This is a genomic window from Rhodobacter maris (genome assembly GCF_900217815.1).
GTDB lineage: Bacteria > Pseudomonadota > Alphaproteobacteria > Rhodobacterales > Rhodobacteraceae > Rhodobacter > Rhodobacter maris.
In genome coordinates, this window is the sequence record NZ_OBMT01000012.1 from 57,151 (window position 1) to 102,623 (window position 45,473).

A 45,473-nucleotide genomic window follows, 5' to 3' on the forward strand; every position below is an offset into this window, starting at 1 on the left:
CGCGCCCGCTCCACTCCCGAGGCGACGGCGGCGATCCTGAAAGGGCTCGACTGGCTCGGGCTCGATTACGACGGCGAGGTGGTGAGCCAGTTCGAGCGCGCGCCGCGCCATGCCGAGGTGGCCCGCGAGATGCTGGCCCGGGGCATGGCCTACAAGTGCTTCTCCACGCAGGAGGAGATCGAGGCCTTCCGCGAGGCCGCCCGAGCCGAAGGCAAATCGACGCTGTTCCAGAGCCCGTGGCGGGACGCCGACCCTGGCACGCATCCCGATGGCGCTTACGTGATCCGCCTGAAGGCCCCGCGCGAAGGGGTGACGGTGATCGAGGACAAGGTGCAGGGCAAGGTGACCTTCCGCAACGACACGCTCGATGACATGGTCTGTTTACGTTCGGATGGCACACCGACCTATATGCTGGCGGTGGTGGTTGACGATCATGATATGGGTGTGACGCATGTGATCCGCGGTGATGACCACCTGACCAATGCCGCGCGGCAGGTGCAGGTCTACACTGCGATGGGCTGGGATGTGCCCGCTTTCGCGCATATTCCGCTCATTCACGGCCCCGATGGCAAGAAGCTCTCGAAGCGCCACGGCGCGGTCGGGCTCGAGCAATATCAGGCCATGGGCTACCCGGCGGCGGGGATGCGCAATTACCTTGCCCGGCTGGGCTGGAGCCATGGTGACGATGAATTCTTCACCGATGCGCAAGCGAAGGACTGGTTCGAGCTGGAAGGAATCGGCCGCGCGCCCTCGCGGCTCGACTTCAAGAAGCTCGAGAACATCTGCGGCCAGCATATCGCGCAGATCCCCGATGCCGATCTGATGCCGCAAATCCACGCTTATCTGGAGGCGGCCGGGGAAGCTTCACTTTCCCCTCACCAATCCGACGCTTTGCTTGCGGCCCTGCCGCTTGCCAAGACCGGCGCGAAGACCTTTGGGCAACTCCTTGAAAAGGCGCGCTTTGCACTGATCTCGCGGCCCGTGGCGATGGATGAGAAGGCAGAGAAAGCGCTCGACTCTGTATCCCGTGGTATACTGGGAGAATTGACGCAGAGGCTGCAAAATGCTAGCTGGACGCGGGAAGACCTCGAAGCCGTTGCCGCGGAGCTGGCGCAGGCGCAGGGAATCGGCCTTGGCAAGATTGCCGCGCCGATCCGCGCCGCGCTCGCAGGCCGCACGGCCACTCCCTCGGTCTTCGACATGATGGAATTGCTCGGCCGTGACGAAGTCCTGGCCCGGCTGGAAGATCAGGCGGCCTGACCGGGCCGCCTTTCCCGGGAAACCGGAAAGACCGCGAGCCGGATTTGTCGGCTTCCGGCCCAGACGCGCCGACGCGACCCGTCGGCTGACAGGAGAGGTTCTTATGGCTGAAACCCAACGCGTTGCCACACTCACGCTAGACGGCAAAACTTACGAATTGCCGGTGATTTCGCCCACCGTCGGGCCGGACGTGCTCGATATCCGCAAGCTCTACGGGCAGGCGGATGTGTTCACCTATGACCCCGGCTTCACCTCCACCGCGGCCTGCGAATCGGAGATCACCTATATCGACGGGGACAAGGGTGAGCTTCTCTACCGCGGCTATCCGATCGAGCAATTGGCCGAAAAGTCGCACTACCTCGAAGTCTGCTATCTGCTCTTGAACGGCGAGTTGCCGAACGCCAAGCAGATGGAAGATTTCGAATATCGGATCACGCGGCACACCATGCTGCACGAACAGATCCACATGTTCTTCCGCGGCTTCCGTCGTGACAGCCACCCGATGGCGACGATGGTGGGCGTGGTCGGCGCGATGTCGGCCTTCTATCACGACAGCTTGGACATCAACGACCCGTGGCAGCGTGAGGTCGCCGCGATGCGGATGATCGCGAAACTGCCGACGATCGCCGCGATGGCCTATAAATATTCCATCGGTCAGCCGATGGTCTATCCGCGCAACGATCTGAACTACGCGGAAAACTTCCTGCACATGTGCTTCTCGGTTCCGGCCGAGCCCTATACCGTGAAGCCGGAACTGGCCAAGGCCATGGACCGGATCATGATGCTGCATGCCGATCACGAGCAAAACGCCTCGACCTCGACGGTGCGCCTGGCCGGTTCTTCGGGCGCGAACCCCTTTGCCTGTATCGCCGCCGGCATCGCCTGCCTCTGGGGCCCGGCCCATGGCGGCGCCAACCAGGCCTGCCTTGAGATGCTGCGCGAGATCGGCTCGGTCGAGCGGATCCCGGACTACATTGCCAAGGCGAAGGACAAGAACGACCCGTTCCGCCTGATGGGCTTTGGCCACCGCGTCTACAAGAACTTCGACCCGCGCGCCAAGGTGATGAAGGAATCGGCCGACGAGGTGCTTGAGCTTCTGGGCATCCACAACAACCCGACGCTGCAGGTGGCCAAGGAACTCGAACGGATCGCGCTTGAGGACGATTACTTCGTCTCGAAAAAGCTCTATCCGAACGTCGACTTCTATTCCGGTATCATCCTCGAGGCGATGGGCTTCCCCACCGCGATGTTCACCCCGATTTTCGCGCTCTCGCGTACAGTGGGCTGGATTTCGCAATGGAAGGAAATGCTCGGCGATCCGACCGGCAAGATCGGCCGTCCGCGCCAGCTCTATACCGGCAAGACGATGCGCGATTATCTCGACGTCGCCGCGCGCTGAGCGCTCGCAGTGGCGTGCAAGACAAGGCCGGGGGAAACCCCGGTCTTTTGATGTTGCGGGCCTTGACGGATGCGCCCCGGCGCGCTTCTCTGGGCCGGTATCGAGCATCTCGGAGGGTCTGATGGGCAAGCCGCAGTCGATCGCGATTTCCGCCACGCCGCAGGAGGTTTTCGCCCGCTATGAGGCGGTGGAAAGCTGGGCACAATGGGATCCGGAAGTGCGCTCTGTCTCATTGCCCGAGGGGCTGCTCGTGGGCGCGCGCGGCTGGCTCAAGCCGCGCAAGGGGCCGCGCTCGGCGATCGTGGTGACGGAGGTGACGCATGGGCGCTCCTTCACCGTCGAAAGCCCGCTGCCACTCGCAAAACTGCGCTTTCATCATCGGCTTGAGGCAACCGAGACGGGCTGCACCACACAGCATTGGCTGAGCTACGGCGGGCCGCTCGGCTTTTTGCTCGCGCTCACCGCGGGCCGGTCGATCGAAGCGGGGATGGTGCAGACACTGGCCGGGCTGAAGGCCGAATGCGAGGGCACCGCCCCCATGCGCTGAGCCCATTCCCCCCTCGGCGTTGCACAGGGCTGCCCCCGGTGCTATTTTGCCCCGGGGATCCCGGTGATCCCCGAAAGGAGAGACCATGGTCTGGCTGCTCACGCTTTACACGCTCTTTTCGCTCGCGCTCCTGTTCGGCGCGGCCGAGCTGGAACGTCGCGCCATCACCGAACGCCGCCGCGGCCCCAATGGCCGGGCGATGCTGCTCTCTCTGGTGATCTCGGTCGTCGCCTCCGTTTTCGTGATCATCGGCGGCGCGATCTCCTCGGGCTGGATCTATATCCTGCATCTGCTGGGCGCCTCGATCCTCTATCATGGCTTCATGGGGATCTCGCTCGTGCACGGGCTGCAGGAGACCTCGGCCCGCACGGCGCGCCAGCGTTTGCCGGCGCGCGTCTGAGCCCCGCATCTTCGCCTCCCGCCGCACATCCGCGCCGCATTCCGCTCGCGTGCGCGCAAATGTCGCTTTCGCGCTGTCTCCTGCCCTGAACCCGGCGCTAGGGTGGCGCAAAGGGAGACGGCGATGTTTCTGAGCGTTTTCGATATTTTCAAGGTGGGCGTCGGCCCTTCCTCCTCACATACGATGGGGCCGATGGTGGCGGGGGGGCGGTTTCTTGAGACGCTGCGCGCCTCGCCCTTCCATGCAAAAGGGCTGCGGGTGCATCTGCACGGCTCGCTCGCCTTTACCGGCAAGGGGCATGCCACCGACCGCGCCACGATCCTCGGCCTCGCCGGATTCCTGCCCGAGAGTTACGAGCATGAGGCCGCCGAGGCCGCGCTGACCGCAAACCGCGAGAGCCACCGGCTCTGCCCGGAGGGGCTCACTCCGCTCGCCTTCGACCCCGATCATGATCTCATTTTCGACTATGGCGCGGCGCTGCCGGGCCATGCGAATGGCATGGTGATCGAGGCGCTCGATGCCGAGGGCGACGTGATCCTGCGCGAGACCTATTATTCGATCGGCGGCGGCTTCGTGCTGACGGAAGCCGAGCATGCCGCCGTGGATGACCGCGCGCTCTCCACCCCTTCGGCGGTGCCCTTCCCCTTCCGTTCCGCCGCAGAAATGCTGACGATGGCACATGGCTCAGGGCTGACGATCGCGCAGATGAAATGGCGCAACGAACGCCGCTACCGCTCCGAGGAAGAGATCACCGCCGGGCTCGCGCGGGTCTGGCAGGTGATGAACGAGTGCCTCACGCGCGGGCTTGAGGGGGCGGGTGAACTGCCGGGGGGCTTGCGCGTCAAGCGGCGCGCCAAGGCAATTCACGAGGCGCTGCTGGCCGAGCGCGGCATGAACCTCGCCGCGCCGCATACGATCAACGACTGGATCTCCTGCTATGCGATGGCCGTGAACGAGGAGAATGCCGCGGGCGGGCAAGTGGTGACTGCCCCCACCAATGGCGCGGCAGGTGTGGTGCCCGCGGTGATCCGCTACTGGCTCGACCATGTGCCGGGCGCGACCTCCTCTCGGGTCGGGGAATTCCTTCTCACCGCCGCCGCCGTGGGCGGGATCATCAAGACCAATGCCTCGATTTCTGGCGCGGAATGCGGCTGTCAGGCGGAGGTCGGCTCGGCCGCGGCGATGGCGGCGGCGGGGCTGGCGGCCGTACTTGGCGGCACCCCCGAGCAGATCGAGAACGCCGCCGAGATCGCGCTCGAGCATCATCTCGGCATGACCTGCGACCCGGTGAAAGGGCTCGTGCAGGTGCCCTGTATCGAGCGAAACGGGCTTGGCGCGATCAAGGCGATCTCGGCGGCCTCGCTCGCGCTGCGGGGCGATGGCACCCATCTCGTGCCGCTCGACGCGGCCATCGAGACGATGCGCCAGACCGGGCGTGACATGCATGAGCATTACAAGGAAACCAGCCTCGGCGGGCTTGCGGTGAACGTTCCGAACTGCTGATTTCGGGAGAAGCGCGCCCTCCTTGGGCGGGCTCAGCATGCAGCGGGGGGCAGCCTCCCCCCCCCCGCCCGCTCAGATATGCAGCGCCCGCCCGTAGGCGTCGAGCACCGATTCGTGCATCATCTCGCTCAGCGTCGGATGCGGGAAGACGGTCTGCATCAGATCTTCTTCCGTCGTCTCGAGCGTGCGCCCGATCACATAGCCCTGGATCATCTCGGTCACTTCGGCGCCGACCATATGCGCGCCCAAAAGCTCGCCCGTCTTGGCGTCGAACACGGTTTTCACCATCCCCTCGGCCTCGCCAAGCGCGATCGCCTTGCCGTTGCCGATGAAGGGGAAGCGGCCGACCTTGACCGCGTAGCCCGCCTCTTTCGCCTTGGCCTCCGTCAGCCCCACGCTCGCCACTTGCGGGTGGCAATAGGTGCAACCCGCAATCGAGCCGGGCTTGATCGGATGGGCGTGTTTGCCCGCGATGAGTTCGGCCACCATCACGCCCTCATGGCTCGCCTTGTGCGCAAGCCAGGGCGCACCGGCGATGTCACCAATCGCATAGAGCCCCGCCACACCGGTGCGGCAGAAGTCATCGACCACCACATGGCTGCGATCGATCTTCACCCCAAGCGCCTCAAGCCCGAGCCCCTCGACATTGCCGACGATGCCGACCGCCGAAATCACCGTGTCGAATTCCGCGGTCGTCACACCCTTGGCATCTTCAAGATGGGCCACGACCTTGCCGGGAGAGCGATCAAGCTGCTTCACCGTGGTCTTTTCGAGGATTTTCATCCCCTGTTTCACGAACTGCTTTTTCGCGAAGGCAGAGATCTCGGCATCTTCCACCGGCAGCACCCGGTCGAGCACTTCCACCACTGTCGTCTCGGCGCCGAGCGTGTTGAAGAAGCTCGCAAATTCGATCCCGATCGCGCCCGAGCCGATGACGAGCAGCTTTTTCGGCATGCGTTTGGCCACCAGCGCGTGTTTGTAGCTCCACACCAATTCGCCATCGGCTTCGAGCCCGGGCAGTTGCCGTGCCCGCGCGCCGGTGGCGAGCACGATGTTCTTCGCGGTGATTTCTTCGACGGTATCGCCGGATTTCACCGCCACTACGCCTTGGCGCGGCAGCGTGGCCTCGCCCATGAAGACCGCGATCTTGTTCTTCTTCATCAGATGGCCGATGCCGCCCGAGAGCTGCTTGGCGACGGCGCGCGAGCGCGCCACCACGGCTTCGAGGTCAAAGCCAACCTTCTCGGCGGAAAGGCCGAATTCCTTGGCGCGGTGCATCAGGTGGAACACTTCCGCCGAGCGCAGCAGCGCCTTGGTCGGGATGCAGCCCCAGTTCAGGCAGATGCCGCCCAGATGCTCGCGCTCGACCACCGCGACCTTCAGGCCCAGTTGCGCGCCGCGGATCGCGGCCACATAGCCGCCCGGCCCCGCACCGATAACGATCATGTCGAAGCTCTTCGCGGCCATCGGATCCTCCATCAAAAGATGGTTTGGTGCTAAACTATTTCCGCCCCCGCTTCAAGAAGCCGCACCCAGAATTGAAAACGCGCCCCCGGAGGGGCGCGCGTTGCGAGTCGCTGTGATCGGTGCTCAGCGGTCGAGCGAGGCCAGCATCCGGTCATAGCCGCCCGCCCAGAGGAAGGCCGCCTCCTCATCCGAGGAATAGCGCCCCACCAGCTCATTGCGCCAGGGGAAACGGCCGAAGCGCGCGATCACCGCATGATGCGCCTTGGCATGCAGCAGATGCTCGTCGGGCATCCGCTCCTCGGCCAGTCGCACGCCCTTTTCCTGATCGGCGATATTTTCCGAATGCATGAAGGGCACATAGAAGAACTGCCGCAGCGGATCCTCGATCTCCATATCGAAGCCATTCCCGATCGCCATCTCGGCCACCTTGCGCGCCTGCGCATCCGTGGCAAAAGCCTGACGCGAGCCGCGGAACATGTTGCGCGGCAATTGATCGAGCAAGATCACCAGTGCGAGTGCCCCCACCGGTGTCTCGGACCAGTCATCGCAGGCTCCCGCCTGGGCGCGCTGCCAGAGCGCCGAATAGCGGCGGAGAATCTCTTCATCAAGTTCGGGCGTAGCATTATACCAGCGTTCCGGGCCGACGATGTCGTGCCAGAACGCGATCAGCTCCTTGATCGGCTCCATTCAGGACCCCCATATCGGTTGAGCAGTAAACCAAGCCTGACCGAGCAGGCGAGAAGCGCAAGCCTGACCAGACGTCGGCGAGGTTCTGCGACGCAGAAATTTTGCGGTTCGCCCAAATAACAGGCAAACGCCTCAACCCTGGGGTGATTTTTGCGTATTTTCCGGGCTTTGCTCGGCCGGGTTTTCCGCTGCATCTGCGGTTTTGGCAGCTTCCGGAGAGACAGGAGCCGCACTGGCCTCACTGCCCGCATCAAGCACCGCCTCAACAGCGAGCGCCGTCGCGCCGGGCGAGACCACTGCGAATGCGGCCGGGTGGGCCCCTTGCCGGTCGGGCGCGCGCAGAATCCGCCAGAGCGCGTAAAGTACGATCCCGGTCATCAGCAGCCCGACATAGAGGAAGAAGCCGCCCGGGCCGAGCGTCTCCATCAGCCAGCCGGTGACCGGCGGACCGGTGATGGCGCCCACGCCATTGACGAAAAGAAGCCCGCCCGAGGCGGCGGCCATATCGGTGCTGTCGAGATAATCGTTCGTGTAGGCGAGCAGGAGCGCATAGAGCGGGTTCGCCACCCCGCCGATCACCGCGCTCAGAAACAGCAGCACCCAGAGCCCCGGCGCGAGGACATAGGCGGCCAGCATCGCCGCCGCCCCCACCGCGGCGACCCAGAGGATCAGCCGCCGCCGGTCCATCCGGTCAGAGAGCCAACCGATCGGAAATTGCGCGACAAGCCCGCCAAAATAGATCGCCGCAACAAACAGCGAGATCTGGCTGACCGAGAGCCCGACCTGCGTGCCCCAGACCGAGACCATCGAGAAAAGCGCGGCGAAGGTGCCACCCATCAGGAAGATGCCCACCACACCGAGCGGCGAGATCGCAAAGAGCTTGCGCAGGCTCAAGCGGCGCACCTCGGCAAAGGCGGGCGCGGGCCCGGCGGAAAGCAGGATCGGCGTGAAGGCGAGCGAGACGAGCACCGAGGGGATCACAAAGAGCAGATAGCCCGCCGGATCGGCCACGTTCATCAGCGCCTGCCCCGAGATGATGCCGATCATCTGCACGATCATATAGGCCGAGAGCGCGCGGCCGCGCAGATCGTTGCGGGTCGAGGCGTTGAGCCAGCTTTCCGCGGTGATATAGACGCCCGAGAAGCAGAACCCGATCAGCACCCGCATCAACGCCCAGGCCAGCCAGTTCGGCCAGGCGGCATAGAGGATCAGTACTGCCGAAATGAGCGAGCCCAGCGCCGCGAACACCCGCACATGGCCGACGCGGCGGATCATGATCGGCGTCATCTGCGAACCGAACAGGAAGCCCGCAAAATAGGCCGCCATCACCACCGACATCTGATAGGTGCCGATCCCCTCGATGGCGCCGCGGATGCCCAGAAGCGTGCCCTGCATGCCGTTGCCGACCATCAGGAGCATGATCCCCAGAAGCAGCGGCCAGGTGGTGCGCAAAACGGTCAGCATCGGTGAGTCACTCGCTTCATCAAGGTCATGCAGGCGGAGCACAAAGAATAGGCTGTGCCGCGGGTGGCGTCACCCCCCGAAGCGACAGGGCGCCCTCACGGCTCCGGGAACAGCAGCGAGGCATCGCCATAAGAAAAGAAGCGATACCCCCTTGCCACCGCATGGGCATAGATTTCCCGGATCCGTTCCTGCCCCATCAACGCCGAAACGAGCATCAGCAGCGTCGATTTCGGCAGATGGAAATTGGTCATCAGCGCATCGGTGACGCGGAAGCGGTAGCCCGGATAGATGAAGATATCGGTGGTGCCGCGGAAGGGAGCAACCCGCCCATCTTCCCCGGCCGCGCTCTCGATCAGCCGCAGCGCCGTGGTGCCAACGGGAATCACCCGCCCGCCCGCGGCCTTGGTCGCATTGATCTCGGCGGCGGCCTGTTCGGAGACCTCGCCCCATTCCGCATGCATCCGGTGCGTGGTGACATCCGCAACCTTCACCGGCAAAAACGTGCCCGCGCCCACATGAAGCGTCACCTCGGTGAACTGGACGCCGTTTTCGCGCAAGGTCTCAAGCAGTTCCGGGGTGAAATGCAGGCTCGCCGTGGGCGCCGCCACGGCCCCCGCATGGCGCGCGAAGACGGTCTGATAATCGCTCTTGTCGGCCTCGTCGGGGGCGCGCAACGCGGCGATATAGGGCGGCAGCGGCATCGCCCCCGCCTCCGCCAGCGCGGCATCGAAATCCGCGCCCGTCACGTTGAAGGCGATCCGCATCTGCCCCTCGGCAATCGCCATCACCCGCGCCGAAAGCGCCCCGGAAAAAACGATCTCCTCGCCCTCCCTGAGCTTGCGCAGAGGCTTGGCGAGCGCGCTCCACTCCCCCCCTGCCGCAGGCTCCAGAAGCGTCACCTCGACCTTCGCCACCACCTCGCCTCGCGCCGAGGCGCGGCTCCGGCGCCCCGAGAGCCGTGCCGGGATCACTTTCGTATTGTTCAGCACCAGCCGGTCGCCGGGCCGAAACAGCGCGGGCAGATCCGCCACCGTCAGATCGCGGAGGTCGCCCCCCTTCGCCACAAGAAGCTTTGCCGAACTGCGCGGGCGTGCAGGGCGGGTTGCGATCAGCCCCTCGGGCAGATCGAAGTCGAAATCATCGAGCGTCATCATCATTCGGTCACAAGCTGCGGCGGCGGGCGGCGGAAAATCTCCCGAAACGCGCCGGGCGTGAAGATCGAGAGCGGGTTGATCGAGATCTGCGGTCTATCCGCTGTGCCGTCGATGCGGTAGGTGAAACCGAAGAGCCCTTCCCCCTTGCGCGCGAAAATCTGCCCGATCGCGTTGACGAGATAGAAGGGCGTGACCACCCCCTCCATCTTCAGCGCCTTGGTTTCGGGGTAATAGGCGCCGGTCATCGTCACCCCCATCGAGGCGCCGATCGCCTCGCCCGTCTCCACCGAGACCCCCTGCGGCGTGATGCGGAAGGTGCTTGAAACATCGGAAAAGAGGATGCCGTCGCCGTTCAGCTGTTCCAGCAGCCCGATCACCGAGGCGGCCGAGAGCATCGAGGCCAGCACCGGCGCATCGCGCACCTTGAGATTGGTGATCTTTGCCGAGCCCGAATAGCTTTTCGCCTCAAGCGGCAAGAGCGCGAGATCGAGCTTGCCGCCGCGGGCCTTCGCAAAGATCCCGGCCGCCGCAAGCACCGCGCCACCATCATCGGCCAAGATCCGCACCGCCACCCGCCCCTTGTGCGGCACCACCTGCCCCGAAAGCGCCGGCCCGCCGTTCAGCGTCGCGTCAAAATCGCCCGTAAGCCCGCCCCGATTGGCAAACCGCCCTGCAAGGCCGGTGAGCACGATCCCGTCGGTCACCGTCACCTGATCGAACCGTGCCGAGATCGCGCCGCCATCCGAACCGTTGCGCCCCTGGCCAAGATCCGGCAGCGCGCGCAGGTCGAGCTTGCCTGAGCGCACCGCAATATCGGGCGGGCGGTTCACTCCCCGCCCGGTCAGCTCGACCGCGCCGGAGAACCAGCGCCCGAGCGTAAGCGTGTCAAACCGCGCGGCCTTGAACCCCGAGGCGCTCAACTCGATCCGGCCGGCAGCGCTCAGCCCCGGCGCCTCCGCGGTCAGCTTCTCGACCGTGGCAACCGGCCCGAGCGTGCCCGCGAGCGTCAGAAGAGCTTTCGTTGCCGCCGCCTTCGACCAGCCGACCTCCGGAATAGAAAGTGTCAACCCCTTGAGATCGGTTCGGAAATCGTAGCGCGTGGGCGCATCCTTGCGCAGATCGAGCGCCAGATGCCCCCAGCCCGCCCCCGCCACCGCGCCTTTCGGGAGGCCGATCTTCAGATGCTCGAGCCCGGCAGGGGTGACCTCGACAAAGCCATCGACCGTCGAATGTCCCCGCTCCTCGGGCCCGAAGCGTTGCGTCCAGCGGCCCTGAAACGGCACGATGTCGAACCGCCCCGCCCCTGCCACGGTCATCCCCGCACCATCGGCCCTCAGCCGCAGAACGGGGGCCGCGATCACATGGCCGGGCACGAGCTTTTCGGACTGCACATCCGTAAGCCGTGCCTCAACCTCGAACGCCACGTCCTCGGCGCGGATGTGCTTTTCGAGCAAGAATTTCAGCGTCGTATGCGCTTCTGCCCAGCCCCTGGCAATGTCGGGGCGCTGCCCCGCCTTGGAAAGAAAATGAAACGGCTCCTGATCGAGGAGCGAGAGCGCCGCAGGGATCGGCGAGCGGGTGACGAGCTTCACCTCGGCCCGCGCCGGGTTCTCGCGAATATCGGGCACGGTCATCACCGAATCCGCCACCTCGATCTCACCGCCCTCGGGGGCCACGAGCCGCCCTTCCTCGACCATCAGCGTATGGCGATTCTCGGTGATCCCGGCAAAGCCCCGGCCGGCGCGCACCGGTGGCAGCGTGCGCAGAACCTGCACATCGGCGCCCCGGAACTCGTAGCCAAGCTCAAGCCGCGGCTCGGCGCCGGGTCGGAGCCGCACCGCCGCGCGCACATTGCGCAACTGTCCCGTGGCGACATTCTCGAACAACCAGTCGCGGGTATGCGGCACCAGCGCCTTCGGCCAGAGCGCGAGCAGATCGGCCGAGGTGATCTCTCCCACCGCCGCATCAAACGCCACGGTCCAGCCCTCCGGCCCGGCCGAAACGTTGCCCCGTCCTTCCACCCGTCGCGTCCCCTCGACGAGCTGGACCTGACCGAGATCAACGCGGAACGGATCGAGCCGAAGCCGCAGGTCGAGCGCGCCCCGCGAGATCCGGGCGGGTGTCTCAAAAAGACCCTCCGGGTCGGATTGAATGTCGGAAAGCGCGACCTGAGCGAGCGCCTCGCGCGGCAGCCCGCTCTCGAAATCGCGCAGGAGCACCTGCCCGGAGGCGCCCAGCCGGAGCGCCCGGCTTTGCAGATCAAGCCGGTCGATATCGACGCGTCGCTCCAGCGGGTCGTAATGGAGCCGCAGATCGGCCCCCTCGAAATCAACCGGTTTTGCTCCCTCGACCGGGTGCAGCGCGCCCGCACCGATGCGCAGCGTCGCGTCAAGCCGCTCCATCTCGCCCGCTTCGGTGATGCCCGAATGAATCGTGCCAGAGATCGGCGCATCGAGCAGCCCGAGGATGGCCAGCGCCGGGCTTTGGACCGCCAGATCGGCGGCCGGAACCTCAGTGACCGCCGCGCCAAAGGCCGCGCGATGGCTCCGCTTGGAAGTTGAGGCGGTGAGCGCCACCTGCGCCGGCAGCCGATCACGCTCGCCCACATCGAAGCCGAGGCTGAGCGCAATCGTCTCGGCGTCCTGAGTGAGCCGCACCTGCCCGTCGCGCACCTCCCAGACCCGGTCGGTGCGCGCATCGACAAGGCGGATATGCAGATCCTCGGCGGTGATCTCGTCAACCGGGGCCAGTACCGGCGTGGCAAAGAAAGCCTCGATCGCATCGGTGAGCCGGTTCGGGTCGGTCAGGTCGAGCCCGGCAAGCGCAGCCCCGTCCTCAGCCTCGGGCAAGGCGAGGTCGAGCCGCCCGTCAGCACGGCGGAAGAGCGCCACCCGCGCGCCGCGCAGGCTCAGGTTTTGCGGCTCGATTCGCCCCGAGAGAAGCCCGGCCAGCCGGAACTGCGCGCGAATCTCGGGCAGCGCCGCGATCGGCAGGCCCGAAGGCTGGTCAAGCTGCACCAGGCTGAGGCGCACCTCGGGCACGAAACCCGGCTCGACCGCAAGCGCCGCGCCGCCGATATGCAGCCCGATCCGGCCGGAGAGGGCCCGATTGGCGCGCGTTTCCAGAAGGCTCACCACCCCTTGCGGCACTGCAACCGGCAGATGGCTGAGCGCCAGAAAGCCAACCAGCGCGCAGGGCAAGAGCAGCGCAACCGAGAGCACCATCCAGATCCCGAGCCGCCGACGCCAACGCCGCCGGACGGGCGGCGCCCCGGTGGCGTCCCTTTGCTCCTTGTCGATGCCCTGCAACACTCCGCTCGCTGCTGCCTGTTGGCGCCGCTTTGACGGCGCTTCATTCTGCCCTAGCTTAACCTTCGCATCTGCCATGGAGGAACGCAAATGATCGCTGTCGGCGAAAACGCGCCGGATTTCACCCTGCCGCTCACCGATCCGGGCACCGAGGCGGCCGAGCTCACGCTTTCGGCGCTGCGACCGGGCACGGTGGTGCTCTATTTCTATCCGAAGGACGACACCCCGGGCTGCACCACCGAAGCGCTAGATTTCACCCGCCTCGCGACCGAATTCACCGCAGCCGGAGCGACCGTCGTCGGGATCTCGAAAGACGGCCCCAAGGCGCATCAGAAATTCTGCCAAAAGCACGGGCTCGGCATCAAGCTCGTCTCCGACGAGACGGGGGCCACCTGCGAGGCCTATGGCACCTGGGTCGAAAAGAACATGTATGGCAAGATCTCGATGGGGATCCAGCGCGCCACCTTCCTGATTGACGGGGAAGGAAAGGTCGTGGGGGCCTGGCCGAAGGTCTCGGTCAAGGGCCATGCCGAGGCGGTGCTGGAGGCCGTACGGGCGCTCGGTTGAGCCCGCCCGCCTCCACAGATCTTCCGGGCGCGGCGCATCTCCTCGCGCCCGGTAAGGGATTTTCAACCATGAGGCGATATAAAAAGAGCACTCTCGCGCAAAAAGAGCGTGCTTCGGCAGGATCTTGCGCAGTTCCGCGCCGTCATCGGCAGATTAGCCCAATCGCCGGGCAAAACGGGTTGCAGCCCGGTTCTTCCCCTTGCTAAGCCTCACGCGGTCCCGGCAGCGCAAGGCGCGCCCGGGAGGAGGACAGGGCCGTACCCTCGCCGGCCCGCAACCGACAGGAAGATCGCCTTGCCCCGCCGTATCCTCGACCGCGTCAACACCGTGCTCGACCCCTGGCTGCCCGAACAGCGGCTGTTTCTGAAATCGGAAGACGCGACCCGCTTCGTGCGGATGCGCCCGCTCACCCAGGCGGTGACGCTGTTTCTGGCGGGGATGCTGTTTCTGTGGTCGGTCATCGCCACGTCGCTGCTCTTCATCGATGGCATCTCCTCGGGCGGCGCGCGCGAACAGGCGCAGATCGCCAAGGCCCAGTTCGAAAGCCGGCTCGACATTCTCGCCCGTCAACGCGACCAGCGCGCCACCGAAGCACTCGCCGCGCAGGACCGCTTCCAGATGGCGCTCGGACAGGTCTCGCAAATGCAATCGCAACTCCTGGCCTCCGAGGAGCGCCGCCGCGAGCTGGAAACCGGGATTGACGTGATCCAATCCACGCTCAAGCGCACCATGGCCGAACGCGACGAGGCGCGCGAAAAGCTGGCTGCCGCGCGCGGCACCGGCGCGGAAAGCTCGGAACGGCTCACCGCCCGCATCGGCGACATGGGCGGCACCGTCGATCTGCTCACCGTGGCGCTCGCGCGCACCGCGACCGAACGCGATCAGGCGAGCCGCGCCGCAACCGCCGCCCGCGAAGAGGCCGAACAGGCCGAGCTTGACCGGCGCCTCCTCGAAGAGCGCCACGACGAGATTTTCGACACGCTCGAGGGGGCGGTGCGGATCTCGATGGAGCCGCTCGACAGGATGTTCCGCAAGGCGGGCATGAACCCCGACGACATTCTCAGCCAGATCCGGCGCGGCTACTCCGGCACCGGCGGGCCGCTCCTGCCCGCGGCGATCTCCTCGAAAGGTTTTGCCGGGCCCGATGCCGATACCGCGCGCGCCGAAGGCATCTTGCAGCGGCTCGACGAAATGAACCTCTACCGGATCGCGGTCGACAAGCTGCCCTTTGCGATCCCGCTCCGAGGCGGCTATCGTTTCACCTCTCCTTTCGGCTATCGCTGGGGGCGGCTGCATGCCGGGGTGGACCTTGCCGGGCCGGTGGGAATGGATGTGCACGCCCCCGCCGATGGTGTGGTGGCAGAGGCGGGCTGGGAAAACGGTTACGGCAACGTCATCAAGTTGCGCCATGAATTCGGGGTTTCCACGGTCTATGGGCACCTCTCCAAAATCCGCGTGAGGGTCGGGCAAAAAGTGTCGCGCGGGGAGGTGATCGGTGATACTGGAAATACCGGACGGTCCACCGGACCGCATCTGCACTATGAAATCCGGGTGGGTGGCGCCCCCATCAACCCGATGACCTTCATCAAGGCGGCTCAGGATGTTTTCTAAAAGCAAGATCCACGAACCCGGCCCGAAAACGGCCCCCGATTCCGAGAAAAAGCCCGAAGCCGCGCCTGCGCCTTCGCGCCCGCTGGGCGATTTTGTCCCCGCTGCGGCGCCGCGCGCGAAACCGGCCGCCTCCGTGCTCTCCTCCGATCTCACGGTGATGGGCAATATCAAGACCACCGGCGACATTCAGGTCGAAGGTGTGGTCGAGGGCGACATCCGCGCGCATCTGCTGACCGTGGGCGAAAGTGCCACGATCAAGGGCGAGATCGTCGCCGATGACGTCGTGGTGCATGGGCGTGTGGTGGGTCGCGTGCGTGGGCTCAAGGTGCGCCTGACCTCCACCGCCAAGGTCGAGGGCGACATCATCCACAAGACGATCGCGATCGAATCGGGCGCGCATTTCGAGGGATCGGTGCAGCGTCAGGACGATCCGCTGCAGGGCGCGAATGCCCCCAAGCTGATGGCCCCCGAGCCCGCGGCGGCACCGAAAGCGCCGGCCGCGCCGCAACCGACCGCCGGCAAGTAAGGGCGCAGGGCGCGTATGCGAGGGCGGCTTCGGCCGCCCTTTTGCGTTTGGCCGGAATGCGGGCAGCCGCTCCCCGCTTCACCGCCCGCACCGAGGATTTCGACGATGCGGATTGGCGTCCCCTGTGGCATCCCTCGCGGTGCCCGCCCTGTGGCCAACCTGTTGCGAGAGCCCCCCGGATTGCAGCGGCCCACAGGGTGTTCGGGCGATGCCCCCCTGTGACGATGGTGTGAAAAGATTCGCGCCCCGGCCCCCTTTGCCCGCCGCCTTTCGCCTTGCCAGTCAGGCCCCGAGCCCCTAGAAGGACGGCTGAAAATTTTGCCAGATGCGTGCGGTTGCGTGCGCCTGAACCAGAGGAAACCCCATGCAGGTCACCCAGACCCTCAACGAAGGCCTCAAGCGCGGCTACAGCTTCACCCTGACCGGCGCCGAGCTGGAGGAGAAAGTCACCGCCAAGCTCACCGAGGCGCAGCCCGAAGTCGAGATCAAGGGCTTCCGCAAGGGCAAGGTGCCGATGGCGATCCTGCGCAAGCAATTCGGCGACCGCATCCTCGGCGATGTGCTCAACGAAAGCGTTGACGCCGGGCTGAAGGAAATCCTCTCCACCTCGAACGAGCGCCCCGCGATGGAGCCGAAAATCGAGATGGAAAACGGCCAGGACTGGAAACCCGGTTCGGACGCGACCTTCACCGTCACCTATGAAGCGCTCCCCGAGATCCCGGCGCTCGACCGCTCGACCCTCACCCTCGAACGCCTCGTCGTGAAAGCCGAGGAAGCCGCCGTGACCGAAGCGCTCGAAAACCTCGCCAAATCGGCGCAGAATTTTGAAGACCGCAAAAAAGGCACCAAGGCGAAAGACGGCGACCAGGTCGTGATCGACTTCGAGGGCTTCCTCGGAGACGAGCCCTTCGAGGGCGGCAAGGGCGAGGAATACCCGCTCGTGCTCGGCTCGGGCTCGTTCATCCCGGGCTTTGAAGAGCAGCTCGTCGGTGCCAAGGCCGGTGAAGACGTCGAAGTGAAAGTGTCCTTCCCCGAGCAATACGGCGCTGCGCATCTCGCCGGCAAGGAAGCCACCTTCAAATGCCACGTCCATGCGGTGAAGGCCCCGAAACCGGCCGAGATCGACGACGAGTTGGCGAAGAAATTCGGCGCCGAAGACCTCGCCGCCCTGAAGGCCCAAGTCGCCGAGCGTCTGGAGATGGAATATAAGGGCGCCGCCCGTGCCGTGCTCAAACGCGCACTGCTGGACGCGCTCGACGGCAAGATGAGCTTCGAGTTGCCGCCCTCGCTCGTCGAAGCGGAAGCCAACCAGATCGCGCACCAGCTCTGGCACGAGGAAAACCCCGACCACCACGGCCATGACCACGGCGAGATCACCGTGACCGACGAGCACAAGACACTGGCGGATCGCCGTGTGCGTCTGGGCCTCGTGCTGGCCGAGCTTGGCCGGGTGGAGAAGATCGAGGTCACCGATTCCGAGATGACGCAAGCGGTGATGAATGCGGCGCGGCAATATCCGGGTCAGGAGCGCGCCTTCTTTGAATTCGTCAAGAGCAACGCGCAGATGCAACAGCAACTCCGCGCGCCGATCTTCGAGGACAAGGTGATCGACTTCATCGTTGCGGGGGCTGCCGTGACCGACAAGGAAGTCACCAAGGAAGACCTGCAAAAGGCGATCGAAGCGCTCGACGAGCTCTGAGACACCCCGTCACCGGACAGTGACCAAAGGCCGCCCCGAGGGGCGGCCTTTTGCTTGGGTGCGCGCTCTGGCGCAAACACATTGACGCGCGTGTCTTTTGCCGATGCCGGTCTGGAAGTCTGGCAGACAGCCGCTCTGTGCATGACTTTTGCGCCTCGCGGCCTCCCCCCGGGCGGCAGGAGGGCCGCAGGCCGCACGACATCTTCGACCGGCCGCGCCCGCAGGCCCGCGCCTGCGCGGCCAAAGCCTATTGCATCATTTCCTTGGTGGCGCTGAGTTTCAGCCCCTCGTAATCGCGCACCACGCGGTCGATGTCCCATTGCAGGCGCGTGAGAAAGACGATGTCGCCATCGTGGTCATGGGCAATATGCTGCTTGTTCACATTGACCATCTTCTCGACCACATCCTTCGGCCCCTGCACCCAGCGCGCCGAAGTGAATTGCGAGGGCTCAAACCGCACCGGAATGCCGTATTCGATCTCGATCCGGCTCGCCAGCACGTCGAATTGCAGCGCGCCCACCACGCCGACGATGAAGCCCGACCCGATGGAGGGCTTGAACACTTTCGCCGCGCCTTCCTCGGCAAATTGCATCAGCGCCTTTTCGAGATGCTTGCCCTTCATCGGGTCGGTCGAGCGCACCGATTGCAGCAGTTCCGGCGCGAAGGACGGAATGCCGGTAAAGCGCAGCTTCTCCCCTTCCGTCAGCGCATCGCCGATGCGGAGTTGTCCGTGGTTCGGAATGCCGATGATGTCGCCCGCCCAGGCCTCCTCGGCCAGTTCGCGGTCGGCAGCAAGGAACAGAACCGGGTTCGTCACCGCCATCGGTTTGGCTGAGCGCACATGCAAGAGCTTCATGCCGCGTTCGAAATGGCCCGAGGCAAGCCGCACGAAAGCCACCCGGTCGCGGTGCTTGGGGTCCATGTTCGCCTGCACCTTGAAGACGAAGCCCGTCACCTTCTTTTCGTCGGCCGAGATCTGCCGCTCGGCGGCGCGCTGCGGTTGCGGCTCGGGGCCATATTCGCCCATGCCGTCCATCAACTCCTTCACGCCGAAGGAATTGATCGCCGAGCCGAACCAGATCGGAGTCATATGGCCCTCAAGGAAGGCCTGCCGGTCGAAAGCGGGCAAGAGCGCGCGCGCCATGTCGAGCTCTTCGCGCAGCTTCGCGAGCTGCTCGGCGGGGATGTGCTCGGCCAGCTTCGGGTCGTCGAGCCCGTCGATCTTGATGCTCTCCGCCACCCGGTTACGGTCGGCGCGGTCCATAAGCTCGAGCCGGTCGTGCAGGATGTCGTAGCAGCCGAGGAACTCGCGCCCCATGCCGATGGGCCAGCTTGCCGGCGCCACATCGATGGCGAGGTTTTCCTGAATCTCGTCGATGATCTCGAACGTGTCGCGGCTCTCGCGGTCCATCTTGTTGCAAAAGGTCAGGATCGGCAGATCGCGCAACCGGCAGACCTCGAAGAGTTTCCGGGTCTGGCTTTCCACCCCTTTCGCACCGTCGATCACCATGATCGCGGCATCGACAGCGGTGAGCGTGCGGTAAGTGTCTTCCGAGAAATCGGAGTGGCCGGGCGTGTCGACGAGGTTGAAGCGATAGGTCCGGAAATCGAAGCTCATCGCCGAGGCCGAAACGGAGATCCCGCGCTCCTGTTCGAGCTTCATGAAATCCGAGCGCGTGCGCCGCGCCTCGCCCTTCGCGCGCACCTGCCCCGCCATCTGGATCGCGCCACCGAAAAGCAGGAACTTCTCGGTCAGCGTGGTCTTGCCGGCGTCGGGGTGCGAGATGATCGCGAAGGTCCGGCGGCGGGCGATTTCGGGCGGGAGGACGGGTGCGTTGCTCATGGCGCGCCTTTAACGCAAGGGCGCGCGCGGAGCAATGGGGCGTCGCCGCGCGGCATCCCGGACACAGCTGAACGGACACGTTCACCCTGATTGATCCTGATCATGGAATTATTAATGGAATCGTTCCATACTCGAAGAATCTGGCCGGAAGCGCTTGGAGGAACGCGTCCGGCGAACGGGTGAGGGCCAAGCCCCCGCCCCGCAACAGGAGTGTGCCTATGGCAAGGAGTGCTGCCGCCGTCTCGCCGCCCGCCCCGCAAAGAGTTGCGCATCGGGCCGCGCAGAAAACTGTTCTGTGCCCCTACTGCGGCGTGCCGCTCTACACCGCCAAGGATCGTGCCGAGCATCTTGAGGGCCATCGGTGCTGCTGCGAGGGCAGCGGCTGGGATTGTGCCGACCTCACCGATCCACACGAACGCGACGCCTGCCGCCGCAAGGGCTGACACAGCGCGCCGGAACCGTTCGACCGCGCCGTGATCTGACACCCGATCTCTTGGGTGTGAGGTGTCGGCGCCAAAGGGCGGCGTCCTTCTCTTTCCTTCTCCGCGCTCCCCCCCTATCAAGGGCAAAAGGGAGGCGCCCATGAAGATCGCAAGCTTCAACATCAACGGCATCAAGGCCCGCGCCGAGGCGCTGCCCGCCTGGCTCAAGGCCGCCGAGCCCGATGTGGTCGCGTTGCAGGAGATCAAGTCGACCGACGAGGCCTTCCCGCACGAGATCTTCGAGGGGCTCGGCTATCAGATCGTCACGCATGGGCAGAAAAGCTTCAACGGGGTGGCGCTTCTGAGCCGCTATCCGCTCGAAGACGTGGTCTGTGGCCTGCCCGGCGACGAGACCGACGCCCAGGCGCGCTGGATCGAGGCTACCGTGGTGGGCCGCCGCGCGGTGCGGATCTGCGGGCTCTACCTGCCCAATGGCAACCCGGCACCCGGCCCGAAATACGATTACAAGCTTGCCTGGATGGCGCGCATGCGCGCGCGCGTCAGCGCGCTTTTGAAAACCGAGGAGCCGCTTGTTTTTGCAGGCGATTACAATGTGATCCCGCAAGATGAAGACGCCGCGAAGCCGGAGACTTGGGCGACAGATGCGCTGGCGCTGCCCGAAACCCGCGCCGCCTTCCGCAAGCTTCTCAATCTGGGCCTGACCGATGCCTTGCGCGACCGCGTGCCCGACCCCGGCCAGTATACGTTCTGGGACTATCAGGCCGGCGCCTGGCAGCGCAACAACGGCATCCGCATCGACCACCTCTTGCTCAGCCCCCAGGCAGCGGACCTGCTCACTGCGGTGGGCATCGACAAGGAGGTGCGCGCGGGCGAGAAACCCTCCGACCATGTGCCGATCTGGATCGAGCTCGACGCCTGACCTCTTGCCCGGAGCCGCGAAACGCGCTAGGCCGCCGGGCTTCGGCAGGAGGTCTTACATGAACACGCTGGCGATCGACTTCGGCACGTCGAATTCCGCGGTGGCGGTCCTGGAGGCGGGCACAGCGCGGCGTCTGAACATCGAGGGCGGCGCCGAGGTGCTGCCCACGGCAGTGTTCTTTCCCGCCGACCGCGGGCCGATGCGGATCGGCACCGCCGCCACCGAGGCGCTCATTGGCGGCGAGGAAGGGCGCTACATGCGGGCGCTCAAATCGGTGCTCGGCACACCTCTTTTTCATGAAAAACGCCTGATCGGCGGCAAGCGGCGCGGGCTTGCCGAAGTGGTCACCGCCTTTCTCGCCGCTCTGAAAGCCCGTGCCGAGGCCGAAACCGGGCGCAGCTTCTCCAATGTGCTTTCGGGCCGCCCGGTGCATTTTCACGCCGAAGCCGCACGCGATGCGCAGGCCGAGGCCGACCTGCGCGGCTGCTACCTCGCGGCAGGGTTCGAGCATATCCGTTTCTGTTTCGAACCCGAGGCGGCGGCATTGGCCTCCCCTGCCCTCCCGCCCGGCGCGCTCGGGCTGATCGTCGATATCGGCGGCGGCACCTCGGATTTCTCGCTCTTCCGCGAGACCGCTTCGGGCATCGAGATCATCGCGAGCCATGGGATCCGGCTCGGCGGCACCGATTTCGACCGCGCGATCTCGCTTGATCACGCGATGCCGCTCCTCGGCCACGGCGGCCAGCTCCGACGCGAATTCGGCCCGGAGCTCCTGCCGATGCCCGCCGAGATTTACGTCGATCTCGCGACCTGGGCGAAGATCCCCTTTCTTTACACACAGGAGACCCGCAACGCGGTGGCGCGGATGCGCAAGCTCGCGGTGGATGCCCGCGCGCTTGGCCGCCTCGCCGATGTGCTCGAACACGAGATCGGCCACGACCTCGCTTTCGCTGTCGAGCGCGGCAAGATCGAGGCGAATGCGGGCAAGCCCGGCGCGATGATCCGCATGGGCAAGATCGAACGCGGGCTCTATGCCGAGATCAGCGCCGGCTCGATGACGGCTTCGCTGGTCCGCGCGCGCAGCGACCTCGCGGAGGCGCTCAGCGAAACCTGTCGCATCGCCGCCGTCCCGCCGGGTCAGGTCGGTGTGGTGGTGCTGGTCGGCGGCTCGAGCCTGATGGGCCTGGTCGCCGAAGAGGCGCAAAAGCTCTGCCCGGGGGCCCGGCTTGAACGCGCCGAAGCCTTCACCGCAGTGATCGACGGGCTTGCCCGCGCCATCGAAGGCGCGGACTGAGCCCGCTCCGAGGTCAGATTTCCTTCGTCACGTCGTAGCCGTGCACCCAGTCGTAGCGGTTGAGCACCTGCCCCGGTGCGAAAACCGAGGCCGTGCGCAACGCGAAATGGCCCAGCGTGCGCTGGAACCCCGAGAGGTGGTAATTGCGCGCATTGCGATTGGCCGCCTCGACGATCGCCTTGCAGCGCCCCGCCCGCATCGACTGGTAAACGCCGAGCGCCACCCGGTCGTTCTCATATTTGGCAAGCGTCTGCGCCAGCACCCAGGCATCTTCAAGCGCCATCACCGCGCCCTGCGCGAGAAAGGGCAGCGTCGGATGCGCCGCATCGCCGAGGATCACCGCGCCGCGGCCCTGCCAGACGCGGGCGACCGGATGACGGAAGAGCCCCCAGAGCCAGGGCTCGCGCACCGCCTCGAGCCAGTCCTGCACCTGTGGGCAAAACTCCTCGAACGCAGCAAGCATAGTCAGCGGATCGTCGCGCAGGTTCCAGCTTTCCTCGACCCAGCGCCAGCGTTCCTCCACCGCCACGATATTGCGCAAGCCCCGCCCGAGCGGATAGCTGACAAGGTGCTTGCCCGCCCCAAGAAACACCTGCGCCACTTTCGGCTCGGCATCGTCGCAGGGCACAAGCGCGCGCCAGGCGACCTGATGCGTGAAAAACGGCCGCGCCTCGCCATTGAGCGCGCGGCGCACGCGCGAATGCAGCCCGTCGGCGCCAATCAGCAGGTCAGGTTCGATCGTCTCGCCCATCGCGGTGAGAAGCTTCGGCCGCCCCGCGCTCAGATCGACATCCTCGACCTTCTGCGACAGCCGGATCTCGACGCCCGCATCGCGCGCGCCCGCCGCCAGCAGCTCGATCAGCCGGGCGCGATGCACAAGCCGGTATTCCGCTCCGGGGCGCAGCTTCTCCAGATCAAGCCGGATCACCCGGCTGCCGGTTTCGCCATCGAGCATCTCGATCGCTTCGGTCGCGGGCCCGGCCGCCGCGAGCGCATCGCCAAGCCCCAGAGCACGCAGCACCTTTGCGCCATTGGGCGAGATCTGCAGCCCCGCCCCCACTTCGCGGATCTGATCCGCCTGTTCGAGAACTGTCACCTGGGCGCCATGCAGCGCCAGTGCCCGCGCCACGGCGAGCCCGGCGATCCCCGCCCCCAAGACTGTTACGCGTCGACCGATCAGCACCGCCCGCGTCCTTTCCATAAGCAAACACCGGCACCTTGGGGGCACCGGCAAAGCCTGATCTTCAGCGTGTCACGGATCGCGTCACAAACAGGCCTCACCCGGGCCCGTCGGCCGGCTTCAGTCGTCGCGATGCACCCGTTCCCGGCGTTCATGCCGCTCCCGCGCCTCAAGCGTCATCGTGGCGATCGGGCGGGCATCGAGACGTTTCAGAGAGATAGGTTCTCCGGTCATTTCGCAATAGCCATATTCGCCATTATCGATGCGACGCAGTGCCGCGTCGATCTTGGACACGAGCTTGCGCTGACGGTCGCGGGTGCGCAATTCCAGCGCGCGGTCGGTCTCCTCGGAGGCGCGATCCGCCAGATCGGGCACGTTGCGCGCCGATTCGGCCAAGCCTTCCAGCGTCTCCTGCGATTGCTCCAGAAGCTCCGTCTTCCAGGCGGAAAGCTTGCGGCGGAAATATTCGAGCTGCCGGTCATTCATGAAGGGTTCGTCTTCGGCCGGCCGGTAATCGTCGGGAAGGAATGTCTCGGCTTTCATCGCGTCACTCACTTTTGTGCCCTCGGTCGTGGGGGCGTCACCCCCCGGCGCCGCTTGCGCGCTCCCATAGCGCAAGCGAGACGCGATGTCACGCCCCGCGTTCGCGGTTGCGGCATGTTTCCTGCGTCAGCCTGCCCACGGCTTGCGGCGCTTTTGCGCCGCAGCTAGGCTCGAACGGCAGCAAAAGGGAGAATGCCGTGCAGTTCCGCTCGACCGAAAGCTATGTCGCGCCGCCCGATCTCGTGGTGGCGGTGAATGCCGCCGTGGCGCTCGAGCGGCCGCTGCTGGTGAAGGGCGAGCCCGGCACCGGCAAGACCGAACTCGCCCGGCAAGTGGCGCAGGCATTGGGGCTGCCGATGCTCGAATGGGCGATCAAATCGACCACCAAGGCGCAACAGGGGCTTTATGAATACGATGCCGTGAGCCGGTTGCGCGACAGCCAGCTCGGCGATGCGCGGGTGAATGAGGTGAAGAACTACATCCGCCGGGGCAAGCTCTGGCAGGCCTTCGAGGCGGAGGGCAAGGTGGTGCTGCTCATCGACGAGATCGACAAGGCCGATATCGAGTTTCCGAACGACCTGCTGCAGGAACTCGACAAGATGGAGTTCCATGTCTACGAGACCGGCGAGACGATCCGCGCGTGCCACCGCCCCGTGGTCATCATCACCTCGAACAACGAAAAGGAACTGCCCGACGCTTTCTTGCGGCGATGCTTTTTCCATTACATCCGCTTTCCCGATGCCGAGACCCTGCGCGCCATCGTCAAGGTGCATTTCCCCGCCATCAAGGAGGCGCTTCTCGCCGCGGCGCTGACGCGGTTCTACGAGATCCGCGACACGCAGGGCCTGAAGAAGAAACCCTCGACCTCGGAAGTGCTCGACTGGCTGAAACTGCTGCTGGCCGAGGATCTTGGGCCCGAGGATCTGAAGGCCGATCCGGCAAACCTGCTGCCGAAACTCCACGGTGCGCTTCTGAAGAACGAACAGGATGTGGCCCTGTTCGAACGGCTCGCCTTCATGGCCCGGCGCGAGCGTCGCTGAGGCGGCGTTTCGCCCGCTCGCGGACCCGGCACGCCGGAGGGGCGCCCTTCCCGGCCCGTGGCCCAAGATGCCGCAAAGCTGCGGCGCGCCGTCGCAGCCGGGCTTTGCCTTCGCGCCCGCCTGCCCTAGAACGGAGATCCAACAGGGAGAGCGCGATGTCGGACGATGCATGGGTGATCTTCACGCCTTCGGGCAAACGCGGACGGGTGGCCAAGGGCACGCCGGTGCTGGCGGCGGCGCGCGCGCTTGGCGTCGATCTCGATTCGGTCTGCGGCGGGCGCGGCATCTGCTCGAAATGCCAGGTCGCGCCGGGATACGGCGAATTTCCCAAGCACGGGCTGCACGTGGGGGCGGAGGCGCTCTCGCCCGTCAACGCGGTCGAGGAGCGGTATGACCGGATCCGCGGCCTGAAGCCCGGGCGGCGGCTCGGCTGCCAGGCCTGCATTCAGGGCGATGTGGTGATCGACGTGCCCGCCGAGAGCCAGGTGCACCGCCAGGTGATCCGCAAGAGCGCCTCGGAGCGGGTGATGGAGATGGATCCGGCCACGCGCCCGCTTTATGTCGACGTGGCCGAGCCCTCGATGCACGAGCCCTCCGGCGATTTCGAGCGGCTCTCAGCCGCTCTCCAAAGCCAATGGCAAGTCAAAGGCTTGCAGGCCGATCTTGCGGTGCTCGCCACGCTCCAGACCGCGCTTCGCAAGGGCGGCTGGAAGGTGACGGCCGCGGTGCAGGAGCCGGGCGACGGCACCGCGCCGCGGCTTTTGGCGCTTTATCCGGGCTACCGCGAGGCGCCGCTTTACGGGTTGGCGATCGACCTTGGCTCCACCACCATCGCGGGCCATCTGGTCGCGCTCGATGATGGAAGCGTGTGCGCCTCCTCCGGGCTGATGAACCCGCAGATCCGCTTTGGCGAGGATCTGATGAGCCGGGTTTCCTATGCGATGATGAACCCCGGCGGCGCGGCCGAGATGACGGCGGCGGTGCGCGCGGCGATGGCGGGCCTCGCCGCCACGCTCACTGAAGAGGCGGGGGTGGAGCCCGAGGCGGTGGTCGAGGCCGTCGTCGTCTGCAACCCGGTGATGCACCATCTGCTTTTGGGCCTCGACCCGGTCGAGCTGGGTCAGGCGCCCTTCGCGCTTGCGTGCGGCGCGAGCCTGAACCTTGCGGCTGCCGAGATCGGCCTTGCGCCGCTCGCGCCCGGGGCACGCGCCTATCTCCTGCCGCTGATCGCCGGCCATGTCGGCGCCGATTGCGCGGCGGTGGCCCTCTCCGAGGCGCCCGAGACGCGTGACGATCTCTCACTCATCGTCGATGTCGGCACCAATGCCGAGATCCTCCTGGGCAACCGGTCCCGCGTGCTGGCCTGTTCCTCCCCCACCGGTCCGGCCTTCGAGGGGGCGCAGATCTCCTCGGGCCAGCGCGCCGCCCCCGGCGCGATCGAGCGCATCGAGATCGACCCGGTCACGAAGGAACCGCGCTTCCGCATCATCGGCAACGCGCATTGGTCGGACGAGCCCGGTTTCGGCACGCCGACCATCACCGGCATCTGCGGCTCGGGCATCATCGAAGCGGTGGCGGAAATGCGCATCGCCGGCCTTCTCGACGCCTCCGGCCTGATCGGCTCGGCCGACCAGGTGGGCAGCGCGCGCTGCGTTCCGATGGGGCGCACGCAGGAATATGTGATCCATGACGCCGCGCCCGAAGGGCCGCGGGTCACGGTGACCCAGGGAGACATTCGCGCGATCCAGCTCGCGAAATCGGCGCTTTACGCGGGGGCGCGACTCTTGATGGACGAGATGGGCGTGGACAAGGTCGACCGTGTCGTGCTGGCGGGCGCTTTTGGCGCGCATATCAGCCCCAAACACGCGATGGTGCTCGGCATGATCCCCGACGTCCCGCTTGAGGCGGTGACCTCCGCCGGGAATGCCGCGGGCACCGGCGCGCGCATGGCGCTGTGCTCGCGCGCCGCGCGACGGTCGATCGAGGCGCAGGTGACGCGGATCGTGAAGATCGAGACCGCGATCGAACCGCGGTTTCAGGAACATTTCGTGGCAGCCAATGCGATCCCCCATGCGACCGCGCCCTTCCCGGAACTCGCAAAAATTGTCTCCCTGCCGGATGTGAGCTTCAACGCGGGCCCCACAGGCGAAGGGGGCGGGCGGCGGCGGCGGCGCGGTTGAAAGGCCTTTGACATCGCGGCTATCGGGCCGCCGACCGACGTTGTTGGGCAAATCGAAGATAGGGCGAAAGCTGCCCTTTGCCGCCACGTTTTAATTGGCGGCCCCGATTTCGGCCCAGCCAAGGGCCGAGGCGCGGCTCGTGATCGCGATGCGGATGTGTATCTCTGCGGTCTGGCGATCGGGATCCCGGGACATGATCCTATCGCCGAAGGATGTGAGGCGGTTCCTCTGCGCCTCGATCCGACTTCGGATGTGATAACCCGACCATCTCTTCCAGAGCCCTTGCCCAGATGGCGTCTCGCCCGAAGGGTCTCGTTGCGGCTGGAGCCCGGATTGCGGCCGCTGAGAACGGGCAAACCAAGAATATCGTTTTCGCCGCGGGCTGGTCGGGGGATCTCGCCCCGCGCACGCCGGCATTGATTGGCGAGAGCGCCGAGATCCCCGACGAAGCCGCTGGCACACATATCGACCCGCTGACGGCGACAACCGTTGCCAATGCCGGGCGTTACAAGGGATACGCGCTTCCGCGGTTGCGTGATTGGCGACGCAGTCTGCATCATGTTCAAAGCGTTAGCTGCAGATGCGCAGTTTCAGCAGATGATGATCGACCGCACCATCACCAAGCTGCACCGCCATGGGGCCTCCCCGGCGCGAAGCCCGGCAAAGCGCCGTTCAATCCTCGATGGCATCCTCAGCCGGGCCAAGCCGCGGGGCGCGGCCCTCGGGGGCGCGAGCGCTGAGAAAACCGCGGCGCTCGGTCGGTTCATCTTCCACCAGCTCGGCGCGGGCGCGGCGGGGAGCGGCATTTTCCAGCGGGCGGCGGAACACCATCACGTTGTGAAAGACCGTGGTCTTCGAAGTGAGGCCAGTACGCTCTTCGGCGGGCAGCGTCTCGGCGCGCCAATATTCCCAGCCCTCGGCCGCCATCTCGTTCATCATCAGCCCGAGCGCATGGGCAAAGCGCGCGGCACCCGTTTTCAGCCCGCGTTCCTTTTCGCCCCGCATCGGCGCGGGCACCACCTTGTATTCCCAGACCAGCATCACCGCCCCCATCGTCTTGCGCGGGCAGAAAACACCGCCCCGCGGGACGGGTCAAGGAACGAAGGGGTGAGGCCCCGTTTTCTCTCCCCGGGCTGTGTCCCTCACAATGCGCCTCTTGCACCCCCTCCTGCGATGCGCCACAAAACGGGGAGACGACAGTGAGGAAAACCGATGCTCGACCAGACCGCCAAGCCCACCGAGGAGATCGACCTGCGCGAGGTGTTCGGCCTCGAAAGCGACATGAAGGTGAAGGGGTTTGCCGAGCGCACCGAACGCGTGCCGGATCTCGACCCGACCTACAAGTTCGACCCGGATACGACGATGGCGATTCTGGCGGGCTTTGCCTACAATCGCCGCGTGATGATCCAGGGCTATCACGGCACCGGCAAATCCACCCATATCGAGCAGGTGGCGGCGCGGCTCAACTGGCCCTGCGTGCGGGTAAACCTCGACAGCCATGTGAGCCGGATCGATCTCATCGGCAAGGATGCGATCAAGCTCGTCGATGGCAAGCAGGTGACGGTGTTCCACGAGGGCATCCTGCCCTGGGCTTTGCGCAACCCGACCGCCATCGTGTTTGACGAATACGACGCGGGCCGGGCCGATGTGATGTTCGTGATCCAGCGCGTGCTGGAGGCCGACGGCAAGCTCACGCTGCTCGATCAGAACGAGGTGATCACGCCGAACCCCTGGTTTCGCCTGTTCGCCACGGCCAACACCGTGGGTCTGGGCGACACGACCGGGCTTTACCACGGCACGCAGCAGATCAATCAGGGCCAGATGGACCGCTGGAGCCTCGTCGCCACGCTGAACTATCTCAGCCACGATGCCGAGGCGGCGATCGTGCTCTCCAAGGTGCCGCATTACAACACCGAGGCCGGGCGCAAGAAGATCAACCAGATGGTGACGGTGGCCGATCTCACCCGCACCGCCTTCATGGCCGGCAACCTCTCGACCGTGATGAGCCCCCGCACCGTCATCGCCTGGGCGCAGAATGCCGATATCTTCCGCAACGTCGGCTATGCGTTCCGCCTGACCTTCCTGAACAAATGCGACGAGCTCGAACGCGCCACGGTGGCCGAGTTCTACCAGCGCCTCTTCGACGAGGAACTGCCCGAAAGTGCGGCGGTCATCGCCGGGCGTTAACCCCGGCGACCCTCGGCCTCAATGCAAACGGCGCGCCCCGAGGGACGCGCCGTTTCGTTTCGTGAGTGGTCGTATAAAACTTAACCGCGCGCGGCCTTGGTGGCGGCGCCCCACCAGGCGATATCGGCCAAAAGCGCTTTCGCCGAGCCTTCGATATGGCCGGCAATTTCCGACATTTCGCCATTGGCGCCGAGCGGAGAAATTGCCATGAAATCGCCGCCGCCAATGTGCACAGCATTGCGCACCGGCACCATTTGCAGCTCAACCGCAATGGCGCGCAGATGCTCGACCGCGCGCCCCGCGCCCAGCCCGCCGTAACCCACGGCACCCATCGGCTTTTTCGCCCATTCGACATAGGCCTGATCGAGCGCGTTTTTCAGCGCGCCGGTGATCGAGTGGTTATATTCGGCCGTCACGAAGATGTAGCCGTCGAATTCGGCCACTTTCTTTTGCCATTTCACCGCCTCGGGCGATTGCGAGGGGGCCCAGGCGTTCGAGGCGACCTCGTCGAAGAACGGCAGCTTGTAGTCGCGCAGATCGACGAGTTCGAAGCTGATTTCGGGATGTTGCGCTTTCGCAAAACCCAAAAACCACTGTGCGGGCTTGTCGGCCAGCCGGGTCGGGCGGGTCGAGGAGAGGATGATGGCGATTTTGAGTTCGTTGGACATGGAAACCTCCGCGGTCCGGAATTTGTGCCCTCAATATCGCGCACAAATGCCCCTTCGTCATACTGTTTTCTGCGCAACTGCGCACATGATCCGTGCCCCGTTGCCCCGACCGGACGCACCCTCTCCGCCGCCGCCATACAGGTGCTTTACGCCGCGCTCCGGCGGTGCTTTACATGAGCCATGACGAAGCCCAACGACAACCCCGCCGACCCGTTCAAGAAGGCCCTTGCCGAGGCCACGAAGACACTCGCCGAAACGCCTGAGATGACCGTGAGTTTCTCGGTCGATCCTTCCGGCGTATCGGGCGGGCAGATGCGGCTGCCGCAGGTGAGCCGGCGGATGACGCGCGACGAGGTGATGCTTGCGCGCGGCACGGGCGATGCGCTGGCTTTGCGCGAGCGCCACCATGATACCAAGGTGGCGGCACGCTACACCCCCACGGGCGAGATGGCGAAAAGCCTGTTCGACGCGATGGAGACCGCGCGTTGCGAAGCGCTTGGGGCGCGCGACATGCCGGGCACGCTCACCAATATCGACTTCAAGATCGGCCATGAGGCGGAGCGCAAGGGCTATGGCCAGATCCGCACGCAAGCCGAGGCGCCGCTCTCGGTGGCCGCGGGCTACCTTGTGCGCGAGATGGCAACGGGGCGCAAACTGCCCGCCGCCGCCGATCACGTGCTCGACCTCTGGCGCGGGTTTCTGGAAGACAGCGCCGGGCAAGACCTTGAAAACGTGAGCCATGTGCTCTCTGATCAGGCGGCCTTCGCGCGCATGGCGCGCAAGGTGATCGCCGATCTCGGCTATGCCGATCAACTGGGCGACGACCCGGATGAAGAGCAAGGCGACGACAGCGAGGCCGAAGAGGCCGAGAATGACCCCGACGCGTCGAACGAGGATCGTTCGGAGGAGGATCAGGTCGAGGAGGACAGCGAGGCGACCTCCGAGCGCGCGCAGGAAGAGCAGCAGGACCAGACCCAGACCACGGTGAGTCAGGACGATCTCTCCGATCAGGAGCTCGGCGAAGAGGTGGAGATGCCGCAGGCGGATGCGCCGCTGGAGCCGCCGCCCCCCCCGCCGCACAGCCAGGCCGACCCGAATTACACCGTCTTCACCACTGAATTCGACGAGGAGATCCGCGCCGAGGATCTGGCCGAGCCGGTGGAGCTCGAACGGCTGCGCGCCTATCTCGACACGCAGCTTGAGCCGCTCAAGGGCGCGGTGGCACGGCTTGCCAACAAGCTGCAGCGCCGTCTGCAGGCCCAGCAAAACCGGAGCTGGGAGTTTGACCGCGAGGAAGGCACGCTCGATGCGGGCCGGCTTGCCCGCGTGGTCGCAAACCCGACCACGCCGCTCTCCTTCAAGGTCGAGAAGGACACCCAATTCCGCGACACCTGCGTGACGCTGCTGCTTGACAACTCCGGCTCGATGCGCGGCCGGCCGATTTCCATCGCCGCGATCTGCGCCGATGTGCTGGCCCGCACGCTGGAGCGCTGCTCGGTCAAGGTCGAGATCCTCGGCTTCACCACCCGCGCCTGGAAAGGCGGGCAATCGCGCGAGCGCTGGCTTGCCGAGGGCCGCCCGCAGGCCCCGGGCCGCCTCAACGACCTGCGCCACATCATCTATAAAAGCGCCGATGCGCCCTGGCGCCGGGTGCGCTCGAACCTCGGGCTGATGATGAAAGAGGGCTTGCTCAAGGAAAACATCGACGGCGAGGCGCTCGAATGGGCCTACAAACGCGCCACCGCGCGCCCCGAGGCCCGCAAGATCCTGATGGTGATCTCGGATGGCGCCCCGGTCGATGATTCAACGCTTTCGGTCAACCCCGCGATCTACCTTGAAAAACACCTGCGCGACGTGATCGCCATGGTGGAGCGCAAGCGCGCGGTCGAACTCATCGCCATCGGCATCGGCCATGATGTGACGCGCTACTATAGCCGCGCCGTCACCATCACCGATGTGGAGCAGCTCGCGGGCGCGATGACCGAGCAGCTCGCCGCGCTCTTTGACAGCGATCCCCGCGCCCGCGCCCGCGTTCTGGGCATGAAGAAGGCCGTCTAACCCCTCCCGGAGGCAGCATGTTTCAGGATTTCACCAGCCGCTCCACCCCGGATCTCGGCGCCGGGCGGTTGGCGCGGCTGCGCGCGGCTGCCACACAGGCGGGGCTTGCGGGCTTTCTCGTGCCGCGTGCCGATGCGCATCAGGGCGAATATGTCGCCGACTGCGATGCCCGCCTCGCCTGGCTCACCGGCTTCACTGGCTCGGCGGGCTTTTGCGTGGTGCTGCCCGAAATCGCGGGCGTCTTCGTTGATGGCCGCTACCGGGTGCAGGTGCGCGCCGAGGTGGACCTCGCCGCCTTCACCCCGGTCGACTGGCCCGAAACCAAACTCGGCCCCTGGCTTTTGGAGCATTTCCCGCAGGGCGGGCGGATCGGCTTTGATCCGTGGTTGCACGCCCGCCGCGAGGTGGAGGAACTGCGCCGCACGCTCGCGGGCTCGCAGATCGAACTGGTCGAAAGCGCCAATCTTGTCGACGCCATCTGGGAGGATCGCCCTGCCCCGCCGATGGCGCCCGCACGGGTGCACCCGCTTGAGTTCGCGGGCGAACCGAGCGCCGCGAAGCGCGCCCGGCTGGGGCAAGGCCTTTCCACCCGTGGCGCCGAGGCGGCAGTGTTGACGCTGCCCGATTCCATCGCCTGGCTTCTCAACATCCGCGGTGCCGATATCCCCCGCAACCCGGTGATGCAGGCTTTCGCGGTGCTCCATGCGAGCGGCCATCTGACGCTTTTTGCCGAAGGGGAGAAGCTCTCGCCCGCGCTGCGCACAGCCCTCGGCCCCGAGATCACCCTGCGCCCCGTTGCCGCTTTCGAGGCCGCCCTGCGCGCCCTCACCGGCCCGGTTCTGCTCGATCCGGCCACGGCGCCACATCAGGTTGGCCGCGAGCTTGAGGCTGCGGGCGTTGCGGTGATCTGGGGCGAGGATCCCTGCAGTCTGCCCAAGGCACGCAAAAACGCAGCCGAAGTCGCGGGGATGAAGGCCGCCCATATCCGCGATGCGGCCGCGCTCGTGGAATTTCTCGCCTGGCTCGATGCGGAGGCGCCAAAAGGCCAGCTCACCGAGATTGATGTGGTCAAGGCGCTGGAGGAGGCCCGCCGCGGCACCGGCCAGCTTCTCGACATCAGCTTCGACACGATCTGCGGCGCAGGCCCCAATGGCGCGATCGTCCATTACCGGGTGAGCGAGGCCACGAACCGCCGGGTCATCCCGGGCGAGCTCCTGCTGATCGACAGCGGCGCGCAATACCCCGACGGCACCACCGATATCACCCGCACCATCGCGGTGGGCCCCCCGCCCGAAGGCGCGGCCGAAGCCTTCACCCGCGTGCTGCAGGGGATGATCGCGCTCTCGCGCGCTCGCTTCCCGCGGGGCCTTGCCGGGCGCGACCTCGACGCGCTCGCCCGCGCCGCGCTTTGGACGGCGGGGATGGATTACGACCACGGCACCGGCCATGGCGTCGGCGCTGCGCTTTGCGTGCACGAAGGCCCGGCGCGGATCTCGCGGATCTCGGAAGTGGCGCTTGCCCCCGGCATGATTCTCTCGAACGAGCCCGGCCATTACCGGGAGGGGCATTGGGGGATCCGGATCGAGAACCTGCTCCTCGTCGAGGAGGCCCCGAAAATCGATGGCGGGCGCGACCATCTGGGTTTTGCCACCCTGACGTTCGTGCCGATCGACCGCCGCCTGATCGTCACCGGAATGCTCAGCCCCGCCGAACGCGCCTGGCTCGACAGCTATCACGCTGCCGTCTTCACCCGCATCGGCCCGCTCACCGCGGCCCCGGTGCGCGTCTGGCTGAAAGCCGCCTGCGCCCCGCTCTGAGCACGTTGCGCTGCGGCCTGTTTGCGGACAGGAAGACGAACGGGCGCCGGGCAGCCCGGGCCGGGGGACGAGACCAAACCGGGCGCGCGGCAGGCCGTCATCAGAGTATCACGGCGCCCTTATTGTTTCTTTGTTCTTGAATCATGGATCCCCAAAACGCCTCTGCCGGATTTTCGGGGGGCTTGTTGCGCTAATCACGGCGTAAGTGGCTGCTTCTTTCCCGCTCAGCTTCAGGCGATGGCGTCGATCTCGGCCCTTCCGAGAGCCGAGCCGAGGTTCATGATCGCAATGCGGATCTGGATTTCGACAGTTTGTCGATCGAGACCTCGTGGCATGATCCGTTCACCGAAACGCGTCAGACGGTTCATTTGAACGTCGATGCGACTTCGGAGGTGATAGCTGACCCATTTCTTCCAGATCGTTCGGCCCGGACATCGGTCGGCTCGCAATATCTCGCCTCGCGTGATAGCGGGGGCGCGATAGCGGCGCGGCTCGGACGATGCCTTGATCGCTCATTTCCAGCGCAGACGGAGCAGCAACCTATGGCTCAGGCGCGCGGGCGGCTGGATTTGGGGTCATACAGCGGCGCGAGGCTGGCTTCGGCTTCGAAGATCCGCCCCGCCACGTCGATACTGTAGCTTGCCCCCAGCAGCTCCGCCGCCGTTTCATCGGTGCGGCAGGGCACATAGCCCAGTCCGATCGCGGTCCCCAGCGCATGGCCGTAATTGCCCGAGGTAAGCTGGCCGACGATGCGCCCATCGCGCAAGATCGGCTCGTTGTGGAACAAAAGCGGCTCGGGGTCGGTCAGGCGGAACTGCACCAGCCGCCGCGTCAGCCCCGCCGCGCGCTTGCGCAACACCGCCTCGCGGCCGAGGAAATCGCCTTTCTCCGGCTTCACCGCAAAGCCCAGCCCGGCTTCCAGCACATGATCTTCGTCAGTGATGTCATGGCCGAAGTGGCGATAGGCCTTCTCGATCCGGCAACTGTCCATCGCATGCAGCCCGCAAAGCTTTAGCCCGACCGCTTCGCCCGCCTCTATCAGCGTCTCGAACACATGCGCGGCCTGATCGGTGGGGATGTAAAGTTCCCAGCCCAGCTCACCCACATAGGTGACCCGATGCGCCCGCGAGAGACCCATGCCGATCTCGATTTCGCGCGCCATGCCAAAGGGATGCGCGGCGTTCGAGAAATCATCTGGCGAGACGAGGCGCATCAGGTCGCGCGCGCGCGGGCCCATGATCGGCAGCACGGCTTCGGCCGAGGTGACATCGGTGATCGTCACCCAGTCCTCGCCCAGATGGCGGCGCAGCCAGACTAGATCGCGGTGCAGCGTGGCGCCCGGCACGACAAGGAAAAAGGCGGTTTCGCTCAGCCGTGTGACAGTCAGGTCGGCCTCGATCCCGCCCTTCGCGTTCAGCATCTGGGTGTAGACGATGCGGCCCGGGGCGACATCGACGTCATTGGCGCAGAGCCGCTGCAAGAAGGCCACCGCGTCGCGCCCCTCGACGCGGATCTTGCCAAACGAGCTCATGTCGAGAAGCCCCACGCCCTCGCGCAAGGCCAAATGCTCGGCGCGCTGGTTCTCGAACCAGTTCTGCCGCTTCCAACTCAGGCGATACTCCCGCTCCTGCCCCGCGCGCGCAAACCAGTTCGCGCGTTCCCAGCCCGCCACCTCGCCAAAGACCGCACCGCGCGCCTTGAGGTGCTCGTGCAGGGGTGAACGGCGGATGCCCCGCGCGGTCGCCATCTGCCGATAGGGAAAATGGTCGGCATAAAGCAGGCCGAGCGTCTCGCTGACCCGTTCCTTGAGATAGCGCCGGTTGCGCTGGAACGGCTGCGCGCGGCGGATATCGACGTCCCACAGATCAAAGGGCGGCGCGCCATCGTGCATCCACTGCGCCAAAGCCATCCCCGCGCCGCCCGAGGAGACGATGCCGATCGAATTATACCCGGCCGCCACCCAATAGCCGCCGAGGTTAGGCGCCTCGCCCAGATAATAGCGGTCGTCAGGGGTGAAGCTTTCCGGGCCGTTGAAGAAAGTGTGGATGCCCGCCTCGGCCAGCATCGGCATCCGCGCCACGGCCTGCTCAAGGATCGGCTCGAAATGGTCGACATCCTCGGGCAGCTGGTCGAAACAGAACGCCTCGGGAATGCCACTCATCCCCCAGGGCTTGGCCTTGGGCTCGAACGCGCCCAAGAGAATTTTCCCTGCATCTTCCTTGTAATAGGCGCATTCGTCGGGCACCCGCAGCACCGGCAACTGCGCCAGACCCGGGATGGTTTCGGTGACGATGTAGAAATGTTCGCAGGCATGCAGCGGCAGCGTGACGCCGTTTTGCGCCGCCAGATCGCGCCCCCACATGCCGCCGCAATTGACCACATGATCGGCGGCGATATGGCCGCGCTCGGCCCCCATTTCCCAGTCAACCCCTGTCACCCGGCCGTCAGCAGTCGTGACTTTTGTCACCTTCACCTGCTCGATGATCCGCGCCCCCGCCATCCGCGCGCCCTTCGCCAAGGCCAGCGCGATATTGCCGGGGTCGGCCTGCCCGTCGCCCGGCAGATGCACCCCCGCCACCACGCTCTCGATGTTGAGATGCGGATACATCGCCAGCACCTCAGCGGGGGAAAGTTCGTTCACCTCAACGCCAAAGGCGCGCGCCAGCGCGGCCTGGCGCAAGATCTCCTCGCGCCGCTCCTCGCTCAGCGCCACGGTGATCGAACCGCAGCGCCGGAGCCCGGTGGCAAGCCCGGTTTCCGCCTCGAGCCGACCGTAGAGATCGGCGGAATATTTCGCGAGCCGGGTCATGTTCTGGCTCGCACGCAATTGCCCGATCAGCCCCGCCGCATGCCAAGTGGTGCCCGAGGTGAGCTGCTTGCGCTCAAGCAAAACGATGTCGGTCCAGCCGAGTTTGGCAAGATGATAGGCGACCGAGCAGCCCGAGATGCCGCCTCCGATAATGACGACGCGGGCTTTGGCGGGAAGGTCGGGCATGGCGACTCCGGGGCTGAGGGGATGGCTCAGCTAGCCACCCCATAAATGAAATTTCAAGATAAAATTTCACTCAGGAGTTTTCGTGATGCCGAATTTCACCCTGCTTCGCCGCATGCCTTGAGCTTTTCACCCGCTTTCGGCAGGATGGGGCGCGAAAGGGACCCCTTATGAGCCATCATGTCGGCGAAGATATCCGCGCGTTGCGCAAAACGCGCAGCCTCACGCTCAAGCAGCTTGCCGCCGAAGTTGGGCGCTCGGTCGGCTGGCTCAGCCAGATCGAGCGCGGCCAGACCACCCCTTCGGTGCGCGACCTCGGGCTTCTGGCCGAGCGGCTCGGCGTCAACATCAGCTTCTTCTTCCGCTCCTCGGGGCGCGCGCTGCAAGAACAGGGGCTGGTGCTGCGCGCCGCCGACCGCCCGATGATCGGCTCGGCGGAAACCGGGCTGACCGAGGAGCTGCTCTCGCCCACGCTGGGCGGCAGTTTCGAGATGATCCGCTCGGTCTTCGCGCCGGGATCCTCCAGCGACGGGCCGTTCAAACCCTGCGAGCGCGAAGATGGCGGGGTGCTGCTCTCGGGCGCCCTCACGCTGATCATCGGGCAAACCGAGATCGCCCTTGCCCCCGGCGACAGCTTCCAGTTCACCGGCGCCGATTACGGCTGGCGCAACGAAGGCCCGGAGCCGGCAGAGGTGATCTGGATCGTCTCGCCGCCGATTTACTAGGCGGAAGCGCCCCCCGCTTTCAGCCCTTGCTCAGCCCGAGCTGGCGCGGAAAGATCCCGTCGTTGGCGTCGAACGTCTCCTTGGCCAGCATGTCGAGCCGGAAAGTCAGCCGTTCGCGCGGGAAGGGTTTTTTCATCTGCATCGATCCTTTTCGGCGCCGACCGGCTGGGCCGTCTGCGCATGGTGATGTGGGGTTTCGTGCTCCCGATCCTCGGCTCGGTGAAAACTTATTGCGAGGGGCACGGCGCGGCAGCGGGCAATCAGCCTGTGGTCGATGGGGGCGTGGCGCGGGCCGGGCTTTGCCGCGCTGTTCGGCGGGCTGACGGCGCAGGCGGCGGGCACAGCATCGTCGCCTCGATCCCCTCGGGCGGGGGCGAGAAGGCAATTGGGCTGCGTGCCGATTTCGACGCCCTGCCGTGGAAATCGCAAATCCCCGGTCGGGTGCATCTGTACGGCCATGACGGCCATAGGGTGATGCTTCCCGGCGCGGCGCACTATCTGCCCGAGACGCGCAATTCCAACGGCACGGTCACGGTGAACAACGCAACGCCGAAATCGTCGAAAAGAGGGAGACAGGATGCCATGACAGGCCCCCGGTCGGCCCGACTTCGCGCATAGCGACGACAATTGCACCTCACAACTGTTTTTTCGCAGCCACTTCTGGCCGGGGCCTGTGATGAATCGTCGGGTTGCACTTGGAACCCGCACGACCATAAGGGAGGGGCGCGAACAACAGCACAAGATCCCGGCGACGCAAGGCACGTCGCCCACCGGCCGGTTTTCTGCCGAAGACCGCAGTGCGAGGGACAAGAAGGAGACTGGCGTTTGGAACTGATTCTGAATTTCTTCAACTGGCTCAACGGCATCGTCTGGGGCGTGCCGATGATCGTCTTGATCATCGGCACCGGGCTTTTCCTGCAACTGCGCCTTGGCTTCATGCCGATCCGCAAACTCGTCTACGGCTTCCGGATGATCTGGAAAAGCCGCACCCCCGGCACCGAGGCGGAGGGCGAAATCACCCCCTACGCCGCGCTGATGACCGCGCTTTCGGGCACCATCGGCACCGGCAATATCGCCGGCGTCGCCACCGCCATCGCGGTCGGCGGCCCGGGGGCGCTGTTCTGGATGTGGGTCACCGCCTTTGTCGGCATGGCGACGAAATATGCCGAAGTCGTCGTCGCGGTGAAATATCGCGAGGTCGATGACAAGGGCGAGCATGTCGGCGGCCCGATGTTTGCGATCAAGAACGGGCTCGGGCGGAACTGGCGCTGGCTCGGCACGGCGTTTGCGTTCTTCGGCGGGCTTGCGGGCTTTGGCATCGGCAACATGGTGCAGGCGAACGGCATTGCCGCGGCGATGCAGAATTCCTTCGGCCTCGAGACCTGGATCACCGGCGCCGTGCTGACCGCGATCACCGGGCTGGTGGTGCTCGGCGGCATCCGCCGCATCGGCGCGGTGGCCGAAAAGGTCGTGCCCTTCATGGCGATCGTCTATCTGGTCTGCGTGATCTTCGTGCTGGCGATTTTTGCCGGCAACATCCCCTCGGCTTTCGCCACCATCGTCTCGGATGCTTTCACCGGCACCGCGGCGGCGGGCGGGTTCCTTGGCTCGACGATCCTGATGGCGATGCAAAAGGGCGTCGCGCGCGGCATCTTCTCCAACGAGGCGGGGCTTGGCACTGCGGGCATCGCGCAGGCCTCGGGCTCAACCTCGAACCCGGTGTTCTCGGGCGTAATCGGCATGATGGGCACCTTCATCGACACGGTGATCATCTGCACGCTGACGGGCCTTGCGATCATGGTCACCGGCGTCTGGACCGGCGGGGAAACCGGGGCGCTGCTCTCCTCGCAGGCGTTCGAGGCGGCGATGCCGGGGGTTGGCAAATATGTGCTGACGATTTGTCTCGCACTCTTTGCCTTCACCACCATCCTCGGCTGGGCCTATTACGCCGAGAAATGCTGGGAGTTCCTGCTTGGCACGATCAGCGAGAAGCCGTTCCGGATACTGTGGACGATCGCAGTGTTCTTCGGCGCGACGCTGAGCCTCGATTTCGCCTGGCTGGTGGCCGATACGCTCAATGCGCTGATGGCGATTCCGAACCTGATCTCGCTGCTTCTCCTCTCGCCCGTCATCGTCAAGCTGACGCGCGACTACTTCGCCCAAGGCAACGAAGGCGGACACTGACATCCGACCGGCCGGGGCACCCTTTCGGCTGCCCCGGCCGACGCCGGACGCCCCCGGATCGGCAAGCCACGATCCTTTGGACCCCATCTCTTTGGCAAGGAGCCGAAGGTGCAAAGGGGACCACGGTTGCGCGCCCCAGCCTCACGATGACCTGAAAACGGGGCCTATCTTCGGCCCTGTCGAGGCCATGACGCAGCTCATTGATTGGGCTGCGCTTTGCCGCGTCGCAACATGTCGCCGCGGTGCACCATGGGATCGCCTGCGCCCTGCTTGGCAGCGTCGGCATTCATATGGTCTTTCAAGCCTGAACGCGCGGGGAGGAGGGGCCGCGCTCGTCCGCAACCCTCGGGGCTTTGCCCTGATCTCCAGAGGAGCAATGATCCTCTGGAAACATCCCTCCGGAGCGACATGATCATTGAGCACCGCATGAGATGGCCTTGAGCGCCCGGGCGACAACATGGCGACGGGGTTCGGAGCAGTTTTCGGATCCGCACAACCAGACTCGACTCCTTCAGACAAGCAGAGCAATCGCTATCTGGCCGGCGGCTTTGCGCTTGGCAGGTTGCGCAGTTTTCTCGCTCTCTGATCGTCTGCTTCTGCAAAAATGATCGATGCACAAAGGCCCGGGGCGCGGTTCTTCAGTATCAACTGCGCACCGTGGAGCTTGGCGATCGCCTCGACGAGGCTGAGCCCGAGCCCGCTGCCGGGGGTGTTGCGGCTGGCCTCAAGGCGCACGAACCGGGCCCGCACCCGGTCAAGATCCGCCTCGGGAATGCCCGGCCCGTCATCACAGACCGACACCACCGGGGCATGGCCGCCTTGCAAAGACAGCGTGATCCGCGCCGGTGGCGGACAATGGCGCAGCGCATTGTCGATCAGGTTCACCAAAGCCTGACCGAGGAGCGCGCGATCGCCTGCGACGTTCACAGCTCTGTCCACCTCAAGGCGCAACTCGTGCCCCATATCCTCGGCGCTGGCCAGCATCATCTCGAAAGCGTCCCGGCACAGCGCTTCCAGATCAACCTCTTGAGGCGAAATCGCCACCATCCCCGCCTGCATCCGCGCAAGCCGCAAGATCGCATCGAACGTGGCCGAGATCTGGTCCAGATCGGCAAGCGCGCTGCCGATCTCTGTGCGCGTGGGGGCGGGCAGCGTGCGATCCAGAGCGACGGGCTCGAGCCTGAGCCGCAGCCGTCCAAGCGGCGCGCGCAGATCATGGGCGACATCGGTCGAGACCTGCCGGATCGCCGAGATCCCGGCCTCAAGCCGATCAAGCGCGGCATCAACGCTTTGCGCGAGCCGGGTCAGGTCATCACGCCCATGATCGCGGATGCGCAGATCGTGCCGCCCCGCACCAACAGCATCGAGCACCTGCTCCATCCACCCGATCCGGGCCTCGGTGCGCCGCGCAATGACGATTGCAAAAGCCGTCGACAGAAGCGCCGCAAGCCCGAGCGCCCAGCCAAAACTGCCCGCCAGAATCTCGGTCTGCTCATGCAGCCAGTCAGCGTCATGCCCGGTCATCACCCAGCCTTCAGGGATCAGAAGGCCATAGGCAACAAAGCGCTTGGGCAGGCCCGGACCGTCGAGCGCCAGCGTGAGATCGGTGCCGGTGCGCAAATAGCGCAGGCCCTCGAACGGCGCCACAACACGGGCATTGCCTTCGACCGCCCCGCCCGCTGCGGGCAGATAGGCGACAATCTGCGCCCCGTCGCGGCTCACCGAAGCCAAAGCCGCCACCTGCGCGCTCAGATCCTCCAGATCGCCTTCCCTTGGCGCAAGCGCGAGGGCGCGGGTATCCGCCTCGACCTCGCTTTCGAGCCGATGCGCCATACCGCGCGATTGCAGCTCATAGGCCAAGCCTCCGGCGACGAGCGCGGCGAGGATGAACACTGCGGAGATCACCAGCGCAAAGCGCATCGACCATGTGACCGTGCGCCTCATGCTGGCTCAAACACGTAGCCGATGCCGTGCAGCGTGCTCAGATAGGGCGTGGCGAAGGGCTTGTCGATCTTCGCGCGCAGGCGGCTGATATGGGTCTCGACCACGCTGGTTTTCGGGTCGAAATGAATGTCCCACACCGCCTCGAGCAAGATCGTTTTCGTCTGCACCCGGCCCGGGCGCTCCATGAAATGCTTCAAGAGCAGGAATTCGCGCGGTTGCAGCTCGATCTTTTGCCCCGCCCGCCAAGCCTCGCGCGAGAGCAGATCGAGCCTGAGATCGCCCTGCACAAGTTCGGTCACCTCCGCGCGCAAGGCCGGGCGGCGCGCGATCGTGTCGATCCGCGCCAGAAGCTCGACGAAGGCGAAGGGCTTGACCATGTAATCATCCGCTCCCGCGCGCAGCCCCGCCACCTTGTCCTCGACGCTGTCCATCGCGGTGAGCAGGATCGCGGGCGTGTCGATCTGCGCCGCACGCAGGGCCTTGAGCAAGGCAAGTCCGTCGAGCCCGGGCATCATCCGGTCGAAGATGAAAAACTCATAAGGCATCCCCGTCGCCTGTGTGAGCGCCTCGCGCCCGTCGCGCAACAGGTCGACGGCATGGCCCTCCCGCGCAAGCCCCTTGCGCAAATAGGCGCCGGTCTCGGCATCATCTTCGGCAATCAGAATTTTCATGGCGACAGTTTCTTTCGGATGCTTGCTTCTGTCACGCGCGATCCGCGCCCGGCTGATCCATTTCTTACGATTTTGTAAAGACCACGTCAGGCGCGCACGACAGGGGCCGCAATACTCTAAAGGCGCTCTGATCTCAGGCTGCCCGCGAGGATTTCCGATGATGCTCTCCCCGTTTCCCCCTGTTTGCGATGCGAGGACGTGGCCGTGATGCGGCTGACGGGCGGCGTGCGGCCACAGGCTCCGTTACGGCGCCACGCGATGCGCCCGGCAAACCTGCTCGCGCTTTGCTTTGCAACGCTTCTCGGGCTCTGGCTTCTGCTCGCTCTTGCGTTCCTCCACGGCAGCGCCCTCATCGCTCTTGATACCGAACTGGCACGTTTCATGACGCAACTCTGGAGCCCGCCGGGTCTGGCAGCCTTCACCCGCATCACCGCGCTCGGCGATCCGGCGGTCGCTAGCGCCCTGTTCGGGCTTATCTCGTTCTGGGCACTGTTGCGGCGGCGCCCCGGGCTCGTCCTCGGGGTTCTGGTCGCGATTATCGCCGAACTCGCCACCGTTTCGATGGCCAAACACGGCTTTGCCCGTCCGCGTCCGGAGTTTGGCTACTTCATGGAAACGTCGGGCAGCTTCCCCTCGGGGCATTCTGCCTTTGGCGTCGCCTTTTACGGGATGCTGTTTTACAGCCTGTGGCGGCTGGGGCAGTTGCGCGGCTTCCTCGCCTTTGCGCTTGGCGCGATGACGGCCGTTTTCGTCGGCCTGAGCCGCCTTTATCTCGTGTCGCATTATCTGTCTGACGTGCTGGCGGGCTGGGTTCTGGGCGGTATGTGCCTGATTGTCGGGATCGCTGCGGCACAATGGTTCTCGCGCGATACCGCGCGCCTCTTTCGCGCCCTTCCCCGCTGGCAATGGGCCTTCGCCTGGCTCCTCTCGCTTGGGCTGCTCGGAACGGCGGGTCTTTACGACATGCGCTATTCCAAGCCGCTCCGGGCTGCCGCAACGGCAAACATCGTGCTGGCCGAAAGCACCGCCCCTGCAGAGCGAACGGAAGCCCCGCGCTAGCGGGCCAAAGCGCCGCGCATCCGGTCAACCGAGCTGATCGTCAACGAAGAGCGCCGCAACTTGCGCTCACCCGGAGAGACCCGATGTTGCAGAGACCCGCGTCCGCGCCCGCGGCTTTCAACCGACACACCCGCCCCAAAGGGAATATATCTTCATCGCCCGCTGTCACGCTCGCCCCCTACTTACCCCGCCATTACGCAGCAAAACCCGGCACGTTAGAACAGGAAAGCGTCGATATCATCGCCATCCGTGGCAGGTGGAGGCTCGGCTTTGGGGGGCGTCGTCGGCACGGTGCCGGTGATCCGGTCATGGATCTCGCGCTCCTTATGCATTGTGTAATGCGAGCGTATCGTGCCCAGAGCCGCCTCATCGACGCCGCCATCCGCCGCTTGAGCCTCAATCCCTGCGGATGTGATCGCTTCGGCCAGATCCGACCAGTTGCGGCCGCCTGCCGATATCTCGCGTGTCTGCTTGGCTGTCGCATCAAGCAGAACCGACGCCTTGGGACAGGATTCGGCGAGGAGCTGAGTATTGGTCGACAGCCGTGACAGCACCGCCTCAAGTCGGCCCGAGGCCGCGAGCGGTGCCCCAGTCAGATCTCTGCCCTCGAATTGAGACGCGCGCCGACGCGCGGCCTCGATGGCGCTTTGGGCTCCCGCGAGGATCCCGCGCACCTTTGTCGCGGCTGCGCTGGTATCGCGCGCGAGCCCGCCAACTTCGGCCGCGATGACGCGCAGCCCGCTCGCGCGATCGCCCAGACCGCTGCAGCGCACCGCCATGTTGAGGCCGAGGAGCCTCACATCCCGCTCGAGCCGCTCAAGCTGATCGATTTGCGCCAGCATTTCGCTCATCGCATTTGCGGCGCTTTCACTCAACTTTTGGGCGTTCGCGCGGTTCTCAGCCTCCTTGCGCAGGAGCGGGCCGAGCGACTGAAGGTCTGCCGCGAGTGCGGCGAGCGCGAGGCTGCTGTCGGCGATGGATTTCCCGGCGCGGCTGGTTCCGTCGTTGAGCACCTGGCCGGCATCGTCACGCAGAAGGTCTATGGCAGAGTGAAGCGTTCGGATCTCGTCGAGAAAATCGGTATTCGTGGACTGGATCTGGGCCGAAGCAAGACGCCAGAGCATGGCGACGGTTGCACCCGGAGTTTCCCCGCTGCGCTCCGCGATCCGCGCGAGGATCTCCTCGACATGCTCAAGCCGCTGGCGCGTGCCGTCGCCCACCTGTGTCGCCATGATGGCATCGCCGATCCGCGCCCCGATGCTTGCGGCGAGGCCTGCCGAGCGTTTGGCATGATCCGCCGCCTGCACGCGCTGCGCCTCGACAAGGCGCAGATGACCCTCCAGATGCTGCGCGATCGTAGCCATCGTGCTGGCATAATCTCTGCCGAAATCGCCCTGAAGCTGGAGGCTTTCGGCCACCGTGCGGGCCACTCTGCCCTGCACATTGGTGATCTTGCCGACGGTCGCCTTCGCGCCGCGCGAGATCTGGATCATCTCTTCGGTGAAAGCCATCATGTCGGTCTGACTTGTGCCGAGTGCCGCGGCGACGATGCGCGCGTTGATGGCCACGAGCTCCAGAAGACGGATCGCCTTCTCGGTTTCGTCGAGCGGCGCGCGCAACGCATGCGTGGTTTCGGCGAGCTGTTCGAATTCGACATTGCCCGCAGACATGGCCGAGATGATGGTGCCGACCTCGCTGCGCAAGGCATCGATCGAGCTTACAGCCGAGAGGAAATCTTCCCCCTCGAATTCGGCCGCCATCGCACGATGCGCGCCCGACACGGCCTCAAGCAGCCGCGCGGCCGCAACGAGGTTGCCACCCATCGCCAGAAAGGCGCGTTCGATTTCCTCGCGTGGCTGTGCAACGCGCGCTGCGAGGGCGGCCACGTCAGGGTTCGTGCCCTGCGCGGCTTCGGTCGGCCCCTCCGAAAAACGCACCGCAGGAAGCGCGCTCATGCCGGTTTGACCGTTTCGATCGGCGTGTGACGGATCTGCACGATCGCCTGCGCCATGCGCGAGAGCGGCAGAACCTTCATCGCCGCGCCGCGCTCGATCGCTTCCTTCGGCATGCCAAAGACGATGCAGCTTTCTTCATCCTGGGCAATTGTCGTTCCACCTGCCTGACGGATTTCAAG

The 45,473-nt window shown here is 65.5% G+C and carries 36 protein-coding genes and 2 pseudogenes (1 of these 38 running past the window's edge); 21 read left to right on the forward strand and 17 right to left on the reverse strand.

The window, feature by feature from the left end; translation table 11 throughout:
- The 5 genes from gltX to CRO22_RS14320 form a co-directional block, all read left to right on the forward strand.
- A protein-coding gene (gene gltX / locus CRO22_RS14300; RefSeq protein ID WP_097070845.1) for a glutamate--tRNA ligase crosses the window boundary here: on the forward strand, positions 1-1,260 show its 3' portion. 141 nt of this gene lie to the left of the window's left edge; the window shows 1,260 of its 1,401 coding nt (coding positions 142-1,401); its start codon lies off the left edge, out of view; it ends in the stop codon at positions 1,258-1,260.
- 103 nt (positions 1,261-1,363) lie between these two features.
- On the forward strand, positions 1,364-2,659 hold the full coding sequence (gene gltA, locus CRO22_RS14305; protein WP_097070846.1) for a citrate synthase: 1,296 nt from the start codon (positions 1,364-1,366) through the stop codon (positions 2,657-2,659).
- Between the two features lie 121 nt (positions 2,660-2,780).
- The gene (locus CRO22_RS14310; RefSeq protein WP_097070847.1) at positions 2,781-3,206 is read left to right on the forward strand and encodes an SRPBCC family protein; all 426 of its coding nucleotides are present in this window, start codon (positions 2,781-2,783) and stop codon (positions 3,204-3,206) included.
- Positions 3,207-3,291: 85 nt separating this feature from the next.
- Positions 3,292-3,606: a hypothetical protein gene (locus tag CRO22_RS14315; RefSeq protein WP_097070848.1), complete on the forward strand. Its 315-nt coding sequence runs from the start codon at positions 3,292-3,294 to the stop codon at positions 3,604-3,606.
- Between the two features lie 123 nt (positions 3,607-3,729).
- Complete coding sequence (locus CRO22_RS14320) at positions 3,730-5,109, forward strand: L-serine ammonia-lyase (protein WP_097070849.1); 1,380 nt, start codon at positions 3,730-3,732, stop codon at positions 5,107-5,109.
- Between the two features lie 72 nt (positions 5,110-5,181).
- Here CRO22_RS14320 and lpdA read toward each other — a convergent pair whose 3' ends face one another.
- The 5 genes from lpdA to CRO22_RS14345 form a co-directional block, all read right to left on the reverse strand.
- Positions 5,182-6,576: a dihydrolipoyl dehydrogenase gene (gene lpdA, locus CRO22_RS14325; protein WP_097070850.1), complete on the reverse strand. Its 1,395-nt coding sequence runs from the start codon at positions 6,574-6,576 to the stop codon at positions 5,182-5,184.
- A gap of 123 nt (positions 6,577-6,699) precedes the next feature.
- The gene (locus CRO22_RS14330) at positions 6,700-7,263 is read right to left on the reverse strand and encodes a DUF924 family protein (protein WP_097070851.1); all 564 of its coding nucleotides are present in this window, start codon (positions 7,261-7,263) and stop codon (positions 6,700-6,702) included.
- Positions 7,264-7,395: 132 nt separating this feature from the next.
- Positions 7,396-8,727, reverse strand: coding sequence for an MFS transporter (locus CRO22_RS14335; protein ID WP_097070852.1), 1,332 nt, complete (start codon positions 8,725-8,727; stop codon positions 7,396-7,398).
- 95 nt (positions 8,728-8,822) lie between these two features.
- Positions 8,823-9,878, reverse strand: coding sequence for a tRNA preQ1(34) S-adenosylmethionine ribosyltransferase-isomerase QueA (gene queA / locus CRO22_RS14340; RefSeq protein WP_097070878.1), 1,056 nt, complete (start codon positions 9,876-9,878; stop codon positions 8,823-8,825).
- 2 nt (positions 9,879-9,880) lie between these two features.
- The gene (locus tag CRO22_RS14345) at positions 9,881-13,189 is read right to left on the reverse strand and encodes a hypothetical protein (RefSeq protein ID WP_141399451.1); all 3,309 of its coding nucleotides are present in this window, start codon (positions 13,187-13,189) and stop codon (positions 9,881-9,883) included.
- Positions 13,190-13,279: 90 nt separating this feature from the next.
- Here CRO22_RS14345 and CRO22_RS14350 point away from each other — a divergent pair, with 90 nt between their 5' ends.
- The 4 genes from CRO22_RS14350 (at position 13,280) to tig (ending at position 17,592) form a co-directional block, all read left to right on the forward strand.
- Positions 13,280-13,756: a peroxiredoxin gene (locus tag CRO22_RS14350; RefSeq protein WP_097070854.1), complete on the forward strand. Its 477-nt coding sequence runs from the start codon at positions 13,280-13,282 to the stop codon at positions 13,754-13,756.
- A 294-nt stretch (positions 13,757-14,050) separates the two neighbouring features.
- Positions 14,051-15,367: a M23 family metallopeptidase gene (locus tag CRO22_RS14355; RefSeq protein ID WP_097070855.1), complete on the forward strand. Its 1,317-nt coding sequence runs from the start codon at positions 14,051-14,053 to the stop codon at positions 15,365-15,367.
- On the forward strand, positions 15,357-15,893 hold the full coding sequence (locus CRO22_RS14360; RefSeq protein ID WP_097070856.1) for a bactofilin family protein: 537 nt from the start codon (positions 15,357-15,359) through the stop codon (positions 15,891-15,893). The genes CRO22_RS14355 and CRO22_RS14360 overlap by 11 nt, the downstream gene beginning before the upstream one ends.
- Positions 15,894-16,257: 364 nt before the next feature.
- On the forward strand, positions 16,258-17,592 hold the full coding sequence (gene tig, locus CRO22_RS14365; protein ID WP_097070857.1) for a trigger factor: 1,335 nt from the start codon (positions 16,258-16,260) through the stop codon (positions 17,590-17,592).
- A 247-nt stretch (positions 17,593-17,839) separates the two neighbouring features.
- On the opposite strand, the gene CRO22_RS14370 is transcribed toward tig, so the two are convergent.
- Positions 17,840-19,435: a peptide chain release factor 3 gene (locus CRO22_RS14370; RefSeq protein ID WP_097070858.1), complete on the reverse strand. Its 1,596-nt coding sequence runs from the start codon at positions 19,433-19,435 to the stop codon at positions 17,840-17,842.
- 218 nt (positions 19,436-19,653) lie between these two features.
- Here CRO22_RS14370 and CRO22_RS14375 point away from each other — a divergent pair, with 218 nt between their 5' ends.
- The 3 genes from CRO22_RS14375 (at position 19,654) to CRO22_RS14385 (ending at position 22,091) form a co-directional block, all read left to right on the forward strand.
- Positions 19,654-19,878, forward strand: coding sequence for a hypothetical protein (locus tag CRO22_RS14375; protein WP_097070859.1), 225 nt, complete (start codon positions 19,654-19,656; stop codon positions 19,876-19,878).
- Positions 19,879-20,017: 139 nt separating this feature from the next.
- Positions 20,018-20,797 carry an exodeoxyribonuclease III gene (xth, locus tag CRO22_RS14380; protein ID WP_097070860.1) on the forward strand — a complete coding sequence of 260 codons (780 nt, stop codon included), beginning with the start codon at positions 20,018-20,020 and terminating at the stop codon, positions 20,795-20,797.
- 58 nt (positions 20,798-20,855) lie between these two features.
- Positions 20,856-22,091, forward strand: coding sequence for an Hsp70 family protein (locus CRO22_RS14385; RefSeq protein ID WP_097070861.1), 1,236 nt, complete (start codon positions 20,856-20,858; stop codon positions 22,089-22,091).
- Positions 22,092-22,104: 13 nt separating this feature from the next.
- On the opposite strand, the gene CRO22_RS14390 is transcribed toward CRO22_RS14385, so the two are convergent.
- Together CRO22_RS14390 and dksA are read right to left on the reverse strand one after the other, a co-directional pair.
- Entirely contained in the window at positions 22,105-23,292 is a 1,188-nt protein-coding gene (locus CRO22_RS14390) for an FAD-dependent oxidoreductase (RefSeq protein ID WP_097070862.1), read from the reverse strand.
- Between the two features lie 99 nt (positions 23,293-23,391).
- Positions 23,392-23,814, reverse strand: a complete 423-nt coding sequence (dksA, locus tag CRO22_RS14395) for an RNA polymerase-binding protein DksA (RefSeq protein WP_097070863.1) — start codon at positions 23,812-23,814, stop codon at positions 23,392-23,394.
- Positions 23,815-24,011: 197 nt separating this feature from the next.
- On the opposite strand from dksA, the gene CRO22_RS14400 reads away from it, so the two are divergent.
- Both CRO22_RS14400 and CRO22_RS14405 read left to right on the forward strand, forming a co-directional pair.
- Positions 24,012-24,854, forward strand: a complete 843-nt coding sequence (locus tag CRO22_RS14400) for an AAA family ATPase (RefSeq protein ID WP_097070864.1) — start codon at positions 24,012-24,014, stop codon at positions 24,852-24,854.
- A 155-nt stretch (positions 24,855-25,009) separates the two neighbouring features.
- A complete protein-coding gene (locus CRO22_RS14405; protein ID WP_097070865.1) occupies positions 25,010-27,034 on the forward strand; it encodes an ASKHA domain-containing protein in 2,025 nt (674 codons plus the stop codon).
- A 90-nt stretch (positions 27,035-27,124) separates the two neighbouring features.
- Here CRO22_RS14405 and CRO22_RS14410 read toward each other — a convergent pair.
- Positions 27,125-27,357 (reverse strand): annotated as a pseudogene (locus CRO22_RS14410) (IS5/IS1182 family transposase); the annotation flags it as partial.
- 349 nt (positions 27,358-27,706) lie between these two features.
- Positions 27,707-28,075: a DUF4177 domain-containing protein gene (locus CRO22_RS14415; protein ID WP_097070879.1), complete on the reverse strand. Its 369-nt coding sequence runs from the start codon at positions 28,073-28,075 to the stop codon at positions 27,707-27,709.
- Between the two features lie 171 nt (positions 28,076-28,246).
- Between CRO22_RS14415 and cobS the strand changes: the two genes are divergently transcribed.
- Positions 28,247-29,221: a cobaltochelatase subunit CobS gene (cobS, locus tag CRO22_RS14420; protein ID WP_097070866.1), complete on the forward strand. Its 975-nt coding sequence runs from the start codon at positions 28,247-28,249 to the stop codon at positions 29,219-29,221.
- Positions 29,222-29,301: 80 nt separating this feature from the next.
- On the opposite strand, the gene CRO22_RS14425 is transcribed toward cobS, so the two are convergent.
- On the reverse strand, positions 29,302-29,889 hold the full coding sequence (locus CRO22_RS14425) for an NADPH-dependent FMN reductase (protein WP_097070867.1): 588 nt from the start codon (positions 29,887-29,889) through the stop codon (positions 29,302-29,304).
- A 180-nt stretch (positions 29,890-30,069) separates the two neighbouring features.
- On the opposite strand from CRO22_RS14425, the gene cobT reads away from it, so the two are divergent.
- Positions 30,070-31,947, forward strand: coding sequence for a cobaltochelatase subunit CobT (cobT, locus tag CRO22_RS14430; RefSeq protein ID WP_097070868.1), 1,878 nt, complete (start codon positions 30,070-30,072; stop codon positions 31,945-31,947).
- A gap of 17 nt (positions 31,948-31,964) precedes the next feature.
- Positions 31,965-33,764 (forward strand): aminopeptidase P family protein, encoded by a 1,800-nt coding sequence (locus tag CRO22_RS14435; RefSeq protein ID WP_097070869.1) that lies wholly within the window; start codon positions 31,965-31,967, stop codon positions 33,762-33,764.
- 230 nt (positions 33,765-33,994) lie between these two features.
- Here the strand turns inward: CRO22_RS14435 and CRO22_RS19220 are convergent.
- Together CRO22_RS19220 and CRO22_RS14440 are read right to left on the reverse strand one after the other, a co-directional pair.
- Positions 33,995-34,234 (reverse strand): annotated as a pseudogene (locus CRO22_RS19220) (IS5/IS1182 family transposase); the annotation flags it as partial.
- A gap of 77 nt (positions 34,235-34,311) precedes the next feature.
- The gene (locus CRO22_RS14440; protein ID WP_097070870.1) at positions 34,312-36,759 is read right to left on the reverse strand and encodes a GcvT family protein; all 2,448 of its coding nucleotides are present in this window, start codon (positions 36,757-36,759) and stop codon (positions 34,312-34,314) included.
- Positions 36,760-36,926: 167 nt separating this feature from the next.
- Between CRO22_RS14440 and CRO22_RS14445 the strand changes: the two genes are divergently transcribed.
- The 3 genes from CRO22_RS14445 to CRO22_RS14455 all read left to right on the forward strand — a co-directional run bounded on the left by CRO22_RS14445 (position 36,927) and on the right by CRO22_RS14455 (position 39,665).
- Positions 36,927-37,481 (forward strand): helix-turn-helix domain-containing protein, encoded by a 555-nt coding sequence (locus tag CRO22_RS14445; RefSeq protein ID WP_097070871.1) that lies wholly within the window; start codon positions 36,927-36,929, stop codon positions 37,479-37,481.
- A gap of 186 nt (positions 37,482-37,667) precedes the next feature.
- Positions 37,668-38,099 (forward strand): hypothetical protein, encoded by a 432-nt coding sequence (locus CRO22_RS19435; protein WP_176518656.1) that lies wholly within the window; start codon positions 37,668-37,670, stop codon positions 38,097-38,099.
- 207 nt (positions 38,100-38,306) lie between these two features.
- Entirely contained in the window at positions 38,307-39,665 is a 1,359-nt protein-coding gene (locus CRO22_RS14455) for an alanine/glycine:cation symporter family protein (protein WP_097070872.1), read from the forward strand.
- A 531-nt stretch (positions 39,666-40,196) separates the two neighbouring features.
- On the opposite strand, the gene CRO22_RS14460 is transcribed toward CRO22_RS14455, so the two are convergent.
- Positions 40,197-41,609, reverse strand: a complete 1,413-nt coding sequence (locus tag CRO22_RS14460; protein WP_097070873.1) for a sensor histidine kinase — start codon at positions 41,607-41,609, stop codon at positions 40,197-40,199.
- The gene (locus CRO22_RS14465; RefSeq protein WP_097070874.1) at positions 41,606-42,280 is read right to left on the reverse strand and encodes a response regulator; all 675 of its coding nucleotides are present in this window, start codon (positions 42,278-42,280) and stop codon (positions 41,606-41,608) included. The genes CRO22_RS14460 and CRO22_RS14465 overlap by 4 nt, the downstream gene beginning before the upstream one ends.
- A gap of 207 nt (positions 42,281-42,487) precedes the next feature.
- On the opposite strand from CRO22_RS14465, the gene CRO22_RS14470 reads away from it, so the two are divergent.
- Positions 42,488-43,339, forward strand: coding sequence for a phosphatase PAP2 family protein (locus tag CRO22_RS14470; protein WP_097070875.1), 852 nt, complete (start codon positions 42,488-42,490; stop codon positions 43,337-43,339).
- 215 nt (positions 43,340-43,554) lie between these two features.
- Here the strand turns inward: CRO22_RS14470 and CRO22_RS14475 are convergent, their stop codons facing one another.
- Both CRO22_RS14475 and CRO22_RS14480 read right to left on the reverse strand, forming a co-directional pair.
- Positions 43,555-45,294, reverse strand: coding sequence for a hypothetical protein (locus CRO22_RS14475; protein WP_097070876.1), 1,740 nt, complete (start codon positions 45,292-45,294; stop codon positions 43,555-43,557).
- A partial coding sequence (locus CRO22_RS14480; protein ID WP_281254756.1) for a chemotaxis protein CheB occupies positions 45,291-45,473 on the reverse strand: 183 nt, incomplete at its 5' end. The genes CRO22_RS14480 and CRO22_RS14475, both read right to left, overlap by 4 nt.

Bases quoted from the DNA above. Each gene is read 5' to 3' on its own strand.
- CRO22_RS19435 (WP_176518656.1), top strand. From the start codon at position 37,668: ATGTGGGGTTTCGTGCTCCCGATCCTCGGCTCGGTGAAAACTTATTGC.
- CRO22_RS14350 (WP_097070854.1), top strand. From the start codon at position 13,280: ATGATCGCTGTCGGCGAAAACGCGCCGGATTTCACCCTGCCGCTCACC.
- cobS (WP_097070866.1), top strand. From the start codon at position 28,247: ATGCTCGACCAGACCGCCAAGCCCACCGAGGAGATCGACCTGCGCGAG.
- CRO22_RS14330 (WP_097070851.1), bottom strand. From the start codon at position 7,263: ATGGAGCCGATCAAGGAGCTGATCGCGTTCTGGCACGACATCGTCGGC.
- CRO22_RS14385 (WP_097070861.1), top strand. From the start codon at position 20,856: ATGAACACGCTGGCGATCGACTTCGGCACGTCGAATTCCGCGGTGGCG.
- CRO22_RS14310 (WP_097070847.1), top strand. From the start codon at position 2,781: ATGGGCAAGCCGCAGTCGATCGCGATTTCCGCCACGCCGCAGGAGGTT.
- CRO22_RS14470 (WP_097070875.1), top strand. From the start codon at position 42,488: ATGCGGCTGACGGGCGGCGTGCGGCCACAGGCTCCGTTACGGCGCCAC.
- queA (WP_097070878.1), bottom strand. From the start codon at position 9,878: ATGACGCTCGATGATTTCGACTTCGATCTGCCCGAGGGGCTGATCGCA.
- dksA (WP_097070863.1), bottom strand. From the start codon at position 23,814: ATGAAAGCCGAGACATTCCTTCCCGACGATTACCGGCCGGCCGAAGAC.
- CRO22_RS14475 (WP_097070876.1), bottom strand. From the start codon at position 45,294: ATGAGCGCGCTTCCTGCGGTGCGTTTTTCGGAGGGGCCGACCGAAGCC.
- CRO22_RS14315 (WP_097070848.1), top strand. From the start codon at position 3,292: ATGGTCTGGCTGCTCACGCTTTACACGCTCTTTTCGCTCGCGCTCCTG.
- CRO22_RS14370 (WP_097070858.1), bottom strand. From the start codon at position 19,435: ATGAGCAACGCACCCGTCCTCCCGCCCGAAATCGCCCGCCGCCGGACC.
- CRO22_RS14320 (WP_097070849.1), top strand. From the start codon at position 3,730: ATGTTTCTGAGCGTTTTCGATATTTTCAAGGTGGGCGTCGGCCCTTCC.
- tig (WP_097070857.1), top strand. From the start codon at position 16,258: ATGCAGGTCACCCAGACCCTCAACGAAGGCCTCAAGCGCGGCTACAGC.
- CRO22_RS14390 (WP_097070862.1), bottom strand. From the start codon at position 23,292: ATGGAAAGGACGCGGGCGGTGCTGATCGGTCGACGCGTAACAGTCTTG.
- CRO22_RS14425 (WP_097070867.1), bottom strand. From the start codon at position 29,889: ATGTCCAACGAACTCAAAATCGCCATCATCCTCTCCTCGACCCGCCCG.
- CRO22_RS14440 (WP_097070870.1), bottom strand. From the start codon at position 36,759: ATGCCCGACCTTCCCGCCAAAGCCCGCGTCGTCATTATCGGAGGCGGC.
- lpdA (WP_097070850.1), bottom strand. From the start codon at position 6,576: ATGGCCGCGAAGAGCTTCGACATGATCGTTATCGGTGCGGGGCCGGGC.
- CRO22_RS14360 (WP_097070856.1), top strand. From the start codon at position 15,357: ATGTTTTCTAAAAGCAAGATCCACGAACCCGGCCCGAAAACGGCCCCC.
- xth (WP_097070860.1), top strand. From the start codon at position 20,018: ATGAAGATCGCAAGCTTCAACATCAACGGCATCAAGGCCCGCGCCGAG.
- gltA (WP_097070846.1), top strand. From the start codon at position 1,364: ATGGCTGAAACCCAACGCGTTGCCACACTCACGCTAGACGGCAAAACT.
- CRO22_RS14460 (WP_097070873.1), bottom strand. From the start codon at position 41,609: ATGAGGCGCACGGTCACATGGTCGATGCGCTTTGCGCTGGTGATCTCC.
- CRO22_RS14435 (WP_097070869.1), top strand. From the start codon at position 31,965: ATGTTTCAGGATTTCACCAGCCGCTCCACCCCGGATCTCGGCGCCGGG.
- CRO22_RS14335 (WP_097070852.1), bottom strand. From the start codon at position 8,727: ATGCTGACCGTTTTGCGCACCACCTGGCCGCTGCTTCTGGGGATCATG.
- CRO22_RS14445 (WP_097070871.1), top strand. From the start codon at position 36,927: ATGAGCCATCATGTCGGCGAAGATATCCGCGCGTTGCGCAAAACGCGC.
- CRO22_RS14375 (WP_097070859.1), top strand. From the start codon at position 19,654: ATGGCAAGGAGTGCTGCCGCCGTCTCGCCGCCCGCCCCGCAAAGAGTT.
- CRO22_RS14415 (WP_097070879.1), bottom strand. From the start codon at position 28,075: ATGCTGGTCTGGGAATACAAGGTGGTGCCCGCGCCGATGCGGGGCGAA.
- CRO22_RS14405 (WP_097070865.1), top strand. From the start codon at position 25,010: ATGTCGGACGATGCATGGGTGATCTTCACGCCTTCGGGCAAACGCGGA.
- cobT (WP_097070868.1), top strand. From the start codon at position 30,070: ATGACGAAGCCCAACGACAACCCCGCCGACCCGTTCAAGAAGGCCCTT.
- CRO22_RS14465 (WP_097070874.1), bottom strand. From the start codon at position 42,280: ATGAAAATTCTGATTGCCGAAGATGATGCCGAGACCGGCGCCTATTTG.